The 54,954-nt window shown below is 68.6% G+C and carries 55 protein-coding genes and 1 rRNA gene (1 of these 56 only partly in view); 24 read left to right on the plus strand and 32 right to left on the minus strand.

Features of this window, described 5'->3' with window-relative positions:
* From rrf to ACFOY2_RS34215, 4 genes are all read left to right on the plus strand, one after another.
* A 5S ribosomal RNA gene (rrf, locus tag ACFOY2_RS34200) occupies positions 1-89 on the plus strand; the annotation flags it as partial.
* Between the two features lie 275 nt (positions 90-364).
* Positions 365-1,117 (plus strand): hypothetical protein, encoded by a 753-nt coding sequence (locus tag ACFOY2_RS34205; protein ID WP_379532247.1) that lies wholly within the window; start codon positions 365-367, stop codon positions 1,115-1,117.
* The gene (locus tag ACFOY2_RS34210) at positions 1,117-2,304 is read left to right on the plus strand and encodes a sensor histidine kinase (protein ID WP_379532248.1); all 1,188 of its coding nucleotides are present in this window, start codon (positions 1,117-1,119) and stop codon (positions 2,302-2,304) included. Before ACFOY2_RS34205 ends, ACFOY2_RS34210 begins: the two co-directional genes overlap by 1 nt.
* Positions 2,295-2,942, plus strand: a complete 648-nt coding sequence (locus tag ACFOY2_RS34215) for a response regulator (RefSeq protein WP_379532249.1) — start codon at positions 2,295-2,297, stop codon at positions 2,940-2,942. The genes ACFOY2_RS34210 and ACFOY2_RS34215 overlap by 10 nt, the downstream gene beginning before the upstream one ends.
* 9 nt (positions 2,943-2,951) lie before the next feature.
* Here the strand turns inward: ACFOY2_RS34215 and ACFOY2_RS34220 are convergent, their stop codons facing one another.
* Positions 2,952-3,488, minus strand: a complete 537-nt coding sequence (locus ACFOY2_RS34220; protein WP_379532250.1) for an Lrp/AsnC family transcriptional regulator — start codon at positions 3,486-3,488, stop codon at positions 2,952-2,954.
* Between the two features lie 127 nt (positions 3,489-3,615).
* Here ACFOY2_RS34220 and ACFOY2_RS34225 point away from each other — a divergent pair, with 127 nt between their 5' ends.
* Both ACFOY2_RS34225 and ACFOY2_RS34230 read left to right on the plus strand, forming a co-directional pair.
* Entirely contained in the window at positions 3,616-4,503 is an 888-nt protein-coding gene (locus ACFOY2_RS34225) for a phenylalanine 4-monooxygenase (protein ID WP_379532251.1), read from the plus strand.
* Positions 4,504-4,536: 33 nt separating this feature from the next.
* Positions 4,537-5,454 (plus strand): serine hydrolase, encoded by a 918-nt coding sequence (locus tag ACFOY2_RS34230; RefSeq protein ID WP_379532252.1) that lies wholly within the window; start codon positions 4,537-4,539, stop codon positions 5,452-5,454.
* Here the strand turns inward: ACFOY2_RS34230 and ACFOY2_RS34235 are convergent.
* The 5 genes from ACFOY2_RS34235 to pstS are packed head-to-tail and all read right to left on the minus strand — an operon-like array spanning position 5,423 to position 9,906.
* Positions 5,423-6,148, minus strand: a complete 726-nt coding sequence (locus ACFOY2_RS34235) for a response regulator transcription factor (protein WP_379532253.1) — start codon at positions 6,146-6,148, stop codon at positions 5,423-5,425. The two genes, ACFOY2_RS34230 and ACFOY2_RS34235, sit on opposite strands and share 32 nt — an antisense overlap.
* Positions 6,148-6,924, minus strand: a complete 777-nt coding sequence (pstB, locus tag ACFOY2_RS34240) for a phosphate ABC transporter ATP-binding protein PstB (RefSeq protein WP_379532254.1) — start codon at positions 6,922-6,924, stop codon at positions 6,148-6,150. The genes ACFOY2_RS34235 and pstB overlap by 1 nt, the downstream gene beginning before the upstream one ends.
* Before the next feature lie 16 nt (positions 6,925-6,940).
* On the minus strand, positions 6,941-7,816 hold the full coding sequence (pstA, locus tag ACFOY2_RS34245) for a phosphate ABC transporter permease PstA (protein WP_379532255.1): 876 nt from the start codon (positions 7,814-7,816) through the stop codon (positions 6,941-6,943).
* Entirely contained in the window at positions 7,813-8,793 is a 981-nt protein-coding gene (gene pstC / locus ACFOY2_RS34250) for a phosphate ABC transporter permease subunit PstC (protein ID WP_379532256.1), read from the minus strand. Before pstC ends, pstA begins: the two co-directional genes overlap by 4 nt.
* Before the next feature lie 6 nt (positions 8,794-8,799).
* Positions 8,800-9,906 carry a phosphate ABC transporter substrate-binding protein PstS gene (gene pstS / locus ACFOY2_RS34255; protein ID WP_379532257.1) on the minus strand — a complete coding sequence of 369 codons (1,107 nt, stop codon included), beginning with the start codon at positions 9,904-9,906 and terminating at the stop codon, positions 8,800-8,802.
* Positions 9,907-10,191: 285 nt separating this feature from the next.
* Here pstS and ACFOY2_RS34260 point away from each other — a divergent pair, with 285 nt between their 5' ends.
* Both ACFOY2_RS34260 and ACFOY2_RS34265 read left to right on the plus strand, forming a co-directional pair.
* On the plus strand, positions 10,192-10,665 hold the full coding sequence (locus ACFOY2_RS34260) for a low molecular weight protein-tyrosine-phosphatase (RefSeq protein ID WP_379532258.1): 474 nt from the start codon (positions 10,192-10,194) through the stop codon (positions 10,663-10,665).
* Positions 10,652-11,437, plus strand: a complete 786-nt coding sequence (locus tag ACFOY2_RS34265; RefSeq protein WP_379532259.1) for a fructosamine kinase family protein — start codon at positions 10,652-10,654, stop codon at positions 11,435-11,437. Before ACFOY2_RS34260 ends, ACFOY2_RS34265 begins: the two co-directional genes overlap by 14 nt.
* Here the strand turns inward: ACFOY2_RS34265 and ACFOY2_RS34270 are convergent.
* On the minus strand, positions 11,434-12,252 hold the full coding sequence (locus ACFOY2_RS34270) for a TetR/AcrR family transcriptional regulator (RefSeq protein ID WP_379532260.1): 819 nt from the start codon (positions 12,250-12,252) through the stop codon (positions 11,434-11,436). The two genes, ACFOY2_RS34265 and ACFOY2_RS34270, sit on opposite strands and share 4 nt — an antisense overlap.
* A gap of 64 nt (positions 12,253-12,316) precedes the next feature.
* On the opposite strand from ACFOY2_RS34270, the gene ACFOY2_RS34275 reads away from it, so the two are divergent.
* Positions 12,317-14,035, plus strand: a complete 1,719-nt coding sequence (locus ACFOY2_RS34275; RefSeq protein WP_379532261.1) for a right-handed parallel beta-helix repeat-containing protein — start codon at positions 12,317-12,319, stop codon at positions 14,033-14,035.
* Positions 14,036-14,050: 15 nt separating this feature from the next.
* Here ACFOY2_RS34275 and hisN read toward each other — a convergent pair whose 3' ends face one another.
* The 3 genes from hisN to aroA all read right to left on the minus strand — a co-directional run bounded on the left by hisN (position 14,051) and on the right by aroA (position 17,925).
* On the minus strand, positions 14,051-14,875 hold the full coding sequence (gene hisN, locus ACFOY2_RS34280) for a histidinol-phosphatase (RefSeq protein WP_379532262.1): 825 nt from the start codon (positions 14,873-14,875) through the stop codon (positions 14,051-14,053).
* 159 nt (positions 14,876-15,034) lie between these two features.
* Complete coding sequence (rsgA, locus tag ACFOY2_RS34285) at positions 15,035-16,078, minus strand: ribosome small subunit-dependent GTPase A (RefSeq protein ID WP_379532394.1); 1,044 nt, start codon at positions 16,076-16,078, stop codon at positions 15,035-15,037.
* A gap of 521 nt (positions 16,079-16,599) precedes the next feature.
* Entirely contained in the window at positions 16,600-17,925 is a 1,326-nt protein-coding gene (gene aroA, locus ACFOY2_RS34290; RefSeq protein WP_379532263.1) for a 3-phosphoshikimate 1-carboxyvinyltransferase, read from the minus strand.
* Positions 17,926-18,061: 136 nt separating this feature from the next.
* Between aroA and ACFOY2_RS34295 the strand changes: the two genes are divergently transcribed.
* Positions 18,062-18,805: an SOS response-associated peptidase gene (locus ACFOY2_RS34295; RefSeq protein WP_379532264.1), complete on the plus strand. Its 744-nt coding sequence runs from the start codon at positions 18,062-18,064 to the stop codon at positions 18,803-18,805.
* A 155-nt stretch (positions 18,806-18,960) separates the two neighbouring features.
* Complete coding sequence (locus tag ACFOY2_RS34300; RefSeq protein WP_379532265.1) at positions 18,961-19,293, plus strand: TraR/DksA family transcriptional regulator; 333 nt, start codon at positions 18,961-18,963, stop codon at positions 19,291-19,293.
* 123 nt (positions 19,294-19,416) lie between these two features.
* Here ACFOY2_RS34300 and ACFOY2_RS34305 read toward each other — a convergent pair whose 3' ends face one another.
* Positions 19,417-20,157, minus strand: a complete 741-nt coding sequence (locus ACFOY2_RS34305) for a class I SAM-dependent methyltransferase (protein ID WP_379532266.1) — start codon at positions 20,155-20,157, stop codon at positions 19,417-19,419.
* 303 nt (positions 20,158-20,460) lie between these two features.
* Between ACFOY2_RS34305 and ACFOY2_RS34310 the strand changes: the two genes are divergently transcribed.
* From ACFOY2_RS34310 to ACFOY2_RS34340, 7 genes are all read left to right on the plus strand, one after another.
* Positions 20,461-21,066, plus strand: a complete 606-nt coding sequence (locus tag ACFOY2_RS34310; RefSeq protein WP_308193338.1) for a sigma-70 family RNA polymerase sigma factor — start codon at positions 20,461-20,463, stop codon at positions 21,064-21,066.
* Positions 21,063-21,329 (plus strand): mycothiol system anti-sigma-R factor, encoded by a 267-nt coding sequence (gene rsrA, locus ACFOY2_RS34315; protein WP_379532267.1) that lies wholly within the window; start codon positions 21,063-21,065, stop codon positions 21,327-21,329. The genes ACFOY2_RS34310 and rsrA overlap by 4 nt, the downstream gene beginning before the upstream one ends.
* 10 nt (positions 21,330-21,339) lie before the next feature.
* Positions 21,340-22,281 carry an NAD-dependent epimerase/dehydratase family protein gene (locus ACFOY2_RS34320; protein ID WP_379532268.1) on the plus strand — a complete coding sequence of 314 codons (942 nt, stop codon included), beginning with the start codon at positions 21,340-21,342 and terminating at the stop codon, positions 22,279-22,281.
* A 182-nt stretch (positions 22,282-22,463) separates the two neighbouring features.
* Positions 22,464-23,813, plus strand: coding sequence for an HD-GYP domain-containing protein (locus ACFOY2_RS34325; protein WP_379532269.1), 1,350 nt, complete (start codon positions 22,464-22,466; stop codon positions 23,811-23,813).
* A complete protein-coding gene (locus ACFOY2_RS34330; protein ID WP_379532270.1) occupies positions 23,810-25,102 on the plus strand; it encodes an HD-GYP domain-containing protein in 1,293 nt (430 codons plus the stop codon). Before ACFOY2_RS34325 ends, ACFOY2_RS34330 begins: the two co-directional genes overlap by 4 nt.
* 131 nt (positions 25,103-25,233) lie before the next feature.
* Positions 25,234-26,592 (plus strand): acetyl-CoA carboxylase biotin carboxylase subunit, encoded by a 1,359-nt coding sequence (locus tag ACFOY2_RS34335; RefSeq protein WP_379532271.1) that lies wholly within the window; start codon positions 25,234-25,236, stop codon positions 26,590-26,592.
* A 32-nt stretch (positions 26,593-26,624) separates the two neighbouring features.
* Positions 26,625-26,837 carry a biotin/lipoyl-binding carrier protein gene (locus ACFOY2_RS34340; RefSeq protein WP_345389604.1) on the plus strand — a complete coding sequence of 71 codons (213 nt, stop codon included), beginning with the start codon at positions 26,625-26,627 and terminating at the stop codon, positions 26,835-26,837.
* Here the strand turns inward: ACFOY2_RS34340 and ACFOY2_RS34345 are convergent.
* Positions 26,827-27,207 (minus strand): thioesterase family protein, encoded by a 381-nt coding sequence (locus tag ACFOY2_RS34345; RefSeq protein WP_379532272.1) that lies wholly within the window; start codon positions 27,205-27,207, stop codon positions 26,827-26,829. The genes ACFOY2_RS34340 and ACFOY2_RS34345 overlap by 11 nt on opposite strands.
* Before the next feature lie 243 nt (positions 27,208-27,450).
* On the opposite strand from ACFOY2_RS34345, the gene ACFOY2_RS34350 reads away from it, so the two are divergent.
* Complete coding sequence (locus ACFOY2_RS34350) at positions 27,451-29,055, plus strand: serine/threonine-protein kinase (RefSeq protein WP_379532273.1); 1,605 nt, start codon at positions 27,451-27,453, stop codon at positions 29,053-29,055.
* Between the two features lie 2 nt (positions 29,056-29,057).
* On the opposite strand, the gene ACFOY2_RS34355 is transcribed toward ACFOY2_RS34350, so the two are convergent.
* The 6 genes from ACFOY2_RS34355 to ACFOY2_RS34380 all read right to left on the minus strand — a co-directional run bounded on the left by ACFOY2_RS34355 (position 29,058) and on the right by ACFOY2_RS34380 (position 35,026).
* Positions 29,058-30,704, minus strand: a complete 1,647-nt coding sequence (locus ACFOY2_RS34355; RefSeq protein WP_379532274.1) for an acetolactate synthase — start codon at positions 30,702-30,704, stop codon at positions 29,058-29,060.
* A 40-nt stretch (positions 30,705-30,744) separates the two neighbouring features.
* Positions 30,745-31,521, minus strand: a complete 777-nt coding sequence (locus ACFOY2_RS34360) for a hypothetical protein (protein WP_379532275.1) — start codon at positions 31,519-31,521, stop codon at positions 30,745-30,747.
* Positions 31,518-32,174 carry a response regulator transcription factor gene (locus tag ACFOY2_RS34365; protein ID WP_379532276.1) on the minus strand — a complete coding sequence of 219 codons (657 nt, stop codon included), beginning with the start codon at positions 32,172-32,174 and terminating at the stop codon, positions 31,518-31,520. Before ACFOY2_RS34365 ends, ACFOY2_RS34360 begins: the two co-directional genes overlap by 4 nt.
* Positions 32,165-33,325 carry a sensor histidine kinase gene (locus ACFOY2_RS34370; RefSeq protein WP_379532277.1) on the minus strand — a complete coding sequence of 387 codons (1,161 nt, stop codon included), beginning with the start codon at positions 33,323-33,325 and terminating at the stop codon, positions 32,165-32,167. Before ACFOY2_RS34370 ends, ACFOY2_RS34365 begins: the two co-directional genes overlap by 10 nt.
* Positions 33,326-33,390: 65 nt before the next feature.
* Entirely contained in the window at positions 33,391-34,104 is a 714-nt protein-coding gene (gene bioD, locus ACFOY2_RS34375; protein WP_379532278.1) for a dethiobiotin synthase, read from the minus strand.
* A gap of 202 nt (positions 34,105-34,306) precedes the next feature.
* Positions 34,307-35,026, minus strand: coding sequence for a GntR family transcriptional regulator (locus tag ACFOY2_RS34380; protein ID WP_347624501.1), 720 nt, complete (start codon positions 35,024-35,026; stop codon positions 34,307-34,309).
* Positions 35,027-35,523: 497 nt separating this feature from the next.
* Between ACFOY2_RS34380 and ACFOY2_RS34385 the strand changes: the two genes are divergently transcribed.
* Positions 35,524-36,993, plus strand: a complete 1,470-nt coding sequence (locus ACFOY2_RS34385) for a histidine kinase N-terminal domain-containing protein (protein WP_357822364.1) — start codon at positions 35,524-35,526, stop codon at positions 36,991-36,993.
* Positions 36,994-37,002: 9 nt separating this feature from the next.
* Here the strand turns inward: ACFOY2_RS34385 and ACFOY2_RS34390 are convergent, their stop codons facing one another.
* Both ACFOY2_RS34390 and ACFOY2_RS34395 read right to left on the minus strand, forming a co-directional pair.
* Positions 37,003-37,257 carry a WhiB family transcriptional regulator gene (locus tag ACFOY2_RS34390; RefSeq protein WP_379532279.1) on the minus strand — a complete coding sequence of 85 codons (255 nt, stop codon included), beginning with the start codon at positions 37,255-37,257 and terminating at the stop codon, positions 37,003-37,005.
* Positions 37,258-37,531: 274 nt separating this feature from the next.
* Entirely contained in the window at positions 37,532-38,497 is a 966-nt protein-coding gene (locus ACFOY2_RS34395) for a diacylglycerol/lipid kinase family protein (RefSeq protein ID WP_379532280.1), read from the minus strand.
* An 89-nt stretch (positions 38,498-38,586) separates the two neighbouring features.
* On the opposite strand from ACFOY2_RS34395, the gene ACFOY2_RS34400 reads away from it, so the two are divergent.
* On the plus strand, positions 38,587-38,976 hold the full coding sequence (locus ACFOY2_RS34400; RefSeq protein WP_379532281.1) for a hypothetical protein: 390 nt from the start codon (positions 38,587-38,589) through the stop codon (positions 38,974-38,976).
* Here ACFOY2_RS34400 and ACFOY2_RS34405 read toward each other — a convergent pair.
* The 3 genes from ACFOY2_RS34405 to sodN form a co-directional block, all read right to left on the minus strand.
* Positions 38,973-39,752, minus strand: coding sequence for an RNA polymerase sigma factor SigF (locus ACFOY2_RS34405; protein ID WP_171074665.1), 780 nt, complete (start codon positions 39,750-39,752; stop codon positions 38,973-38,975). The genes ACFOY2_RS34400 and ACFOY2_RS34405 overlap by 4 nt on opposite strands.
* A 17-nt stretch (positions 39,753-39,769) precedes the next feature.
* Complete coding sequence (locus ACFOY2_RS34410) at positions 39,770-40,195, minus strand: anti-sigma factor (RefSeq protein ID WP_357822357.1); 426 nt, start codon at positions 40,193-40,195, stop codon at positions 39,770-39,772.
* A 163-nt stretch (positions 40,196-40,358) separates the two neighbouring features.
* The gene (gene sodN / locus ACFOY2_RS34415) at positions 40,359-40,760 is read right to left on the minus strand and encodes a superoxide dismutase, Ni (protein WP_357822355.1); all 402 of its coding nucleotides are present in this window, start codon (positions 40,758-40,760) and stop codon (positions 40,359-40,361) included.
* Between the two features lie 30 nt (positions 40,761-40,790).
* Here sodN and ACFOY2_RS34420 point away from each other — a divergent pair, with 30 nt between their 5' ends.
* Positions 40,791-41,147, plus strand: a complete 357-nt coding sequence (locus tag ACFOY2_RS34420; protein WP_379532282.1) for a S24 family peptidase — start codon at positions 40,791-40,793, stop codon at positions 41,145-41,147.
* Positions 41,148-41,177: 30 nt separating this feature from the next.
* Here ACFOY2_RS34420 and ACFOY2_RS34425 read toward each other — a convergent pair whose 3' ends face one another.
* From ACFOY2_RS34425 to ACFOY2_RS34440, 4 genes are all read right to left on the minus strand, one after another.
* Positions 41,178-41,603 carry a CGNR zinc finger domain-containing protein gene (locus ACFOY2_RS34425; RefSeq protein WP_379532283.1) on the minus strand — a complete coding sequence of 142 codons (426 nt, stop codon included), beginning with the start codon at positions 41,601-41,603 and terminating at the stop codon, positions 41,178-41,180.
* 257 nt (positions 41,604-41,860) lie between these two features.
* Positions 41,861-42,604 (minus strand): amino acid ABC transporter ATP-binding protein, encoded by a 744-nt coding sequence (locus ACFOY2_RS34430; RefSeq protein WP_379532284.1) that lies wholly within the window; start codon positions 42,602-42,604, stop codon positions 41,861-41,863.
* On the minus strand, positions 42,601-43,428 hold the full coding sequence (locus tag ACFOY2_RS34435) for an amino acid ABC transporter permease (RefSeq protein WP_379532285.1): 828 nt from the start codon (positions 43,426-43,428) through the stop codon (positions 42,601-42,603). Before ACFOY2_RS34435 ends, ACFOY2_RS34430 begins: the two co-directional genes overlap by 4 nt.
* A 3-nt stretch (positions 43,429-43,431) precedes the next feature.
* Positions 43,432-44,286, minus strand: a complete 855-nt coding sequence (locus tag ACFOY2_RS34440; RefSeq protein WP_379532286.1) for an ABC transporter substrate-binding protein — start codon at positions 44,284-44,286, stop codon at positions 43,432-43,434.
* 260 nt (positions 44,287-44,546) lie between these two features.
* Here ACFOY2_RS34440 and ACFOY2_RS34445 point away from each other — a divergent pair, with 260 nt between their 5' ends.
* Positions 44,547-45,755, plus strand: coding sequence for an NAD(P)-dependent malic enzyme (locus ACFOY2_RS34445; protein ID WP_379532287.1), 1,209 nt, complete (start codon positions 44,547-44,549; stop codon positions 45,753-45,755).
* Positions 45,756-46,015: 260 nt separating this feature from the next.
* A complete protein-coding gene (locus ACFOY2_RS34450; RefSeq protein WP_379532288.1) occupies positions 46,016-47,374 on the plus strand; it encodes a hypothetical protein in 1,359 nt (452 codons plus the stop codon).
* A gap of 66 nt (positions 47,375-47,440) precedes the next feature.
* Here the strand turns inward: ACFOY2_RS34450 and ACFOY2_RS34455 are convergent, their stop codons facing one another.
* The 5 genes from ACFOY2_RS34455 to ACFOY2_RS34475 form a co-directional block, all read right to left on the minus strand.
* The gene (locus ACFOY2_RS34455; RefSeq protein WP_379532289.1) at positions 47,441-48,931 is read right to left on the minus strand and encodes a hypothetical protein; all 1,491 of its coding nucleotides are present in this window, start codon (positions 48,929-48,931) and stop codon (positions 47,441-47,443) included.
* A gap of 178 nt (positions 48,932-49,109) precedes the next feature.
* The gene (locus ACFOY2_RS34460; protein WP_379532290.1) at positions 49,110-50,669 is read right to left on the minus strand and encodes a trypsin-like serine peptidase; all 1,560 of its coding nucleotides are present in this window, start codon (positions 50,667-50,669) and stop codon (positions 49,110-49,112) included.
* 488 nt (positions 50,670-51,157) lie between these two features.
* Positions 51,158-52,690 carry a trypsin-like serine peptidase gene (locus ACFOY2_RS34465; RefSeq protein ID WP_379532291.1) on the minus strand — a complete coding sequence of 511 codons (1,533 nt, stop codon included), beginning with the start codon at positions 52,688-52,690 and terminating at the stop codon, positions 51,158-51,160.
* A 731-nt stretch (positions 52,691-53,421) separates the two neighbouring features.
* A complete protein-coding gene (locus ACFOY2_RS34470) occupies positions 53,422-53,754 on the minus strand; it encodes a transposase (protein ID WP_379532292.1) in 333 nt (110 codons plus the stop codon).
* Positions 53,755-53,869: 115 nt separating this feature from the next.
* Positions 53,870-54,954 carry the 3' portion of a trypsin-like serine peptidase gene (locus tag ACFOY2_RS34475; RefSeq protein WP_379532293.1) on the minus strand. 79 nt of this gene lie beyond the right edge of the window, so the window shows 1,085 of its 1,164 coding nt (coding positions 80-1,164); its start codon lies beyond the right edge, outside the window; the stop codon is at positions 53,870-53,872.

Below are 54,954 nucleotides of genomic sequence, written 5' to 3' on the forward strand. Positions count from 1 at the left end.
CCGGTTACATTCCGAACCCGGAAGTTAAGCTTCTTTGCGCCGATGGTACTGCACTCGGGAGGGTGTGGGAGAGTAGGTCGCCGCCGGACAATCTTTAGGGAAGGGCCCGACGCCTTGTGTGTCGGGCCCTTTCTGTTTTTCGTGGTGGGAGGGTTTTCAGCTTCGGTTTCCGGGGTTGGGGGCCCTCCCTTTTTGTTGTCATGAGCGCCCACGTGCGCAAGGTGGCCACCTCCGACCTGGGTGCCATGGCGGGTGACCCCGACACCTGAGTGCCGCCCTCGCGTCACGAGGTAGAAGGACTTCTACCCTTGATCGGTTGGCAGCCCCATCGTCAATCATCAGGGCAGCTAAGATCATCGAGGGCGTGGATACGTCACTGGAAATCGTGAACGTCAAGCGTCGGCTTCGGCGGATGCAGGTTTGCCTGATCACCGTGATGGCCGCTGCGGTGGCCACGGGGCTGCTTCTGGTCAACAACAGTGGAGAGGCCGTCGCGCAGGACGGCGGTAAGGTCAGATTCGGCGAGATCGAGGTAGAGCGGATCAATGTGGTGGCGCCGGACGGCAAACCACGCATGGTCCTGAGCAACAAGGAGAGATCGCCGGCCGCCGTCGTGAACGGGGTCGATCTGGGGAACGGCGGCACGCGGGCGGGCATGACCTTCTACAACGCCGAAGGGGACGAGGCCGGCGGCATGGGCACCGACAACGGTGTCCACGACGGGAAGCGATGGGCGTCCGGCCAGCTCGCCTTCGACCAGTACAAGCAGGACCAGACGCTCGTTCTCCGGTACATGGAACAACAGGGCGCCCAAGGTGTCGGCCTGGAGGTCAAAGACCGGCCTGAGACGCCCCTTTCGGAGTACTTCGAGGAGTACAAGAAGATCTCGGAGATGCCGCCCGGCCCGGAGCAGGACCAGGCGATGGCCGAGTTCAGGAAGAAGTATCCGAGCCCGCAGCGGGTCTTCATCGGCAAGAACCCTGACAAGTCGTCGGCCGTGACGCTCGCGGACGGCCAGGGCACGCCGCGTATCGTGATGCGCGTCGATCAGGATGGCAACCCCCAGATCCAGTTCATGAACGCCAAGGGCAAGGTCACCCGGACGATCAAGGGCTGATGAAGAACGCCACCACCCCTTGGCAGGCGGTCACGGGGAATCCGCTGCGGTTCCTCGGGTCGCCTTGGCCGTGGCGGGCGCTCGCCTACCTGCTGACCAGCCTGCCCGGCGGAGGTGCGGTCGTCGTGGTGACCGCCTTCGGGCGGCAGACCGCGCTGATCATCGCGATGACCACGTCGTTGGTCGTGGCGGTCGTGCTGAGCGGCCCGATCGCCTCCTTGGAGCGGTGGCGGCTGAGGCTGATCGATTCTGCGGGCGCCCCCGTGCCGAAGCCGAGAACGACGCTCTCCTTCGCGAACCCGGCCGCCTGGCGTGAGATCGGGTACGCGCTTTTGTGGGCGACGATCCTGCCTGCGGTGAACGGCCTCGTCATCGTTTTGGCGGCGTTGACGGTCTTCTCCTATGCCGCGGCTCTTCCGCCTGGCGGCTCCCCGCTGGTGGTGCTGCTGACCATCGTCGTGGTGATGGCGGGGCTGGCCGGTTGCGCGTACCTGTTCACGGTGGTGGCCGCGGCGCAGGGGGCGCTGGCGCGTGGGTTGCTCGTCGCGCCCACTGAGGAGCGGATGGTCGAACTGACGCGGTCGCGGGCCCGGCTGGTGGATGCCTTCGAGGCCGAGCGGCGGCGGATCGAACGGGATCTGCACGACGGCACCCAGCACCAGCTCACCGCCGTGCTCATGCAACTGGGCCTCGCCCACCTGGACGTGCGGGAAGACCCGGAACGTGCGCTGCAAGCCATCAGCTTGGCCCAGGGCCACACGCAGGCCGCACTGGACGAGCTGCGCCGCGTCATCAGGGGCATCCACCCTTCCGCGCTCACCGGCCGGGGGTTGGGGGTCGCCGTCACCGATCTGGCCCGCCACTGCCCCATCCCGGTGATCCTGGACCTTGATCTTCCCTACCGCCCGCCTCCTGGAGTGGAGGCGGCAGCGTATTTCTGCATTTCAGAAAGCCTCACCAACGTGATCAAACACAGCAGCGCCCAACAGATCACGATTGCCGCGAAGTTGTCGGACCATCACCTCGCCCTCGAAGTGCGCGACGACGGCAGGGGCGGAGCCGACGCGGCGAAGGGCACCGGGATTACTGGGCTGGCCGACCGGATCGGCGTCCTTGAGGGAACCCTGTCGCTCAGCAGCCCACCAGGAGGGCCTACGGTGATCCGGGTGGAGCTGCCATGCGGGTGATGATCGCCGAGGATTCGGTGCTCTTGCGGGAGGGGTTGACCGGGATTTTCACCCGGTTCGGCTGCGAGGTGGTCGCGGCCGTGGGCAGCGCCGACGAGTTGCTGCGCGCCATCGCCGGGGGCGTGCCCGACGTCGTCGTGGTGGATGTCCGCATGCCGCCGAACTACCACGACGAGGGGCTGCGGGCGGCCATCCAGCTGAGAGGCGAGTATCCCCGGCTCGGCATCCTCGTCCTGTCACAATTCGTCGAGGAGGCCGCGGCCGGTGAGTTGCTGGAGGCCGGTACCCGCGGCGTCGGTTACCTGCTGAAGGATCGGATCGGCAGGATCAGCCAATTCGTGGAGGCGGTACGCGAAGTGGCCGCCGGCGGCACGGTCATCGATCCTGACGTGATCCACCGGCTGCTGGTTCACCATCGTGCGCACGATCCGCTGGACGCGCTTTCGCCACGTGAACGCGAAGTGCTCGCGCTGGTCGCCGAGGGCAGATCCAACAGCGCGATCGCCCAGCGTCTGTATGTGTCGGAGGCCGCCGTGGCCAAGCACGTCACCAGCGTGTACACCAAGCTGGACCTCGGACCGGACGCCGATGACCATCGGAGGGTGCTTGCCGCGCTGACCTTTCTCCGCTCACGTTGAAAGCACGCATTACAGCGGCTCGGGTTGCTCGCCGGCAGCAGCGGGGTGCCGGGTGGCCCTTGGTGTTCCTCCTTCCAGGAGGGGGGCTATTCGGTAGGGGATCTGGGTGGACAGGGAGATCGTCGTGTCCGTGCGTTGTACCGCCGGCGATGCCAGGATGTGAGCGATGATCTCCTGGAGGTGGTCGGTGGATCGGGCCACCACCCGGCACAGCAGGTCGTGCTGACCGCTTGTCCCGTGTACCTCGAGGATCTGCGGCACCGCGCCCAGCGCCGCCACGGCCTCCTCCAGGCGGCCCTGAGCGATCTGCAGCCAGACGAACGCCAGAATCGGGTACCCCGCTCGGGCCGGGGACACCGTGGGGCCGAAGTCCTCGATGACGCCTCTGGCGGTCAGCTTCTCCACGCGGGCCTGCACGGTGCCCCGGGCGACGCCCAGGAGGCGGGCGAGTTCGGTGAGGCCGATGCGCGGGTGGGCGCGCATGGTCACCAGGAGTCTGGCGTCCAGTTCGTCCAGTCCGCGTCCGGCCCGTGGCTGCTCGTCCAACTCCGGCCTTTCTGTGGCTGTGCGAATCGACTAGAAAATGCCGGTCAAAGCATACGGATTCCAGCGTATCGCGCAGTGAAACTGGTCGCTCTTGCCAGGGAATGCGGAAGTTGCTGTCATCTGAGGCATGTTTGAGGAAGCGCAGTACTTCGCCCCGGTAACGGCTCAGGAGGATGGATCGGTGGTGGTCGAGTTGGCGTCGTCCCATCCGGGGTTCGCGGACCCGGTGTATCGGGCGCGGCGCAACGCCATCGCGGGGCTGGCCGTCGGGTACCGGCCGGGGGCTCCCGTTCCGGCCGCCGAGTACACCGAGCGGGAGCACGAGGTCTGGGCGCTGGTCGCCAGGGAGTTGGGGGTCAAGCACGCCGTGTACGCCACGGCCGAGTATTTGCACGCGGCGCGGCGGCTCGGCCTGCCCCAGGAGCGGATTCCGCAGTTGGAGGAGGTCTCTGAGCTGCTGGAGCCGCTGACCGGGTTCCGGTATGTGCCCGCGGCCGGGCTGGTGCCGTTGCGGGAGTTCTACGGGGTGCTGGCCGATGGGCTCTTCCACTCGACGCAGTACATCCGCCACCATTCCGTGCCGTTCTACACGCCGGAGCCCGATGTGCTCCATGAGGTGATCGGGCATGCGAACGCACTGGCGAGCCCTCGGTACGCGCGCCTCTACAGGGCGGCGGGCGAGGCGGCGCGGCGGGTCGAAGGAGAGGAGGCGCTGGAGTTCGTCTCGAAGGTGTTCTGGTTCACGCTGGAGTTCGGGGTGATGCGGGAGGCGGGGGAGCTCAAGGCGTACGGGGCCGGGATTCTGTCGTCGTACGGGGAGATCGAGGAGTTTCGCGGGATGGACATCCGCGAGCTGGATCTGTCGGCCATGGGGACCACGCACTACGACATCACGAAATATCAGGATGTGTTGTTCCGGGCAGAGTCCCTGCAGCACCTGGAAGACGTCGTGGGCGGCTTCTGGGACACCTGCGACGACGACTCGATCGCGAAACTGGTCGCCTCAGAGCTCTAGCGGCGACTCGGCCGGCTTCGTGATAATGCTCGGATGATCGCGGGCCGCGCGAAGGCGATACCTCGTCTGGTGATCGCGCTCGCCCTGCTCCTGCCCCTGTTACCCACGGTGCGGCACAAGCCCGCAGAGTCTGCGCCGGCGGTGGTGGCGCAGGAGAAACGGGCGTGGCTGGGGATGATCGAGGAGATCGCCGCGGAGGAGACGCTGCCGTCCATCCCGGCCAAGAAGATCGGCAAGCGGCTCGACCGTTACCTGGCGGGGCGCCCCGGGCCGGTTACGGCGATGGTGAAGGAGCTGACGACCGGGCGAGTCTACCGGTACCACCCGGGGGAGCGGCTGATCACCGCCAGCTCGGCCAAGGTGCAGATCCTCATGGCGCTGCTGCTCAAGACCCCGTGGCGCAAGCTGCCCAAGGCCGTCAGGCACGATGCGGAGTTGATGATCCGCTACAGCGACAACCATGCGGCTGATCGCCTGTGGGTGCGGATCGGCGGGGCGGCGGGGTTCACGAAGGCGGGGAAGGCGTTCGGGCTCAAGCACACTCAGGGCGTTCCCGGCGACTGCGTGGATCTGTACTGCTGGGGGATCACCCGGACGTCAGTCGACGATCAGGTACGGCTCATGCGGGCACTCGTGTCCGGCGAGAGCCCGCTCAAGAGGGCGGAACGCGATCGGGTGCTCAAGCTCATGGGCCAGGTCGTCGACGGCCAGGACTGGGGTCTCAGCGCCGCCGCGTGCGGGGGTGACCGGGTGGCGCTGAAGAACGGCTGGCTCAAGCGGGTCTCGACCAAGCGCTGGGCCATGGTCAGCGTGGGCCTGATCCGGGGCGACGGCCACGATTACGCCGTTGCCGTACTCACCGAAGGGAGTCCCGACGTGGGGTACGGCATCGCGACCGTCGAAGGCGTGGTGCGGCGGATTATGGAGTCGTTCCGGAAATGCCGGGGGTGACGAGGCGGTAGCCCACCCCGCGTACGGTCTGGATGAGCTGGTCGTCCTCGTCACCCAGCCGGGCGCGCAGGCGTTTGACATGCACGGCGATCGTGTTCGTCGACGTGGTCGACGCCGCGTGCCACACGTGGCGCATGATCTGCTCACGCGTGACCGTGCGGTCGGCGTTGCGCATCAGATACTGCAGCAGCTCGAACTCGCGCAGCGGCAGGTGCACGGCGCGGCCGCCGACGCGCACCTGGTACGCCTGCACGTCCAGCTCGACCCCGCCCACAGTCAGCACCTTGCGTGACTCGGGCGAGGCCGCCTGGATGAACGGCAGCAGCTCCGGCACCCGGTAGGGGCGGGCCACGCAGGCGGCCGCGCCGGCCGCGAGCGCGCGTACCGCCTGCTCGGCGTGGCCTTCACCCACTCCGAGCAGCACGGGTACGGCTCGGGCGAGCCGTACCGCGCGGACGAACTCCACCGCGTCGATGACCGGCAGCGTGGCCGAGACGAGCACCACATCCGGTTGCAGAGCGCCTGCCTGAAGGAGCCCCTGGGCCCCGTCGGCCGCGCCGGTGACGGCCACGCCCTCGCGTTCGAGGGCCGTGGCCAGCTCCTCCACTACCGCTTGGTCCGGATCGGCGATGAGCAGTACGGGCTTGGTCCTCGCGTCCCCGTTCATCGTGGATGCCGCCTGCTGTTGGGTCATCAGCCGAAGCGCCCCGTGATGTAGTCCTCCGTGGCCTTCTGCGTTGGATTGGTGAACATGCGGGACGTCTCGTCCATCTCGACGACCTTGCCGGGCTTGCCCTGCTCGGCGAGGTTGAAGAACGCGGTCCTGTCGCTGACCCGGGCGGCCTGCTGCATGTTGTGGGTGACGATGACGATCGTGTACTCGTCCTTGAGCTTGGCCATCAGGTCCTCGATCGCCAGCGTGGAGATCGGGTCGAGGGCCGAGCACGGCTCGTCCATCAGCAGGACCTGCGGCTTGACCGCGATGGCCCGGGCGATGCAGAGGCGCTGCTGCTGACCGCCGGACAGGCCCGCGCCGGGCTTGTTGAGGCGGTCCTTGACCTCGTTCCAGAGGTTGGAGCCCTTGAGCGAGTCCTCGACGACGCCGTCGAGTTCGGACTTGGCGATCCGGCCGTTGAGGCGCAGGCCGGCGGCCACGTTCTCGTAGATCGACATCGTGGGGAACGGGTTGGGGCGCTGGAAGACCATGCCGATCGCCCGGCGGACGGAGACCGGCTCCACGGTGGGCCCGTAGAGGTCATCGCCGTCGAGCAGCACCTTCCCCTCGACGCGGGCGCCGGGGATCACTTCGTGCATGCGGTTGAGCGTGCGCAGGAACGTCGATTTGCCGCATCCGGAGGGGCCGATGAACGCCGTGATCGAACGCGGCTCAATGGTCATCGACACGTCCTCGATCGCCTTGTGCGACCCGTAGTACGCGTCGAGACCCGAGACCTGGATCTGCTTGGACATTTTCTGCGATAACCCCCTATCGGCCCCTGGAGGGCGCACGCCACCAGGCGATCAGGCGCGCCACCAGGTTCAGCAGCATGACGATCAGAATGAGCGTGAGGGCTCCGGTCCACGCCCGGTCGACGGCGGTGTCGTTCGGACGTGCCGCCTGGTCGAAGACGAACAGCGGCAGCCCCATCTGCGGTCCGTTGAACGGATCCTCGTTGATGGAGTCGGTGAAGAACACCGTCATCAACAGGGGTGCGGTCTCGCCCGCCACGCGGGCCACCGCCAGCATGACGCCGGTGACGATGCCCGTGAACGCGGTCGGCAGCACGACCTTGACGATGGTGCGCCACTTGGCCACGCCCAGCGCGTACGAGGCTTCACGCAGGTCGTTGGGCACCAGCCGGAGCATCTCCTCGGCCGATCTGACGACTGTCGGCATCATCAGGATCGACAGGGCGAGCGCTCCCGCGAAGCCGGAGAACGGCATGCCGAGGAAGAGGATCCAGAAGGCGAAGACGAACAGGCCCGCAACGACGGAAGGGACGCCGGTCATGACGTCCACGAAGAAGCTGATGGCTCTGCTCAGCCGGCCGCCGTTGCCGTACTCGACCAGGTAGATCGCCGTGAGCAGGCCGATCGGGACCGAGATGAGCGAGGCGAGCAGGACCTGTTCGAGTGTGCCCAGAATGGCGTGATACGCGCCGCCGCCGACGTCTCGGGCGGTGATGTTGCGCATCGAGTGGGTGAGGAACTCGAGGTCGAACCGGGCCAGGCCGTTGGAGATGACCAGCCAGAGCACCGAGATGAGCGGCACCACGGCGAGGAAGAACGCCAGGTAGACCAGGCACTGGACGAGGCTGTCCTTGATCCGGCGGCCGGTTGAGATGTGCTGAATCGCGCTCATGCGCCGGCCCTCGCGAACTCCTTGCGGCGGTTGATGACCAGACGGGCGCCCATGTTCACCAGCAGCGTGATGACGAACAGCACCAGACCGGAGGCGATCAGCGCGCCCCTGCCGATCTGGCCGGCCTCGGCGAAGCCGTTGGCGATGTTGGCCGCGATGCTGTTGGCGTGGGGCGTGAGGATCTGGAAGGAGATGTCGAAGGTCGCGGGGAAGATGAGCGCGACGGCGATGGTCTCGCCCATGGCGCGGCCGAGGCCGAGCATCGCGGCGCTGATCACGCCGGGCTGCCCGAACGGCAGCACGGCCATCCTGATCATCTCCCAGCGGGTGGCGCCGAGCGCCAGCGCCGCCTCTTCGTTCATCTTCGGCGCCTGGAGGAAGACCTCGCGCGAGATGGCCGCGATGATCGGCAGGATCATGATCGCCAGGACGACCGCGCCGGCGAGCATGGTCTTGCCGCCGATGGCCCCTTCACCCGCGAACAGCGGGAACCAGCCGAAGGTGTCGTTCAGCCACTGCGACGGCTCCCTGAGCAGCGGCACCAGGAACATCACGCCCCACAGGCCGTAGACCACACTGGGCACGGCGGCCAGCAGGTCGACCAGGTAGCCGAGCGGCCCCGCCAGGCGGCGGGGCGCGTAGTGGGAGATGAACAGCGCCACGCCGACGGCGATGGGGGTGGCGATGATCAACGCGAGCGCCGAGCTGAGGACGGTGCCGAACGCCAGGGCGAGGATGCCGAATCGCTGGCTGCCGTTGGGCTCCCAGATCAGATCGGTGAAGAAGTTGCCCTTGTTCGCCTGCAGAGCGGGGATGGCCTCGGCGATGAGGAACACGGCGATGGCCGCCATGATCGCCAGCAGGAGGACGCCCGCCGCGGTGGAGATGAACTTGAAGGGCCCTTCACCATGGCTGCGCCGCGAGGCGGGCCGGCCCGTGGCCGGTCCGCCCCCGCGGGTACGAACGTTGGTCGTCATCTGTTGTTAGGAAATCGCCTCGACAGCGGTACGGACCTTGGTGAGCAGGTCGCCCGCGAGCGGGGCGTAGCCCAGCTCCTTCAGGGCCGCCTGCCCCTCGTCACTGGCGGTGTAGGTGAGGAAGCCCTTGACCAGCTTGGACTCCTCGGCCGACAGACCCTTCTCGCAGGTGATCTCGTAGGTCACCAGCACGATCGGGTACGCGCCCGGCGTCTTGGTGGCGTAGTCGATCGACAGCTTGAGGTCGTTGCCGGTGCCCGTGATCTCCGCGGTCTCGACGGTCTTGGCCGCGCTGTCGGCGGTCAGCTCGACGAACTCGCCGGCGCCGTTGGAGACCTTGGCCTTCTGGAGCTGGGAGTTCTCGGCGTAGGAGAGCTCGACGTAGCCGATGGCGCCCTCGGCGCCCTTGACGCTGGCGGCGACCTGGTCGGAGCCCTTGGCGCCCTGGCCCTTGGCCTCGGCGGGCCAGGCCTTGGCCGGCTCGTAGGGCCACTCACCCGTGGCCTTGAGGAACTTGGTGAAGTTGTCGCTGGTGCCCGACTCGTCCGAGCGGTGGAACGCCTGGATCGGGGTGGACGGAAGCTGGGCGCTGGGGTTCTCGGCCTTGATGGCGGCGTCGTCCCACTTGGTGATCTTGCTGTTGAAGATGCCCACCAGCGTCTTCGGCGACAGCTGCAGACCCTCCGCGCCAGGCAGGTTGTAAACGACCGCGACGGGGCCGGTCACCATCGGGATGTTGATGGCCTTGCCGGTCTTGCACCGGGCGTCGGCCTGCGTCGGCTCGTCGTCCTTGAGCGCGGAGTCGGAGCCCGCGAACGCGACCTGCCCCTGAATGAACGACTGCACACCCGCGCCGGAGCCGCTGGGCTGGTAGTTCAAGCTGGCCTGGGGGTTCTTGGCCTGGAAGTTCTTCTTCCACTCGTCGATCGCGTTGGCCTGGGCAGAGGAGCCCGCGGCGTTGATCGTGCCACTCAGACCTGCGTCATTGCCCCCCGCGCTGGAGGTGGCAGCCGTGGTGCTGCCGCCCGAGGGGTTGTTGTTGTCTGTGCCGCACGCAGCGAGCGAGAGCGCGCCGACGACGGCGACGGCGGCGAGCCGGCCTGCATACTTCACGGTTGGGTTCCTCCCACTTGGTCCTTAGTCGCCACGAAGCTACGCAGCGAAAGTGACGCGGTCCCCCAAGAGTGAATGAACAGGCGGTGAACGCTGCAGGTCGGCGTGCTGCCCTTATGTGAGGGGGGCGGAGTGTGAGCGGATCGTCGCTCGGGGTGGGCTTTCTGACTTTCTGGAGAATAGGGCCGCGTGGCGCCCGTGAGCGCGCGTTTTGCTTTTCCTTGGCGTGTCATGGCCGGTCAGGCGCGTGTGCGGGGCATGGGCGTGGCCCCGCAGAATGGACGCATGACGTATCGCGTATGCCTGGTGTGTTTGGGGAACATCTGTCGCTCTCCGATGGCGGAGGCGGTGCTCCGTCAGACCCTCGCCGACCGCGGGCTGGCCGATCAGGTCACCGTGGAGAGCGCGGGGACGGGCGGCTGGCACGCAGGTGACCCCATGGATGAGCGGGCCCTGGACATCCTGACCCGGCACGGATACGACGGTTCCGCGCATCGGGCCAAGCAGTTCACCAGGGATTGGTTCGATCGTTATGACCTGGTGCTGGCCATGGACCGCGACAATCTTTCCCAGCTGCGGAGGATGGCGCCAGAAGGGGTTGAGGTGCGGCTGTTCCGGTCGTTCGATCCGGCCGCCCCCTCGGGCGCGGAGGTGCCCGATCCCTACTACGGCGGGCGCGAGGGGTTCGAGGAGGTGCTCGCGCTGGTCGAGTCCGCCTCCGAGGGCGTGGCCAAGCACATCGCCGATGAGATCGACTGAGGACCTCGGCTCGTCGCACGGGTGGCGGCTCCAACGGGGCGTTCTCGACGACGGGCGCGAGGTGTTCGTGAAGAGCGGGGACGCCTCCGGGGTGTTCGCCTCAGAGGCGGCCGGGCTGCGCTGGCTCGGCGAGGCGATCTCGGTGCCCGCGGTGATCGAGGCCGGACCCGATCGGCTCGTGTTGTCCTGGGTACGCCAGGAGCGGCCCGGTCCGGCGGCGGCCGAGCGGTTCGGACGGGCGCTGGCCCGGCTGCACCGGACGGGGGCGGAGGGGTTCGGCGCGCCGTGGCCCGGGTTCATCGCCGAGTTGCCGATGGACAACGCGCCCTGCGATGACTGGCCGTCCTTCTACGCCTTGCGGCGGGTGCTGCCCTTCGCGCGGCAGGCGCGGTTGTCCTCCTCCGACTTCGCGGCCCTGGAGCGGGCCGTGGAGCGGTTCGCGGACGTCGCGGGGCCTCCCGAACCTCCGGCGCGGATCCATGGGGATCTGTGGAGCGGGAACGTGTTGTGGTCCGGCGGGGCGGGGGTGCTGATCGATCCGGCCGCCCATGGCGGGCATCGGGAGACGGATCTGGCGATGCTCGATCTGTTCGGACTCCCTTACCTGGATCGGGTGCTGGGGGCCTATCGGGAGGAGTTTCCGCCGGCGGAGGGGTGGAGGGAGCGGGTGCCGTTGCATCAACTGCATCCGCTACTCGTTCATGTGGTGCTGTTCGGGGGCGGTTACCGGGACAGCCTGATGCGGGCCGTGGGGCGGGTGCTGGCCCTTTAGGTGGTCTTGGTGCGCTTTCTGTAGGCGCGTTGCTGGCAGGCTCGGGAGCAGTAGACGCGGGGGCGGCCCGATGTTGCGGGCTTCAGCGGGGTGCCGCACTCCTCGCAAATTTCATCACGGCTTTCGTCACGCTCGTCGATGAGCGCTTGGACGCCGTCCAGCAGGCGGGCCAGGCCGAACTCGAAAGAGTCCTCCGGGTGGTTCCAGCCGCCCGACGTCCACAGGTGGGAGATCGTGGGGTAGCGGTCGAGGCGTTCGTAGAGGGAGTCGCGGGCGCCCCACCACTCCTCCTCCGACACGCCACTGCGCCGCTCCTCGCGCCGGCTCTCCACCAGGAGCAGGGCCTCGGCGTCCACGAACCGGCCGACCAGGCCCACGACCGCGATGACCTCGGACGGGGTCAGCGCGGTGCCGGTCAGCGTGCTCAGCATGTAGTCGTAGTGGGCCACGGCGTTGGGGCCCGGCAGGCGGCGGGTGCCGCGTATCTCGGCCAGCCAGGGGTGCCGCCCGCGGATCCGCCAGGCGTGCCTGGCCACGGACGCAAGGCGGGCGCGCCAGCCGCGCTCCCCGTCGTGGTCCGCCGGGTGCTCGGTCATGACCTCGTCGCGCATCAGGTCGACGAGCTGGTCGCGGCCGGGGACGTGGCGGTAGAGCGACATGGTCGTGAAACCGAGCCGGTCGGCGACCTTGCGCATCGACAGGCCCTCCAGGCCCTCGGCGTCGGCGAGCTCGATGGCGGCCGAGACGATCCTGCCCGGGCTCAGGCCCTGCCTCGGCTCGTCCTCCCGCCGCCGCCACAACAACTCTTCCGTCATGTGCGCCCCTCCTTGTTTATGGTGTATTACTACGTGTACGGCATAAACAGCAAAGGCGGTTCGCATGTTCCAGTTCCATGTCGCGCTCGACGGTGACGACTCGTCGCCGGGTTCCCTTGAGCGTCCCTTCCGCACCCTCGATCGGGCCAGGATCGCGGCCCGCGAGGCTGACGGCGACGTCGTCGTCCAGGTGCGGGCCGGCACCCACGCGCTGACCCGGCCCTTCGAGCTCACCGAGCGGGACTCGGGGCGCGGCCGGGTGATCTACCAGGCGTACGGCTACGGCACCCCCGAGCAGGAGGAGGTCGTCATCAGCGGCGGCCGGCCGATCACGCAGTGGCGGACGCGGGACGGCGTCTGGGTCGCCGACGTCCATGACCTCGACACCAGGCAGCTCTACGTGGACGGCCGCAGGGCCGCGCGGGCCTGCATCGCCGGGCTGCCCGGCGCGGTCGAGGCGAGCACGACCGGGTACGTCACCGACAGCGCCGAACCGCGCGGGTGGCGCAGCCCGGCGGACGTCGAGTTCGTCTTCCGCGGCGTCTATCCGTGGACCGAGGGCCGGTGCGGGGTCGCGGAGGTCTCCGGGGACGGCGGATCCACCGTGGTCACGATGGCGCGGCCGGCGTTCGGGTGGGCCGTTGAGCTGTACAACTCCACCTGGGACGGCCAGACCTCCAGCGGTCCTGGGCTGCCCACGTCGATCGAGAACGATCCGAGCTTCCTGCGCGAGCCGGGCACCTTCGTGCTGGACAGGTCGAGGGGCGAGCTGCTGTACCTGCCCCGTCCCGAGGAGGATCCCGCCAGGACGCGGGTGGTCGCGCCCGTGCTCGAGACGCTGGTGAAGGCCGTCGGGGTGCGGAACGTGACGTTCAGGGGGCTGATGTTCGCCGACGCCACCTGGCTGCGGCCGAACCGGGGCTTCGTCCACTACCACGGCGCGAACTTCTACGAGGGCGGCGGCATCGAGACCGCCGTGTTCGGCGAAGGCGCGTCCGTGACGTTTCCCGTAACTTCCGTCACGATTCCCGCGTGCGTGATCTTCGAGGACACGACGGGAGTGGAGATCGAGAACTGCCGCTTCACCCGGCTCGGGGCCTCGGGGCTCGGGGTGGCGGGAGGGACGGGGTTCGCGGTGCTGGGGTGCGACTTCGACACGCTGTCCGCCTCGGCCGTCACCGTCTCCGGGGGCGAGGGGGTCTCGATCGAGGACAATCTGGTGGGACGGGCCGGGCTCGAGTACAGCGGGTCGCCGGGGATCGCCGTCACGGGGACGCGGGGGTGCCTGGTCGCGAACAACGAGATCAGGGACGTGCCCCACTGCGGCATCGTCGCCGGGCCCGGTGAGGGGACCCGCATCCTGCGCAACCTCACCGTGGACACCATGCGGGTGCTGGCCGACGGGGGTGGCGTCTACATGAGCGGGGCGCAAGGGGACTCGGCCGACAACGGGGCCCTGGTGGCGGGGAACGTCATCAAGGACACGCGCACGCCGTACAACTTCGGGCTTTATACCGACTACGGGGCCTCGTGGGTGATCGTCGAGGGGAACGTGGTCATGCGGGCCGACAACACCTCGGTGCTCCAGGTCGCGCCCCCGTTGGAGAACGTCGTCTACCGGGGGAACTTCTGGGACGCCGATCCGCTCGGGCATGATGATCCGCCGAGCGGGGTCGTCTACGAAGGAAACGTGACCGTGAAGGACACGCGCGAGCTTGAGGCGGCGACCGGTGACATCCAGGCCAAGGCGGGGCTACTGCGCAGGAGGGGGCTGCCGCTCTGATCGCCAGGCGCCCGGTCAGCCGGTGCCGTTGAGCTGGGCCAGGACCTGGTCGTGCAGGATGCGGTTCGTGCAGACCAGGCTGCCGCCCTCCATGCTCGGGATGCCCGCCAGATCGGTCCAGACGCCTCCGGCCTCCTCGACGATCACGGTGAGGGCCGCCATGTCCCACGGCGACAGCTCCGGCTCGGCGGACAGGTCCACCGAGCCCTCCGCGACCATCATGTGGGACCAGAAGTCGCCGTAGGCCCTGGTGCGCCAGCAGGCGCGGCTGAGGCCGAGGAAGTTGTCGAGCCTGCCCTGCTTCTCCCAGCCGCCGAAGCTGGAGTACGAGAACGAGGCGTCCTCCAGAACGGACACGGACGAGACGTGCATCCTCGACGCCTTGGTCAGGCTCTTGCCCGTCCACGCGCCGCCCTCCGCAGCGGCCCACCAGCGGCGTCCGAGCGCGGGGGCCGACACCAGGCCGACGACGACCTTGCCGTACTCCATGAGCGCGATCAGCGTCGCCCACACCGGCACGCCGCGGACGTAGTTCTTGGTGCCGTCGATGGGGTCGATGATCCACGACCTGGCGCCCCAGCCGGTCTTGCCGAACTCCTCGCCGACGACCGCGTCACGCGGCCTCGCACGGCGGAGCGTGCCCCGGATGGCCTCCTCGACGGTGCGATCGGCGTCGCTGACCGGGGTGAGGTCGGGCTTGGTGTCGACCTTGAGGTCGACCGCTTTGAACCGTCGCATGGTGAGGTCGTCGGCGGCGTCGGCCATGACGTGCGCCAAGCGGAGATCATCGGAGTAACCCTGCACGATGAGCCACGCTACCGTGTCGGCTATGCAGAACATCAGTCACTAACGCCCCTTTTCTGGTAACCGCTATTCCGGGTATCCGCCAAGGGGTCCTGTTTATCCGCGCCTGCTTGATGGTGATGGCGGGGGTTCGGGGGTGATGGGTGATTGACGGCTTTAAGAACTTGTCCTGGGGTTTTTGACTGTTCGGGGTGGTCAGGGGGTGTCGTCGGGAGTGCCTTCGCGGCTGGCGAGAAGACGGCGCAGGGATTCGAGGCGGGCCGGGTCGGCGTTGCCGGCGGCGACCCAGGCGTCCAGGGCGCAGCCGTCGCCCAGGTGGGTGCAGCCCTTGGGGCAAGTGACCGTGCCCTCGATCAGGTCGGGGAAGGCCGCCAGGACCGTTTCGACCGAGACGTGGGCTAGGCCGAAACTACGCACGCCCGGCGTGTCGATGATCCAGCCGCCGGCCGGGAGTTCGAGGGCCACGGCCGAGGTGGAGGTGTGGCGGCCTCGGCCGGTCACCGCGTTGACCTGGGAAACGGCTCGGTTGGCGTCGGGGACCAGGGCGTTGACCAGGGTGGACTTGCCGACGCCCGAATGGCCGACCAGGACGCTGATACGGCCGGTCAGCTGATCGCGGAGCTCCTCCAGAGAACCGCCCTTGTGCACGACGACATGAGGCACACCCAGCGGCTCGTACAGGGACACCAGGTCGTCCGGCGGGGCGAGGTCGGACTTGGTGAGGCAGAGCAGGGTGTCGATCTCGGCGTCGAAGGCCGCCACCAGAATCCTGTCGATCATGCGAGGGCGGGGCGGGGGGTCGGCCAGAGCGGTCACGATGACGAGCTGGTCGGCGTTGGCGACCACAGGGCGTTCGATGCCGTCGGTGTCTTCGGTGTCGTCGGCCGAGCGGCGCAACATCGAGGTGCGGGGCTCCACGCGTACGACCCTGGCCAGGGTGTCGGGACGGCCCGACACGTCTCCCACCAGAGCGACCCTGTCGCCCACGACGATGCCCTTACGGCCCAGCTCGCGCGCCTTCATGGCGACGACGAGACGGCGCTGCGGGGATGATTTGCGCTTCTGGGCCGAGCCCCTGGGGCGTTCCGGCTCCACCAGCGTCGTGTAGCGGCCGCGGTCAACCGCCACCACGAACCCTTCGACGGCGTCCTCGTGCGCAGGACGAATCCGGGTCCGGGGCCGGGAACCCTTGCCTGGCCTGACCCGTACGTCGTCCTCGTCATACTCCCGCTTTCTCAGCGGTCCGCTCCCATGCGCTCGCTTCCCTTCATGATGGGGTGAAGTTGTGGGCTGTTGAGCCCGGTTCTGGTGGTTTGGGTCTGAGGTGGTCGGCCGGCTTGCGCACGGCTCGGTGGGGCACGATTTCACATGACGCCCAGCGGCCGGCTGGGCCGGTGGCCCGTGAGCGGCCAGGGGGCAGGAGCTCTGCGCTCCAGGGATCCCTGTGTGAGGTGAGCCGAGAGCGTTGCTGTCCAGAGCGCCGGGTAGCCGGTGTGCCGGGGCTCTGGGCGGGATGTCGGGCGCGCGCGGGAGGGCGCGGCGAGCCTGCGGTGAGCTCGGGCGTTGGGCGGGTGGTGGTCCTTGCTTCTGGACGCATGTCAAAACTGGCGTCCGGGCGCCTGATGACGCCGGGCTCCGGATGCCTGGTGAGTCTCGCGGTGGTGCGTGGGCAGCGCGTCAGCACGTGCCGCCCTTTTCCGACGTGCCCGGCGCTTGCCCCGTGAAACCAAAAGGGGCCGTCACCGGGTGTCGAGGCGTTGTCATCGGGCTTCCAGCATCGCCGTCCACATCTGGACGAACTCAGGAAGGGTCTTGGCGGTCGTCGCGATGTTCTCGACCTCCACGCCGGGGACCGCCAGGCCGATCACGGCGCCCGCGGTGGCCATGCGGTGGTCGTCGTAGCTGTGGAAGGTGCCGCCGTGAAGGGGACGGGGGCGGATGACGAGGCCGTCTTCTGTCTCCTCCGCGTCGCCGCCCAGACGGTTGATCTCGGTGGCGAGGGCGGCCAGGCGGTCGGTTTCGTGGCCGCGCAGGTGGCCGACGCCGCGGATGCGGCTCGGGGCCGTCGCCAGTGCTGCCAGGGCGGCGATGGTCGGGGTCAGCTCGCCCACGTCGTGGAGGTCGACGTCGATGCCGGAAATTTCGCCGGTGCCGGTGACCACCAGGTCGGCCTCGGCAAAGGTGGCCGAATGGTTTCTTTGCTCATCCGAGGTGCCGGGACCATCGGTGCGGGTGATCGTGGCGCCCATGGAGGTCAGCAGGTCGCGCAGGGCGTCGCCTGCCTGGGTGGTTTCCAGGGGCCAGGACGGGATCGTGATCGTGCCGCCCGTGACCAGGGCCGCCGCCAGGAACGGGGCCGCGTTGGACAGGTCGGGCTCCACCGTCATGTCTCTGGCCGCGATCGGGCCGGGCTCGACCCGCCACACGTCGGGCTCGCGGTCGTCGACCGTGACGCCTGCCGTCCTGAGCATCTGCACGGTCATTTCGATGTGGGGCTGGGAGGGCACCGGCGGGCCCACGTGGCGGATCGTGATGCCCTTTTCGAAGCGTGCGGCCGTCAGGAGCAGCCCCGAGACGAACTGGGACGAACCCGAGGCGTTCAGCGTGACCTCGCCGCCCGCCGGCGGCCCGCTGATCGTGAACGGCAGGGCGTCGTTGTCGACTCGTGCTCCCAGCGCGCGCAGGGCGTCGAGGATGGGGCCCATCGGGCGCTTTCTGGCATGCGGGTCGCCGTCGAAGAAGACGGGGCCGTCGGCGAGGGCGGCCACCGGGGGGACGAAACGCATGACCGTGCCTGCCAGTCCGGCGTCGATGCGTGCGCCGCCGCGGATGGGGCCGGGGGTCACGTGCCAGTCGACGCTCGCGGTGGTCTCGCCGGCCGGCGTCAGCGTGGCGCCCAGGGAACGCAGCGCCGCGGCCATCAGGTCCGCGTCGCGGCTGCGCAGGGCCCGGCGCACGATGCCCGGGCCGTCGGCGAGGGCGGCCAGGACGAGCGCGCGATTGGTCACCGACTTGGAGCCGGGCAGCGAGACGGTGGCGGAGACCGGGCCGGTCGCCGTGGGCGCGGGCCAATGCGGAGCGGGCATGGTCAAAGACTACTGGCCGGGGTGGGGGAGGGGTCACACCCTGTGGATAACGTCCCCTTCATCGTGGTCGGGATGTGGCGGCAGGGGCCGGTGAGGCAAACATGCGAGCGAAACCCGTACGTGGCACTGTGGGGTCATGTGCGGTAGATACGCCTCGGCGCGCAAGAAGCACGAGCTGCTCGAGGAGTTCCAGGTCGAGCAGGACGGCGCCCCGGAGCAGGACCTCGGCGCCGACTACAACGTGGCTCCGACCAAGAACGTCTACGCGGTTCTGAGCCGCGTGCCCAAAGAGGCGGAACGGGCGGTGCGGCAGCTCAGGGTCGTCAGGTGGGGCCTGGTGCCGGCCTGGGCCAAGGATCCGTCGATCGGTTCGCGGCTGATCAACGCCAGGGCGGAGACGCTGGCGGACAAGCCGTCGTTCCGGCAGGCGTTCGCCAGGCGAAGGTGCCTGATCCCGGCCGACGGCTATTTCGAGTGGATGCCGGTCGAGGGCGGGAAGAAGAAGCAGCCGTACTTCATCCATCCTGAGGACGGCGGGGTGCTGGCCATGGCCGGCCTGTACGAGTTCTGGAAGGACCCGTCCAGGGACGATGACGATCCGCTGAAATGGCTGGTCACCACGACGGTCATCACGACGAACGCCGAAGACCACCTCGGGCGCATCCACGACCGGATGCCCATGATGATCGAGCGGGAGCGCTGGCAGGAGTGGCTCGACCCCAAGCTCACCGACACCGATCAGGCGACGGGGTTGCTGGTGCCGGCCGAGGCGGGGCGGCTCACGGCGTACGCGGTCTCGACCGATGTGAACAACGTGCGGAACAACGGCCCGGATCTCATTGAACCGCTACCCGAGGAGGGGGAAAGCGCCCTCTTCTAAAGGTGTAAGGAGCACGGTAAGTGGGCATCCGGTGAGGAAAGCGATGTATCCGTTTACTCGGAGTCACCGCCGAACATGCCCTTTGATTGCGCCGGGCGGGACATCCGGGGAGTCCTAGCCGCGGGTTGCCCTCATGTACCCGGAGGTGCGGATTCGTGGACGTCACGACCGCTCGTGAGCGGCTGGAAGACATGCTCGCGGAACTGGATCGCTCGATCGGGGTCCTTCAGGGCGACCCCGTCGCCGTACGCGAGTACTCGGCGGCCGACGCCGGCTCCGACCTGACCGACGCCGACCGCGCCCAGGCCATGCTGACCGTGGCCTCCGCGCAGCGCCGCGCGGTGATCGAAGCCATCAAGCGCCTGGAGGAAGGCGTCTACGGCCGGTGCGTCGACTGCGGCAGGCCCGTGCCGGAGGGCAGGCTGGAGGCCCGCCCAGAGGCGGCGCGGTGCGTGCAGTGCCAGGGCAAGCAGGAGCGCCGCAGATAAGCGGCACAAGCCCGGGGCGAGCGGGAGCGCCGTGGACGGACGGTTCCTGGCGGGCGCGAGCGCCGCTGAGGACCGAGAGGGCATCGACGCCGCCGGCCACGAAGAACGGCGGGCCGGCGCCCTTCAAGGGCTCTTGCGGCAGCTCGCGACCAGATGGATGCCGACCGTGTCGTCGTCGTCGGGGTGGGTCTCGAGTTCGGTGCGCACCAGATAGGTCAGGGCCCGCGCGTCGGACCCGAGCACGTGGTCCACGGTGGAGGGCGACAGCACGGTACGCGGCCGCATCCACTCCACTTCGAGCCCGGCTCCGATCAGCAGCTCGCGCAGCTGCCCGCTGCTGAAGCAGCGCGTGATGCTGCCGTCGGGCCACGGCACGAGCATGACCTCGCCGGTCTGCCGCAGGTGCTGCCACTGTTCCTGTTCGGCCAGGATCGCCATGCCCAGCACCAGCGAGTCGACGCACACCAGCGCCCGCCCGCCGGGCCGCAACACCCTGGCCACGTCGTTCATCGCGGATTCGGCCATCAGCTCGATCGACATCGCCCGCTCTTCCGCGAGCACGGCGTCGACGCTGGCGTCGGGCAGGAACGCCAGATCGTCGGCGCGTACGTGACGCACCAGGTCGGCCTCGCGCAGGGAATGCCCGTCGGGGGTTCCACGGAAGTTGACCACCTCGATCACCCGGTGGCCCGCCCTGGCCGCCTGATCGGACCAGCGCCCGCGGCCGCCGGACAGATCGAGGATCGTGGAGGGTTCGCCGGGAAGCCATCGGTTGAGTTGCTCGGCGGCGACGGCGCGGTAGAAGGTCCAGTACGGCCCGAGCGTCCCTGAGCCGTTCAGTTCCTCGGCCGGAATGGGCAGCACACGCGACTCCTGGGTTCCGGAAAAAGGGCTACCAGCCGGTACGTATGGACGTTCCCCGCACCGGGTCCTTCGTACCTTCTATCTTGCGGGAACAGACAAGGCGGCGTGGGTGTTGCGACGAGCATGCTCGCTGTCGTTGATGGTCGAGACCGCCGCGGCGGTCGTCGCACCGTGTCCGCCACGCTCTCGCCGAGCGCTCGCATACTCGACCCCCTCCCCGCTGACCGGCAGTTCTCGGGCCAGCAGGTATCCTCCCCTGAGTACGGTGTTCCGCCACAGCCGGCCACCGGTGATCTTAGGGGGGTGGGTCCGGTGCCCGCGACAGGCGCGGAGACGCTGGAGCAGCGGAGCGAGCGGTTCGAGCGCGATGTGATGCCGTATCTCGAGCAGCTCTATTCCGCCGCGCTCCGGATGACCCGGAATCCCGCGGACGCGGAGGACCTGCTGCAGGAGACCTTCGCCAAGGCGTTCGCGTCGTTCCACCAGTTCCAGCAGGGCACGAATCTCAAGGCGTGGCTCTACCGGATCCTGACCAACACCTTCATCAACAGCTACCGCAAGAAGCAGCGCGAGCCGAAGCAGTCCGGCACCGAGGAGATCGAGGACTGGCAGCTCGCGCGGGCCGAGTCCCACACCTCGAGCGGGCTGAAGTCTGCCGAGGTCGAGGCGCTCGAGCATCTGCCCGACGGCGACATCAAGCAGGCGCTGGCGGCGCTGCCTGAGGAGTTCAGGATCGCGGTCTACCTGGCCGACGTGGAGGGCTTCCCCTACAAGGAGATCGCCGACATCATGGGCACTCCGATCGGCACGGTGATGTCGAGGCTGCACAGGGGACGCAGACAGCTCAGGAGCCTCCTTGAGGACTATGCTCGCGAGCGTGGCCTGGTCCCGGCGGAGGGATCGAAATGAGCTGTGGCAACCCGCATGACACCGACTGTCGTGAGGTGCTGGAGAAGGTTTACGCCTATCTCGACGGCGAGCTGACCGAAGGCGCCGTCGCCGATATCCGCGTTCACCTCGACGAGTGCAGTCCCTGTCTGAAGGAATATGACCTTGACAAGGCGGTCAAGGCGCTCGTGGCCAAGCACTGCGGCTGCGACCCCGTCCCCGCGGACCTTCGTTCCAAGGTCCTCGACCGCATCGCGCAGGTGAGGGCGGAGCTGGGCGACTAGGATCGACCGCATGCGCGTGTTGGTCACCGGAGGCGCCGGGTTCATCGGATCAAATCTCGTCGATCGCCTGCTGGTCGACGGGCACGAGGTCGACGTGGTCGACGACCTTTCCTCGGGGAGCACGGCCAATCTGGCGGGGGCGGCCGAGAGTGAGCATTTCCGCTTCCACGAGCTCGACGTGTGCGATCCCGCGCTGAGCCGCCTGGTGGCCGATCGGGGGCCGGAGGTCATCTGCCATCTGGCCGCGCAGGTCAGCGTGCGCAAGAGCGTCGCCGACCCGCTGCAGGACGCCAGGATCAACGTCGAGGGCACCGCGTCGGTGCTGGCGGCGGCCCAGCACGGGCACACGCGCAAGGTGGTGTTCGCCTCCTCCGTGGCCGTCTACGGCAGGCCGGTCACGATCCCGGTGCCCGGTGACGCGCCCACGGACCCGCGTTCGCCGTACGCGGCCTCGAAGCTGAGCGGCGAGACCTATCTGGCGACCTTCCGCGCCCTGTACGGCATCGAGTACACCACGCTGGTGCTCTCCAACGTCTACGGCCCGCGCCAGTCGGCGGAGGGCGAGGCCGGCGTGGTCGCGATCTTCACCGACGCCCTGCTCAGGGGCGAGCCCACGGTCCTGTACGGCGACGGCACCCAGACCCGCGACTACGTCTACGTCGACGACGTGATCGACGGCTTCGTCAGGGCGTGCGGGCAGGACGGCGACGGCCGCAGGTTCAACCTCGGCACCGGCATCCAGACCACCGACCGGCGGCTGCACTCGCTGATCGCCGACGCGGCGGGCGCGCAGGACAAGCCGGGGTTCGCCCCGCCGCGCCTGGGCGACCTGCCCGCGATGGCGGTCGATCCGGTGCCCGCCCACGACGGGCTCGGCTGGCAGCCGCGTACCGACCTGCCGACCGGGGTGAAGAAGACCGTCGTGTGGGCCGCCACACATCGCAATAGGTAGTTGCTTGATTACGCTTTGCTTGCGATTTCCGACTCCGCCCATACGGCCACGTCGACTTCTGTAGCGTGAACCCCAGAAATCGACGTGGAGGCATGTGGATGTTGAAGGTTACGGTCCCCCGGCCGCTCCCGGGAGCGGTCCGTCCCGGGGTGTCCTGGACCTGAACTCCGTAGGGGGCCGCAATGCGTGATCTGCCGTGGCCCGCAAGGGTCTATCTGGTCGCCGTGATCGTGGCGGCGGCCGCTCTTCTCGTACGGAGCACGATCACCTCCGGCGCGCCCGTGGCCCCGGAGGACCTGGACGTCCTGCTGGTGCTCGCGCTGCTGTTTTTGGTGTGCGAGTCGATGCCGACGCTGCTCAACGTGGAGCAGTTCGCGGTGTCGGTGAGCTTCTCGGCCTCGCTCGCGGCCGTGGTGCTGCTCGGCCCCGACGGCGCGGCGCTCGTGGGGCTCACCGCGGTGGTGAGCGTGCGTCCGGGGCTGCCGCTGGTCAAGCGGCTGTTCAACGGCGCCCAGTTCGCCGTGTGCGGCTACGTGGCCGGGTGGGTTTACCAGGCGCTCGAGGGCAGGGTCGGGGTGCCGCAGGTCAACGCCTTCGACGACCTCATCGGCCCCTACGCCGCGGCCACGGCGGTGTTCGTGCCGCTCAACATCGCGCTCACGCTGACCATGATCGGGCTGGCCACCGACGTGCGGGCCACCGAGGTGCCGATGCGCGCCATGGCGCAGTTCCTGCTGTCCTATCTGGGTTACGGCACGTTCGGGCTGCTGGTGGCGGGGCTGTGGGCGACCGTGCAGTCGATCTCGGCGGTGCTGGTGCTGCTGCCGCTGTTCGTGGCCCGGTGGGCGTTCGGGCAATACCACGCGCAGCAGCGCTCGTACGACGCCACGATCGCCGCGCTCTGCCAGGCCGTGGAGACCAAGGACTACTACACCAGGGGCCACTGCACGCGCGTCTCGCTCGCCTCCTCCATGATCGCGCAGGAGATCGGCATGGGCACAGAACGGGTACGGGCCATCCGCTACGCCGGCATGCTCCACGACGTGGGCAAGCTCGGCGTGCCGACCAAGGTGCTGCAGAAGGACGGGCCGCTGACCGAGGAGGAGTTCGCCGCCATCCAGCTCCATCCGATGCGCGGGCTGGAGATCGTGCGCGGCATCGGCTTCCTCGACGAGGCGTACGCCGGGATCATGCACCACCACGAACGCCACGACGGCACCGGCTACCCGATGGGGCTGGCCGGTGACGAGATCCCCGAGTTCGCGAAGGTCATCGCGGTGGCCGACGCGTTCGACTCGATGACCTCCGACCGCTCCTACCGAGGCGCCAGGCCGGTCGGAGTGGCCGTCGAAGAGCTGCGCAAGAGCGCCGGCACCCACTTCGACCCCGTCATGGTCGCGGCCTTCATCCGCGCCCTCGACCGCGAACCGTGGCAGCCGCCGCGCCGGGTCGACTCGCCGCCGCCCGACGAGACCCCGATCAAGGACCACGACGACCCGACCATGCCCATCGAGGTCGTGACCGGGCCATGATCACCACAGAACGCGCCAGAAGCACCGAGCGCTCGTTCAACACCGTCCTGCGCCGGCTCGACTCCGGGCAGCTCCTGCTCATCGGCGCGGCGGGGCTGGTCGCCATCGCGGGCGTCGCCCACACCGCCGCCGTCGGGCTCGACCGGCCGGAGATCGCGCTCGGGTTCGGGGCGCTGATCGCGGTCGGCGAACTGGCCAGGCTGACCATGCCGGGCAACAGGGAGGTGGCGCCCATCGGCGCCGCCGCGGCGCTCGGCTACACGCTGCTGCTCGACCTCAGCCAGAACCCGCTGCGCCACTCCGCGCTGCAGGTCGTGGCGGTGATCGCGGTCGGCATGATGGCGGGGGCGCTGCCGCATCTGGCGGTGGGCCGCCCGCCGCGTCTCGACGCGATGGCCAGGCGGCTGCTCACCGGCGCGCTGTTGGCCTTCGCCTTCCGCCCGCTGGCCGATCCGCTCTACGAGATGACCAAGCCGCCGACGAGCACCTGGTGGCCCGCGCTCGTGGCGATGGTCACGCTCATCGCGATCACCCTGCTCATCGACGTGCTGATCGCCGCGCTGCTGCGGGCCGAGCAGGTGCGCACGGCGTTCAGGGTGGCGGTGCGCGACGAGATCAACATGGCCTTCCCGCTGGGCGCGGCCGTGGCCTCGTCCGGGGTGCTGCTCGCGCTGGCCACACACAGCATGGACCTGGTCGCGCTGCTGGTGTTCGCCGCGCCGCTGCTGGTCACGCAGGTGGCCTTCCGCAAGTACGCGGGCATCCGCGCGACCTACCTGCAGACCGTGCGTGCCCTGTCGCGGGTCACGGAGGTCGGCGGCTACGTCGAGCCCGGCCACTCGCGCCGGGTCAGCCGCCTGGCCGTGGCCATCGGCAGAGAGCTGGGCATGGCCGAGCCCGAGCTGCTCGAACTCGAGTACGCCGCGTTGATGCACGACATCGGCCAGCTCTCGCTGCGCGACCCGATCCCCGGCGGCGCGACCGTGCTGACCGAGCCCGAGCAGGCCCGCCGCATCGCCGAGCTGGGCGCCGAGGTGATCAGGCAGACCGGGGTGCTCGACCGGGTGGCCGACGTGGTCAGCCGGCAGTGCGATCCGATCAGCGACGACCCGCCGCTGTCGAGCCGCATCATCAGGGTCGCCAACGCCTACGACGACCTCGTGGGGCCCTCGACCGACCGCGACAGGGCGGGGGCGGCGCTCGAACGCGTCCGTCTGTCCTCCGGCAGCGCCTACGATCCCCATGCGATCGAGGCGCTGGCCCGCGTGATCGACCGCGGACGCGTCTAGGTGTACAAGTCCGCTGCGGGCTCGTCGCGTTTCCGGCCGCTCACAATTGTGGGGTTCCTACAGATCAGGCTCCTTGGATCGGTGGTTTAGGGGGAAAGGGGTCAGGGCGGTGGCGGCCATAGGGTGGGCGGGTGCTTACTGAGACGCTCGGACCCGTTCTGGTCGCCAACCGAGGGGAGATCGCGCGGCGGGTCATCCGCACGGTCAAGCGGATGGGCCTGCGTGCCATCGCCGTGCACTCGGAGGCCGACGCCGACCTGCCGTTCGTCCGCGAGGCCGACGAGGCCGTGCTGATCGGGCCCGCCAACCCGGCGCAGAGCTACCTCGACACCGACAAGGTGCTTGAGGCGGCCCGCGCGACCGGCGCGAAGGCGGTGCACCCCGGCTACGGCTTCCTGTCGGAGAACTCCGCGTTCGCCAGGGCGGTGATCGACGCCGGCATGGTGTGGATCGGCCCCGCGCCCGAGTCCATCGACACGATGGGCGACAAGATCAACGCCAGGAACCTGATGGAGGCCGCCGGCGTGCCGGTCGCCGCGGGCACCCGCGAGCCGGTCACCGACCTGTCGCAGGCGCTGAAGGCCGCCGAGTCCATCGGCTATCCGGTCATGGTCAAGACCGCGGGCGGCGGCGGTGGCATCGGCATGAGCGTGGCCCACGACGACGAGGGCCTGGCCAAGGCGTTCGAGCAGGCCGCTCGGGCGGCGGCCAGGTTCACCGCGGGAGACGCGCTGGCCGGTCCCGCCGTGCTGCTCGAGCGCTACATCGAGCGGGCCCGCCACGTCGAGGTGCAGATCCTCGGCCTGCCGGACGGCCGCGTGGTGGCGCTCGGCGAGCGCGACTGCTCGGTGCAGCGGCGCCACCAGAAGGTCGTCGAGGAGTCTCCGTCCCCCGGCATCACGCCCGAGCTGCGCGAGCGCATGCTGGCCGCGGCGGTGCGGGCCGGTGAGGCCGTCGGCTACCTGGGCGCCGGCACCGTCGAGTGCCTGGTCGACGCCGACAAGCAGGACTTCGTGTTCCTGGAGATGAACACCAGGCTGCAGGTGGAGCACCCGGTCACCGAGCTGGTCACCGGGCTCGACCTGGTGGAGCTGCAGCTGCGCGTGGCCGCGGGCGAGAGCCCCGAGGTGCGGCCGGTGAGCGCCGGGCACGCGATCGAGTTCCGGGTGTACGCCGAGGACCCCAAACGCTTCTTCCCCGGCCCCGGCAAGGTCGTGACGTGGGACGAGCCGACGGGCGAAGGCGTGCGCGTCGACTCCGGCTACGAGGCGGGCAACACCGTCACGCCGTTCTACGACCCGCTGATGGCCAAGCTGTGCGTCCACGGCGACAGCAGGGCCGACGCGCTGGAGAAGGGGCGCAAGGCGGTGGCGGCGTTCATCGTCGAGGGGCCGAAGAACAACCTGCCATTCTGTGCAGAGCTGCTGGAGAACGCGGAGTTCGTCACCGGCGACTACGACACGGGCCTGGTCGCGCGGATGCGCGCCTAGGGTGAGAACATCTGAGAAAGAGGGGAGTCCCGGTGGCTGAGGTACGCGCCGAGATGGTGGCCAACGTGTGGAAGGTCGTCGTCAAAGAGGGCGACACCGTCTCCGACGGAGACACTCTGGTCATCCTCGAGTCGATGAAGATGGAAATCCCGGTGATCGCCGAGGATGACGGTGTGGTGGCGCAGCTCAAGGTGGCTGAGGGCGACGTGATCCAGGAAGGCGACCTGATCGCCGTCATCGAGTAGCGCGGGCCAGAAACTTGGCGCGGTCGACGACCACCCGCTCGATCGTGCCCCGGCCCACGACGGCATGCCTGTCGTGGGCCTCGAAAGCGAAGACCAGCCGCCGCCCGTCGACCTCGGTGAGTTCGACGCCGATCTGCACGTGCGTCCCGAGGGGGCTGGCGGCCAGATGCTCCAGCTCGACCCTGGTGCCCACGGACGTCTCGTTCGGCCGCAGGTGGTGCTCGACGGCGCGCACGGTCGCGGCCTCGGCCAGGGCGAGCAGTCGCGGCGTGGCGAGCACCGGTACGTCGCCGCTGCCGATCTTCTTGGCGGTGTCCTCCATCTCGACCATGATGAGCAGCGTGGAGCGCAGACCTGGAGCGAGCGTCATGGAGCCAAGCCTACTGATGTGACAGGGGCCACTGACTTCCCGGGAAACGCGGACAAGTGTGGGCATAAGGCCGCAGGATAGGGTTTGTACGGCTTAAAGCATTTGAGTGGCATGTGGGACAGGTGAGTCGTACACTCTCTGAGTTCCGTGACCACTGTGTTACCTGACCGCGACAAAACTTCGCTTTGTTGGAGTTCCGCGGGGTGGGAGAGGTTACAGAGGTAGGGGGGTAACGGGGGAGTCATGGTGGCCCAAGGGACGACGCTGGCGGGGCGGTATCGGCTGGATACCCGCATCGGCGCCGGCGGCATGGGCGAGGTGTGGCGCGGCGAGGACATCGTCCTGGCCCGCACCGTCGCCGTGAAGGTGCTGCTCCCGGGCCGAATGGAGGATCCTGGCTTCGTCGCCCGCTTCCAGGGGGAGGCGCGGGCGATGGCCACGATCAACCACTCAGGCGTGGTCGACGTCTACGATTACGGCGTCAGCGGCGACACTGTCTATTTGGTGATGAAGTTCGTCGACGGCGAGCCGCTCGACCGACTGCTTGCCAGGCTGGGCCGCATCCAGCCGCAGTCGGCGATGGAGCTGATCGCGCAGGCGGCCTCCGCGTTGCAGGCGGTGCACGACCAGGGCATCGTCCACCGCGACGTCAAGCCGGGCAACCTGCTGGTGCAGCGCGACGGCACGCTGGTGCTGACCGACTTCGGCATCGCCCGCTCCGACCTGGCCAACCGGCTCACCGACGCCGGCATGGTGCTCGGCACGGCTGCCTACTGCGCCCCGGAGCAGGCCGAGGGCGCTCCCGTCACGCCGGCGGTCGACATCTACGCGCTCGGCGTGGTCGCCTACGAGTGCCTGGTCGGCCAGCGGCCGTTCGACGGCGACAGCGCGGTCACGATCGCGCTCAAGCACATCAGGGAGGCGCCGCCGCCGCTGCCCGCCGAGATCCCTCCGGCGGTCCGCACGCTGGTCGAGGTCGCCCTGTCGAAGGATCCGGCCCGGCGTTACCCGACGGCCAAGGCCATGAGCGAGGCGGCGCGCGCGGCCGCCAGCGGGCAGGCGACCGCCGTTCCCGAGGCACCGGCCACCGGGGCCCAGATGGCGCCGCCACCCGAGGCGTACCAGCACCAGCAGCAGACGTCGCCTCAGGGCGGCGGGCAGTACGCCTACCAGACCGGCGCGCAGATGGCCCAGGAGGAAGCCCCGACCACGGAGCGGCGCGGGAGCCGGCGCGCGGCGAAGGCCCCGCGCAGGACCGGGCTGATCGCGGGCGTCGCCCTCGCGGTGGTGCTCGGTGCGGGCGCGGGCGCGGTCGCCCTGACCGGCATGACCACCGGCACGCCGCCAGAGGCCACCACCAGCCCTGCCGGTAACGAGACGAGTGAGTCCAAGAGCCCCAAGCCGCCGAGGAAGATCAGGACGCCCACGCCGGAGCCGACGAAGGAAGAACCCAAGCCGACGGTCACGAGGCCGCAGCCCGCCGAGACCGAAGAGGAGGAGATCCCGGAGGAGACCCCTTCGCCCACGGTCTCTCCCTCGGTCACCAAGACGCCGACCAAGAACCCGACGGCCACCCCCTCCTCGACGGTCAAGAAGGTGCTCGTGCCCAACGTCCTTGGGATGGGCACCATCGCGGGCGAGGAGCGGATCTTGGCGGCAGGACTGCAGTCGATGCTCGAGGACAACACCGCCTCGTCCAACGGCATGCGCTGCGGCAAGATCAGGGCGACGGTGCCCGGCCCCAACAAGTCCGTGGAAGAGGGCAAGACCATCAAGTTGATCATCATCGACGGCGTCTGCCCCGAGGACGTGCCGACGCCCACCCCGACCCCCACGCCGAAGCCGTAAGCTCACACCCCCGTCGTGTTGCGGGGGTAGGCGACCTGGGGGTCGGTCGCGATGTTGACCAGGTAGGGGATGCCGGAGTCGAAGGCCCTGCGCAGTGCGGGGCCGATCTCCGACGGCTTGGTGACCAGCTCGCCGCCTCCGCCGAGCGCGGTCACGACCTGGTCGTAGCGGCACTGCGGCTGCAGCTCCGCGGCCACGTCGTAGCCGTACAGGAGCTGCATGGGGTGCTTCTCCAGGCCCCACATGCCGTTGTTGCCGCAGATCATGACGACGGGGAGCTTGTGGCGGACGAGGGTGTCGACGTCCATCAGCGAGAAGCCGGCGGCGCCGTCGCCGAGCAGCAGCACCACCTGCGAGGACGGCCTGGCCAGGCGGGCGGCGATGGAGTAGCCGAGGCCGGTGCCCAGGCAGCCGTACGGGCCGGGGTCGAGCCAGTTGCCCGGCTGCTTCGGCTCGACGTACTTGCCCGCGTAGGAGACGAAGTCGCCGCCGTCGCCGATCACCACGGCGTCGTCGGCCAGCACTTTGCCCAGCTCGCCGTAGACGCGCATCGGGTGGATCGGGTCGGCCTCGGAGGCGAGCAGTTCGGCGTCGCCGGCGATGGCCGCGGCGGCCGCCTCCGACAACTTCGACACCCAGGAGGCGTAGGAGCTGGGCTTGACCCCGGCCTCGCCGCAGGCCGTGGACAGGCTCCAGAAGACCACCGACAGGTCGCCCGCGGCGGAGGCGGCCGGCTGCATGTGGGTGGCCAGCTGCGACGGCGCGTCGGCGATGTGCACGACGCGGGCCAGCGGAGCGCCGTCCTTGCCGCCGAACCAGCCGTAACCCAGGCGGAAGTCGAGCGGCGTGCCGACCACGATCACCAGGTCGGCCTGGGCGAAGGCGAGGCCGCGGGCGCGGGTGACGAGCAGCTCGTGGCCCGAGGGCAGGATGCCGCGGCCCTGGCCGTTGGGGATGACCGGCAGTCGCCAGGTCTCGGCGAAGTCGCGGGCGGCCTCCTCGGCGCGGTCCATCCACACGTCGGAGCCGTACACCAGCACGGGCCGCTCCGCCTCGGCCAGCAACCGCGCGATGCCGGCCAGGTCGTCGGGGTCGGGCTCAAGGGGTGAGGGCGTCTGCGTCCGGGCGAGGTGCGTGGGCGACGGGGAGAACAGGTGGTCCATGTAGAAGTCGAGGAACACCGGGCCTCGGTGGGGCGCGATCGCCGTGCGGAAGGCCACCTCGACGTCCTGGCCGATCGACTCGGCGTCGCTCGCGGTGAACGAGAGCTTGGTGATCGGGTCGAGCAGGGGCGGGTGGTCCATCTCCTGCAGGGCGCCGCTGCCCCAGCGCGACTGGGGCGCGCGGCCGCCCATGACGACCACGGGGGAGCCGTTGAAGTGGGCGGTCGCCACGCCGCTGACGCCGTTGGTGATGCCGGGCCCGGCGGTCAGCACGGCCAGACCCGGTTTCCTGGTCAGCCTGGCCGTCGCCTCGGCGGCGAAGACCGCGCTCTGCTCGTGGCGTACGTCGAGGATGCGCATCTCCTCGTGCACCGCGCCGTCGTACAGCGGGAAGACGTGCCCGCCTGACAGGGTGAACATGGTTTCGACGCCATAGGCCTTGGACACGGCGACGGCGGCGTCACCGGCGTGCTTCGCAGACTCCATGCCGGGAACTTACCAACCAGTCACAAGAGTAAACAGACCTTCAGTCGCAGCACACCCTGACGGTGCCGTTCGGCGCCTTCGCGGTGACCTTCCTGGGAGCGCCCGGGGCCTTGACGACGTCGAGGGAGGTACGGGCGGCCTCGGTGGTCACGTCGTAGGCGCCCTCAGGCAGGATCACGGTGACGTCGCCCGTGGTTCTGACGACCGCCCTGACGTTCGAGGGTAGGTCTTCGAAGCTCGCGTACACGTCGCCGGAGCCGATCTCCAGGTCGGCCCTGTCGCCCTTGAGCAGGACGGCCTGGATGAGGCCCGAGCCGCTCTTGGCCCACACGTCGCCGGAGACGCGCTGGGCGTTGATGGTGCCGGACACGGAGCTCAGGCGCACGTCGCCGAACATGCCGTGGATATTCAGGTCGCCGACCGTTGTGCTGGCGTCGACGTCGGTCTCCGGCGGCAGGAACAGCATGTAGTCGGCCTGGCAGATGGGGCCTTCCGGCTGGTCGTAGCCGGGGCAGACCGCCTCCAGCCGCAGCGTCCTGGTGGCGGTGTCCCAGACGTCGGAGACGTCGGGCCGCTGGCCGGACCAGCGCAGCCGTCTGTTGACGAGCAGCTCCCCGGCCTCGCCCGGCAGGATGTGCACGTTCACCTGGCCCTTGGCGACCTTGATCCTGATCTCGTCCTGCGTGAACGGGATGGACCTTTCGGAGAAGGCCGACGGCGTTCTGGCGTGGGCGAAGCCCACCCAGATCAGCGCCGTGGACAGCGTCAGCCCGATCACGGTCGCCATCACTCCCGCGGTCAGCCACGCCGCCCTCACGGCAGGCTCCTGATCTTGAGGAACTGCAGGACGGCCAGCACGCGCCGGTGGTCGCCCTCCGCCGGTGACAGGTCGAGCTTGGCGAAGATGTTGCCGATGTGCTTGCCCACCGCGCCCTCGCTGAGCACCAGGGCCTGGCCGATGCCGGCGTTGGAGCGGCCCTCGGCCATCAGCTTGAGCACCTCGTGCTCCCGCGGTGTCAGGCGTTCGAGCGGGTCGCTGTTGCCGCGCAGCAGGAGCTGGGCGACGACCTCCGGGTCGAGCGCGGTGCCGCCCGAGGCGACCCTGCGCAGCGCGTCGATGAACTCCGCCACGTCCGCGACCCGGTCCTTGAGCAGGTAGCCGACCCCGCCCGCCGCCGCGGAGGCGAGGAGTTGGGCGGCGTAGCGCTCCTCGACGTACTGCGAGAGCACAAGCACGGCCAGGTCCGGCTGCTGGCGGCGCAGCACGAGCGCGGCCCGCAGGCCCTCGTCGGTGTGCGTGGGCGGCATCCTGACGTCCGTGATCACCAGCTCGGGCCGGTGCTCCTCGGCTGCCCGCAGCAGGCCCTCCGCCTCGTCCACGGCCGCCACCACCTCCATGCCTGAGGCGTCGAGCAGCCGGATCAGGCCCTCGCGCAGCAGGACGGAGTCCTCGGCCAGCACTACTCGCACGGCAGTTCCACCTCGATCGTCGTCGGGCCGCCCAGTGGACTGGACAGCCGCAGGGACCCGTCCACCGCGTCGATGCGCTGGGCCAGGCCGCGCAGCCCGGTGCCGCGGTGCATCCCGGCGCCGCCGCAGCCGTCGTCGTAGACGGACAGGTGCAGGCGGTCGCGCTCGCGCCGCACGCTCACCTCGGCCTTGGTCGCCGCGGCGTGCTTGGCGATGTTGGTCAGTGCTTCTGACACGATGAAGAAGGCCACCGCCTCGATGGTCGGAGTGGTACGCCGTTCGATGTCGACGCGGAGTTTGACGGGGAAGGGGGCGCGGGCGGCGATGCCGGACAGCGCCGCGTCCAGGCCCTGGTCGTTGAGCACGGCCGGGTGCAGCCCTCTGACGAAGTCACGCAGCTCCTTGAGCGCCTGCTTGGCCTCCTCGTGCGCCCGCACGATGGCCTCGCGGGCCGGCTCGGGCAGGTCGGTCAGGGTGGCCCTGGCTAGGCCGAGGTTCATGGCGAGGGAGACGAGCCGCTGTTGCGCGCCGTCGTGCAGGTCGCGCTCGATCCTGCGGCGCTCGGCGTCAGCCGCGTCGATCACGCCCGCCCTGCTCTCGGTCAGCGTCTCGATCCGCTGGCCCAGCTCGGAACGGCTGGGCCCGAGCAGCGTGCGCGCCACCGACAGGTCCAGCGCGGCCATGCCCCTGGCCAGCAGCGGCGCCAGCAGCACCAGCGCGAGCCCCAGCGCCATGAAGGCCGCCACGACCTTGCCGTCTCTGAGATCGAACAGGAACTCCAGCGGCGGCCGTTGGAAGCGCGGCGGCAGAAACGACAGCAGCCCCACGACCGCGCTGCTCCACGTCAGCGCCACCAGCAGCGCGGCCGCCAGGCTCACGAACGGCGACAGCAGGTGGTAGCCGATCTGCCGCCAGGTGGCCCGGCTGCGCAGCTCGCTCGGTGAGTTCACCGGCGGGATGCGCACGCCGAGGAACGCCTCGAACCGGGAGCGCTGGATCCTGGTGAACCACGGCATGCCGCGCCGCAACAGCGGCGGGACCGCGATCGCGGCGACCGTCAGCCCGCCGAGCACCACGCCGACCGGCAGACCGATCATCACGTGCGCCGTGTCGAGCCAGGCCCGAGCCGACCACGGACGGGGGACTTTCATTCCTCAACGGTATTGAGCCGGACGGGGTCCGCGAAATGGGCCTGGTGTGCTGGTGGGAGGTGGGGTTAGCCCCACCCCGCGCGAAAGGGCGCGGGGTCGAATCCGCCGCCCAGCGCCGTGCCCAGTCCGCAGCGCGCCGCCGCGACGAACGCCGCCCGGTCGAGGCGGCCCGCCCCGTCGTGCAGCGCGCCGGCGAGCGGCCGCGCGGCCAGCATCTCCAGGTCGGCCACGTCGCTGCGCTCGGCGACCCCCGGCGCGTCCGGCCAGCGGCCGATGACCAGCCCCGCCAGGTCGAGCCCGCGGTGGGCAAGGACTTCCAGGGTGAGCGCGGCCTGGTTGACCGTGCCGCCGCCGACGCCGGTCACGACGAGCACCTGTGCCCCCAGCGACCTGGCCAGGTCGGCGATGGTGGCGCCGTCCTCGTCGTAGCGGACGAGCAGCCCTCCTGTGCCCTCCACGACCACGAGCCTGCTGCTCTCCGCCAGCTCCCGCACCAGGGTCGCGCAGGCGGCCAGCGACACGGGCGGCAGGCCGGCGACCCGGGCCGCGGCGGCGGGCGACAGGGGATCGGAGAAGCGGGCCAACTCGAACGTGGTGCCGACCCCGGACAGCCGGATCACCTCGTCGACGTCACCGGGCGCGCCGGCGGGCACACCGGTCTGGGCGGGCTTGACCACGGCGACAGAAGCCCCCCGCTCCTTCGCCAGCGCGGCCAGGGCGGCGGTCACGACGGTTTTACCCACACCCGTGTCGGTGCCGGTCACGACGAGGACGCTCATGTCTCTCAGCCTAGAAGTCAGCGAAGAACACGGCCCACATGGCGCTCGTAACGGCGAGTGCCACGTGAGCGTTCACGACCGGCGCTCGAAGGTCGCGCGCCCACGTCGGCGAGTCCGGGCAACCTGGCCGTGCCGTACAGGATGGTCTTTCAAACAGGACACACGTCGGCGAGCGGGGGTCTTTCAATCGAGCAGGGATCTTTCAGGGACGGCGCAGCCGGGTGACGAACTTATAGCGGTCGCCTCGGTAGAGGGATTGCGCCCACTCGACCGGGTTGCCGTCGGCGTCGAACGCGTGCCGCGTGAGCAGGAGCATCGGCAGGCCGACGTCGACGCCCAGGGCCTTGGCGTCGTAGGGGGTGGCCAGCACGGTCTCGATGATCTCCTCGGCGTCCGTGAGCCGCACGTTGTAGGCGTTGTGCAGCGTCTCGTACAGCGACGCGTGCACTTCCAGCTCGCGCCGCAGGCGCGGGAAGCGCCGCGCCGACAGGTGGGTCGTGTCGATCGAGACCGGCTCGCCGTTGGCCAGTCTGAGCCGGTGGATGCGCAGCACGCGCCCGCCGGGGTTGATGGCCAGGCGGCGGGCGAGCGCCTCGTCGGCGGTGATGTAGCCGATCTCCAGGATCTTGGTGTCGGGCTCCAGCCCGGCCGTGCGCAGGTCGCCGATGTACGAGGTCAGCTGGAGCACCTGCGCCACCTTCGGCTGGGCCACGAACGTGCCCTTGCCCTGGATGCGCAGCAGCCGGCCCTCCACGACAAGTTCGGTCAACGCCTGCCTGACCGTGGTGCGCGAGGTCTCGAACCGCACGGCCAGCGTGCGTTCCGGCGGCAGCGCCGTGCCGGGGGACAGGCTCTTGGTGAGCTCGAGCAGGCTGCGTTTCACGTCGTAGTACTTGGGAACGCGGGGGCTGTCGTCTGTCACGCTCTCACCTTCACTTCTGCCACGGCGGTGAGGGCGTGTCTGGTCACCGCGAGATCATCGGAACTCACATATGCCCGAGCGGTCAACCGCGGACCGGAGCAACCGAGCGCTGCCCAGCGCGTGCGGCTCCTGGCCCGCGCGGATCCGGGCAGCACAGGGTGGCGCGGCTCCGGTTGATGCAGCTCAGGTTGATTGTGAAGGATATCCACAGCAGAGTGCGCGATCGCAACCGAGGCCGGTTCACGAGCCGTGTCGCGCGGGGACCCGCCGCCCGTGTGGATCACCTCCGGATCACCCCGCACCGCCCCGTCCAGGCTTCTGACCTGGACCGACGGTGTGACGCTTCTCACAATATGAGATTTCGAGATAGGTCCAGCCGAGTAGACGATGCCGTATGCGCTGCAACATCGGGGATGAGCTGAGTTCTGCCCCCGTATCCAGCGCGCATTCAGGGGGTCGGTTTGGATGTTGCGGGGAAAAGCACGCATGATGCAGTCGTGCCGACTCTCAGCGACCTCGTAGCCCGCCACACCGCCCTCGACGCGGCGGACCTCGACTGGCTGCACTCGCTGGTCTCCGACTGGCAGCTGCTGGCCGACCTGTCCTTCGCCGATCTGGTCCTGTGGGCGCCGCTCCTGGGTGAGAACGGCTGGATCGCCATCGCCCAGATGCGCCCCACGACGGGGCCCACCGTCTACCACGACGACATCGTCGGCACCGTGGCGGCCAAGGGCGAGCGCCACCTCATCGACACCGCGTGGAACGAGCGGCGCATCTGCCGTGAGGGCGACCCCGACTGGTCGACGGGCGTCCCGGTGCGGGAGGAGACCATCCCGGTGCGCCGGGCGGTCGACAACGGCGAGGGCCGCTTCCTGGCGGTGATCCAGCGCTCCACGAACCTCTCCTCCGCGCGTACTCCCTCGCGCCTGGAACTGACCTATCTGCAAAGCGCCTCCGACCTGGCGCAGATGGTGGCCGAGGGGCGTTTCCCCTTCTCCGGCGAAGAGCCGATCCTGGTCCGCTCGCCGCGCGTCGGCGACGGGCTGCTCAGGCTCGACAGGGCCGGACGCGTCACGTACGCCTCGCCGAACGCCCTGTCCGCCTACCGCCGGCTCGGCCTGCACGCCGATCTGGTCGGCGCCGAGCTGGGCCGGGTCACCGCCACGTTGTGCTACTCCGACGAGCCGATCAACGAAGACCTCATGATCGTTGCCAGCGGGCGTGCGGCCAAGGAGACCGAGGTCGAGTCCGGCGGCACGATCGTGCAGCTCAGGGCCATTCCGCTGATCGTCGGCGGCGGCCGCATCGGCGCGCTGGTGCTCATCAGGGACGTGACCGAGCTGCGGCGGCGCGAGCGCGAGCTGATGACCAAGGACGCCACCATCCGCGAGATCCACCACCGGGTCAAGAACAACCTCCAGACCGTCGCCGCGTTGCTCAGATTGCAGGCGCGGCGGCTGCAGGTGCCCGAGGGCCGGGAGGCTCTGGAGGAGGCGGTACGCCGGGTCGGGTCGATCGCGATCGTGCACGAGACGCTGTCTCACGCGCCGGAGGAGTTCGTGGACTTCGACGAGATCGCCGACCGGGTGATCGCGATGGCGGGGGAGGTGTCGTCGCCGGAGGTGGCGGTGACACCGCGGCGGGTCGGGGAGTTCGGTGTGTTGCCGTCGCTCATCGCCACACCGCTGGCCATGGCGTTGACGGAGTTGTTGCAGAACGCGTTGCAGCATGGCCGGCCCAAGCGTCTGGAGGTCGTGGTCGATCCCGAGCTCGACCGGCTGAACGTCACCGTCTGGGACGACGGCGGCGGCCTGCCCGACGGCTTCGACCTCGAAAGCTCCACCAGTTTGGGGCTGCAGATCGTCCGTACGCTGGTGGTCGGGGAGCTGTCAGGCAAGCTCTCCATCCAGCCCCGCCTCGAGGGCGGCACCGAGGTGGCGTTGTCGATCCCGCTGCCCTCGGCCTGAGGGATTGCCTCAGGCGGTGGCGCGGGCGCGGGCGCGGACGCTGCGACGCTTGAGCGCGCGGCGCTCGTCCTCGCTCATACCGCCCCAGACGCCGGCGTCCTGGCCGGACTCCAGCGCCCACTTCAGGCAGGCCTCGACGGCCGGACAGGAACGACACACCTGCTTGGCCTCTTCGATCTGCATGAGTGCCGGTCCGGTGTTGCCGATCGGAAAGAACAGCTCGGGGTCCACGTCACGGCAGGCAGCTCGGTGGCGCCAGTCCATGCGTTCACTCCTTAGTAGATGGAGCCTGTGGTCGGCTCCGTGCGGCTACTACTTTGTGAAGAGTTTCACTAACTTGCGCGAACAATTACCCGGAACCTGTGGGGACCGGGATTGCCCGCTGACAACCGGAGGACCTCTTGGGTTTGTTAAAGGTCCTACGTTCCGACGTCAATGTTGAGACTGTCAGCCACGGAGAGTGCACGCAAGGGGGTTGGCGGGAAGTTTTGGCGGTTGTGGATGTCGGATGCGTCACACAATGACCGAATGTAACCGGCTAGACCAGAACTTGTAACGCGTTCGGTGTAGACCGGAATGTTACGGTTTCGCATTCGCCCAGGTAGTCGCCATCCAGCTCGAAGGCCACAGGGCGCTCGGAGGCGATCGTGAATTCGCTCTCGTCGTGGAGCTGGACGAGGTTCCGACCCGACGGAAGCGCCTCACTCTCCGTGAGAATGTGGTGGAGCAGTGGTGCGATGGAGGTCACACCCATGCGGCGCAACCCCAGGAAGTCCAGGCCCGTCTCGAAGCCGGCCCACGGGGTCGGCCGCACCGGGGTGCCGCCCACGTACGTCCACGGCGAGGTGTTGGAGACGATCGCCATGAAGATGCCCCTGGCGGTCGGTATCCCCGGACCTGTCAGGGTCATCGACGGACGCCGCTTGTCCGTGGCCAGATAGTGCCGTAGAGCCGTGTTCACATACCGTGCGGGGGTAGCCTTGCGCCCAGACCCGCGCAGGCCCTCCACGGCCCGTATGACCTCGGCGTCGTACCCGAGCCCCGTGCAGAAGGTGAAGTATCTGCTCTGCCCCTCCCAAAGGGCCTGCCCCAAGCCGACGGTTTTGCGGCGGTCCTCCCGCAGGGCCTCCAGCACCGCCCCGGTCGACTCCACCGGATCGTTCGGCAGCCCCAGGGCCCGCGCGAAGACGTTGGCGCTGCCGCCCGGGATGACGACGAGCGCGGGCCGCCCCGCGCTCGGATCGTCGCCGAGCTCGAGCTCCTCGCCGTCCACCGGGTTCAGCAGACCGTTGACGGCCTCGTTGACCGTCCCGTCTCCGCCGAGCACCGCCACCATGTCGTATCCCTTGGCCCGGGCGGTGGCCGCCAGCGCGGCGGCGTGGCCCCGGTAGCGGGTCTCCTCCACCGAGAGATCAACGGCCGCGCCGAAGGCACGGATGAGCACGTCACGCGTACGGCCATTCGTGGTCGTGGCCTTGGGGTTCACCAGCAGCATCGCGCGCATAACGCCAGCGTAGCCCGTGAATCCCGCCCGTCTTATCGCCGAACGTCCGGTTTCCCCGTCATGTATGTCACGCAGGGTAGGGTGCAGGCGTGAACCGACGCCCGCTTACCCTCCTCATCGCCGCCGCAGTCGTCGCCCTGGAAGGGCTGGTCGCGCTCGGGCTCGGCGTCTTCGTGGCGGTGGAGACGCTGACGGGAAGGCCGGACGACATGACGTCCGCCGCGGCCGAGGCGGTCTTCGGCCTGCTGATCGGCGCCGGGCTGCTCTGGGTCGCCTGGGGCGGGTTGATCAAGATGGAGCGGTGGGGGAGGTCGCCGGCCGTGCTGGCCCAGATCTTCATGTTGCCCATCGCCGTCACGCTGATCCAGTCGGACCAGCCGCAGCTCGGGATCCCGGTGATCGTGGCAGCCCTGGCCGGGTTCGCGACGCTGCTGGCGCCTCCCACCACCCACGCGCTCTACGGTGACGGCCAGGCCTAGTCGTCCGCGGTCAGGCCCTCGCGCAACTGCGCGAGGGTGCGGGCGAGCAGACGCGAGACGTGCATCTGGGAGATGCCCAGCTCGGTGGCGATCTGCGACTGCGTCATGTTGCCGAAGAAACGCAGCAGCAGGATACGTTTCTCACGGGGCGGGAGCCGTTCGAGCAGCGGCTTGAGCGACTCGCGGTATTCGACGCCTTCGAGTGATTCGTCCACGATGCCCAGCGAGTCGGACACCGCGGGGGCGTCGTCGTCGCCGGAGTCGGGCGCGTCGAGCGACACGGTGGAGTAGGCGTTGGCCGACTCCAGGCCCTCGAGCACCTCCTCCTCGGTCATCTTCAGATAGGAGGCCAGCTCCGCCACTGTCGGGGCCCGGCCCTCGCGCTGCGACAGATCGCTTATCGCCTTGGTCAGCGAGAGCTTGAGCTCCTGCAGGCGGCGCGGCACCCGCACCGCCCAGCCCTTGTCGCGGAAATGGCGCTTGATCTCGCCGACGATGGTGGGCGTGGCATAGGTGGAGAACTCCACGCCGCGGTTGAGGTCGAAACGGTCGATCGACTTGATCAGGCCGATGGTGGCGACCTGGGTGAGGTCGTCGAGCCATTCGCCTCTGTTGCGGAAGCGGCGAGCCAGGTACTCGACCAAGGGAAGGTGAAGCTCGACCAGCTCATCCCTGATGCGCTGGCGGCGCGGCTCCTCGGGGCCCAGCTCGGCCAGCTCGGCGAAGAGCATGCGGGCGCGCACCCTGTCGGGCACGGCGTGTTCGCTGGTGGCCATGGCTCCAGTCCTTTCCGTCACGCCGGCCTCGCTGCGCCTCGGCGCTTACGCAGGACGATCGCCATGCGATCGGGAGAGTCTGTCACCGCGTCGACGTCGTCGGCCAGGGCGGTGAGCACCATCCAGGCGAAGTCGTCGCGCTTGGGCGCGGAGCTCCCGACCGTCGCGACCTCAACCCTGACCTGCATCTCTTGCCCGGTCAACTCGAACTCGGCGGTGAGGTCGGTGCCCGGCACCGCCTCGCTCAGCAGCATGGCGCACGCCTCGTCGACCGCGATCCGCAGATCTTCGATCTCGTCCAGCGTGAAGTCCAGCCGCGCCGCCAGCCCGGCGGTGGCCGTACGCAGCACAGACAGGTAGGCACTCGCGGCGGGGAGCCTGATGCTCACCACGTCGCGGATGCCGGCCGCGCCTTCCGCGCGCGTCTCGGTTTCCTCGGTCACGTTCCTCCTTGCGTACGTCCGGGAGGCGCTGCACGCCGCCGCCCGCCGTATCCGACGCCAACTGCAACTTACCGCCCCGGAGAGGTGCTTGGACGAATCAGACTCGCCATCAACGGAAAAGGCTCTGTGCGGTCCGGGACCACACAGAGCCTTATGTGCCGTTTTAGGCGGCCTTGGTCTCCCAGAAGATCTTGGAGATTTCGTCGATCTTGCCCAGCAGGTCCTCGGCCTTGGAGACTTCGACGGTGCCCTTGGCCCCGGCGGCGCCCGCGAGCTTCGTGGCGTCCCAGAAGAGCTGGTGAAGCTGAGGGTACTGCTCGAGGTGCGGCGGCTTGAAGTAGTCGGTCCACAGCACCCACAGGTGGTGCTTGACCAACTCGGCGCGGTCCTCCTTGATGGACAGCGCGCGGGCGCGGAAGACCGGGTCGTCGTTGGCCGCGTACTTCTCCATGATCGCCTTGACCGACTCGGCCTCGATGCGGGCCTGGGCGGGGTCGTAGACCCCGCAAGGCAGGTCGCAGTGCGCGGAAGCGACATGCTTGGGTCGTAGCAGTCGTGCGAGCATCAGAAAGTCCTTCCTTGATGCTGAATCAGCTTGGTCCACAACCGACCTTACTCGGGTCCGGAACGCCTGCGGAGTAGGGGGTCAACGCCCATGAGAGTCCGTGTTGAGGGTGATTCCATGCGTCCCGCGCTGGTCCCCGGCGACTGGCTGCTCGTCCGCCGGGGCGCCACCGTCCGCCCCGGGGACATCGTCGTGGCCAGGCTTCCCGACGATCCCGACCAGCTCATCGTGAAACGGGCTCAGTGGCACGGGGCGGACGGGTGGTGGCTGGAGAGCGACAACCAGCGGGCCGGCGGGCGGCGCGACAGTTGGGATTTCGGTCCTGTCGCCGACATCGTCGGGCGGGTGGTGCTGCGGTACTGGCCGCTGGTGCGGCGGCGCGTTTGAAACTCGCGACCCGAGTCGATGGGGTGATCGTCAGGAGGCGTTCCTGCGGCGGGCGCGGTAGGCGGCCACGTTCGCGCGGGTGGCGCAGCGGGGGGAGCAGTAGCGGCGGGAGCGGTTGGAGGAGGTGTCGAGGAAGGCGGTCGCGCAGCGGGGCTCCTGGCAGCGGCCGAGCCGGTCCACGCCCAGCTCCGCCACCACCGCGGCCAGGCCCATCACGGCGCTGGCTGCGGCGTCCTCGGCCAGGTGGAGGTGCCAGCGCTGGCCGTCGTGAGCCGAGAGCTGGGGGCGTACGGGGTAGCGCACGAGCAGGGCGTTGAGGCGTTGCGCCACGGCCTTCTCCTCGCCCGCCGCGTCGAACACGGCGGTCAGCTCCTCGCGCAGGCGGCGGAGCTCGGGCGGCGGGTCAGGATCGTTGACCAGCCGGATCGCCCACTCGGCGTAAGAGGTCAGGTCCATGCGGGAGTATTACACGAGAAGGGGCCCAGGGGGTCTTCGTCGCGCCGCTTGAGGGCTCGCGAGAGGTGAGTTGTGCGACGGCGGGGCTTGAGATATGCGGGCAGGGCTGGAACGGGCCGCGCGGGCGCGTCAGAGGGCCCCCGGCCCCCCCAGCGGCGGTCTCGCCTCCCGCGACGGCTACGGCCTTGATCGAAGGCGGCCGAGCGGGAAGGCACCGACAGGCGGGGCGGCCATGGAGGCGCCCCGCCGGGGGCGGGTTACTCCTCCGGGTGGAGGACGCGGCGCAGGAACGCGCGGGTGCGTTCCTGCTGCGGGTCGCCGATCACCTGCGCCGGTGCCCCGTCCTCGACGAGGACCCCGCCGTCCATGAACACGACCCGATCGGCCACCTCGCGCGCGAAGCCCATCTCGTGGGTGACCACGAGCATGGTCATGCCCTCCTCGGCCAGTTTGCGCATGACGGTGAGCACGTCGCCGACGAGTTCGGGGTCCAGCGCCGAGGTGGGCTCGTCGAAGAGCATGAGGTCGGGGTTCATGGCCAGCGCCCTGGCGATCGCGACCCGCTGCTGCTGGCCGCCCGAGAGCTGCCCCGGCAGGGCGTCGCATTTGGCGCCGACTCCGACCTTGTCCAGGTTCTCCCTGGCGACGATCTCGGCTTCCTTCCTGCTCCGCTTCAGCACCCGCTGCTGGGCGATCATCACGTTCTGCAGCGCAGTCATGTGGGGGAACAGGTTGAACTGCTGGAAGACCATGCCGATGGCCCGTCTGACGGCGTCGATGTCCACGTCGGGGTGGGTGACCTCGACGCCCTTGACGAAGACCTGGCCCCTGGTCGGCTGCTCCAGCAGGTTGACGCAGCGCAGCAGGGTGGACTTGCCCGAGCCGGACGGGCCGATGACGCAGACCACCTGGCCCGGGTCGACCGTCATGTCGATGCCCTTGAGCACCTCGTTCTTGCCGAAGTGCTTGTGCAGGTCTCTGAGCTCGATGGCGTGCGTCATCGGTTCCTCCCCTTACGCCCCTCCAGCCGGGAGGCGAGGTATCCCAGCGGGATCGTGACGATCAGGTACGTGATGCCCGCGACCATGATGGGCGTGGCGTTGGAGTGCTGGGAGGCCAGGTCGTTGCCGAACTTGGCCAGTTCCACGTACTCGCTGGACACACCGAGGAACAGCACCAGCGAGGAGTCCTTGAGCAGGGCCACGAACTGGTTGGTGGTCGGCGGGATGACCATGCGGATGGCCTGCGGGATCACCACGGTGAACTGGGCGCGGGTGGCGGACATGCCCAGCGACCTGGCGGCCTCGATCTGCCCCTTGGGCACGGCCTGCAGTCCCGCGCGGAACACCTCCGCCTGATAGGCCGCGCCGATCGCCCCGAGCCCGAGGGCTACCTGGCCGTAGGTGCCGAAAGGCACCTCGAAGCCCGGCAGAGCCAGCGGCAGGAAGGTGATCATGACGAAGATCAGCAGCGCGGGCAGGCCACGGAAGATCTCGATGTAGACGATCGCGATCCATCGGTAGGGCCGGATCTGCGACAGCCGCATGAGCGCGAGCACCAGCCCCGCCACGAAAGCGATGACGAATCCGCTGACCGTGTAGATGATCGTGTTCCGCAGCGCGATGGTGAACAGGTCCGGCAGCGTCTCCTGCGCCACGGCGGGCTTGGCGAAGTTCTGCGCGAGACTGCCCCAGTCGGCGTACATGAGGAGGACAGCGAGCACGACGACCAGGAGGGCATATTGGATGCCGCGGCTGATCTGCTGCTTCTTCCGGGGGCTGAGCCTGGCGCGGGCAGGCTCAGCCGTCTTCGGCTGGTCGGCCATGGATCAGCCCAGCTCGCCGGGCTTCTTGCCGAACCACTTGACGTAGATCTTCTCGTAGGTGCCGTCCTGCTTGGCCTTGGCGATCTCTTCGTTGATCGTCTTCAGCAGCACCGGGTCGGCGCCCTTCTTCAGGCCGAAGCCGTACTGCTCGCCGGTGTTCAGGCTGCCGATCAGCTCGAACTTCGCGGCGACGTCCGGCTTCTTCAGCCAGGTGAGCACCACGGGCAGGTCCTGGACGATCACGTCGGCCTGTCCGGCCTGCAGGGCCAGCAGTTCCTTGGCGGAGTCGGCGTACTCGGTCGGGTCGAAGCCCTGCTTCTTGACGTACTCGAGCCCCGTCGTGCTGGCCTGGGCGCCCAGCTTGAGGTTCTTGGCCTTGACGTCCTCCAGCGACTTGGCGCCCGTGCCCTTCTTGGCCAGCAGCGCCTGCGTGGCGTCGAAGTAGGGCTCGGAGAAGTCGATGTTCGCCTTGCGTTCAGGGGTGATCGTCATGCCGGCGGCGGCCAGGTCGCACTTCTTGGCCGCCATGGCGGCGCCGCTCTTGATCACCGCGAAGTCGATGTCCACGATGTTCTGGGTCACGCCCAGCTTCTTCGCGACAAGGTCGACCATGTCCACGTCGAAGCCGACGATCTTGCCGCTGGAGTCCTTGAACTGGAACGGCTCGTACGGGATGTTCGTGCAGACCGTGAGCTTGCCGGGCTGCACCAACTGGGCGCCGCCGGAGGCGGAGGTGCCGGCGCTGGTGGTGCCCGCGCCGGAGCTCGATTGACTGCCGCACGCGGTCAGCGCGAGAGCAGTGGCCAGGGCGAGCGCGCCGACGGCGTAGCCGCGGCGGCCCTTAGGGCTGAGGGCCATGTACGGCCTCCTCGAAGTGAAATGCCATCAAACTTGCGTTTTGTGCAGTTTAGATGGGGTTTTGCCCCGCTCAGTCATCGGCCATTTAACGATGCGTCAACAGAACGGCGTCGGCGCCGACACCGAACACCATCTCACCATGTGGCACTATGGTCAGACGGGTGACCCCCGAACCCCTCTGAGGCGATCGACGAGGGGATCCTGGCAGCTACCAGAAGCCAGCCGCTCGCGCTCGTCCGCCGATGGTAATTCCGCTTCCGATGACTACAGGGGTCGCTGTGGCTGCCACGCCCACGTCTGCTTCCACCGAAAAACTCGATCTCGATCCGGCGTTCGCGCTGCACCGCGGAGGCAAGATCGAGATTCGCTCCACCGTTCCCGTCCGCGACGCGGACGACCTCTCACTCGCCTACACGCCCGGCGTCGCCCGGGTCTGCACGGCCATCGCCGAGACGCCCTCGCTGGTCCACGACTACACCTGGGTCTCCAGAGTGGTCGCCGTGGTCTCCGACGGCACCGCGGTGCTCGGCCTCGGCGACATCGGCCCCGCCGCGGCCATGCCCGTCATGGAGGGCAAGGCGCTGCTGTTCAAAGAGTTCGCGGGCGTCGACGCCGTCCCGATCTGCCTCGACTGCACCGACGTCGACGCGCTGGTCGAGACCGTCGTCCGCCTGGCGCCGTCGTTCGGCGGCATCAACCTCGAGGACATCAGCGCGCCGCGCTGCTTCGAGGTCGAAGACCGGCTGCGCGAGCGGCTCGACATCCCCGTCTTCCACGACGACCAGCACGGCACCGCCATCGTCGTGCTGGCCGCCCTGCAGAACGCCGCCCGCCTGACCGGCCGCACGCTCGGCGACCTGCGCGCGGTCGTGGCAGGCGCGGGCGCCTCCGGCGTCGCCGTCACCCGCATCCTGCTGGAGGCCGGCATCGGCGACATCGCCGTCTCCGACTCCAAGGGCATGATCTACGAGGGCAGGGAGGGCCTCAACCCGATCAAGGAGGCCCTCGCCCGCGACACCAACCGCGCCCGCCACACCGGCTCCACGGAGGAGGCGCTGGAGGGCGCCGAGGTGTTCGTCGGGCTGTCGGGATCGACGGTGTCCGAACAGGCCGTGGCCTCCATGGCGGACGACGCGATCGTCTTCGCCCTGTCCAACCCGACCCCCGAGGTCCACCCCGAGGTGGCCGCCAAGTACGCCGGCGTCGTGGCCACAGGGCGCTCCGACTTCCCCAACCAGATCAACAACGTCCTGGCCTTCCCCGGGGTGTTCCGCGGCGCTCTCGACGTGCGGGCCACCACGATCACCGAGAACATGAAGGTGGCCGCGGCCAACGCGCTGTCGGGCGTCGTCGGCGCTGACCTTTCGCCCGCGTACGTCATCCCGAGCCCGTTCGACGAGCGCGTCGCGCCCGCCGTGACGGGCGCCGTTGCCGCCCAGGCGAAGGCCGACGGCGTCGCCCGGCTCTGAGCGCGCAAAGGGGCGGGCGGGGCCTTTCTGGCCCCGCCCGCCCCTTTTTTGCGCAGGTCAAAGCGTCTTTTCGGTTACCTGGTCCCGCCATGGGTAGCTGAGCTGCCCGTCCAGGAGTGAGGAGCGCCCGCCCGGCCCGATCTTGGGAGCGGGACGAAGTTGGGGTGACCTTTGAGAACCGCCGCAAATCCTTTACTCAAGGTGCTATAACAGTAGCTCTCTGTAAGGAATGGGCGCCGACTCCTGTGACGAGGAGAGCGATGGAACGCGAGCCTAATCGACTGCTGCAGCAGCTCATCGCGGAGGCGGGTTTCTCCCATAAGGGATTGGCCAGGCGCCTCAACGATCTGGGGGCCGCGCGCGGCACTCCGGGCTTGAAGTACGACCACAGCTCGGTCCTGCGCTGGATCGCCGGCCAGAGGCCGCGTGACCCGGTGCCGTGTCTGCTCACGGAGATCTTCGCGCTCCGGCTGGGCAGGCCGGTTTCCTCGGAAGACCTGGGAATGCCCGCGATCATCACACCCCTCGATCTCGGACAGGAGTTCACGCACACCTGGCAGGAGGGGGTCGCGACCGTGACCGCGCTGTGGCGAGCCGATGTGGAAAGACGGAGGTTCCTGATCGACTCGGCGTTCGCGATAGGAGCAGGCTCCGTGGGAGCCGTACGCTGGCTGACGTCCCCGCCGGAGGGACGCCCGGCCGGCACCGGCACTCGACGGGTGGGGCGCGCCGACATCGCCGCCATCCACGAGGTCACCCGCTCGTTCGGCGAGCTGGACAACCGTTTCGGCAGCGGACGGGTCCGCTCGTCCGTGGTGAAATACCTCGATACCGCCGTTTCGCCCCTGCTCAAGGACGGCTCGTACGGCGAGTCCACCGGCAGGCAGTTGGCCGCTGCGGCCGCCGAGCTGACCCGCCTGGCGGGCTGGATGGCCTACGACATGGAGCAGCACGGGCTCGCCCAGCGCTACCTCATCCAGGCCCTGCGCCTGGCCAGGGGCGCCGACGACCACACGCTGGGCGGCGAGATCCTGGCCGGCATGGCGCACCAGGCCATCTACATGGGCCAGCCGGCCCACGCGCTCGACCTGGCCAGGGCCGCCCAGCTCGCGGCCCGCCGCGCCGGCGTCAACACGTTGCTGGCCTCCGCTCACGTCCTGGAGGCCCACGCGCACGCCGGCAGGGGGGACGCCAGGGCCTGCGGGGCCTCTCTGCACGAGGCGGAGCGGTCGTTCGACGGCCGCAGTCCCGCCGACGAGCCCACGTGGCTGAGCTACTTCGACGAGGCCTACCTGTCGGCCAAGTTCGCCCACTGCTTCCGCGACCTGGGGCACGGCAAGCACGCCGTGGCCAAGGCCAGGCGCTCGCTGGACATGGACTCCCGGTTCGTCCGGGGGCGGATGTTCAACCTGTCGCTGCTGACCGCGGGGCTGCTGCAGTGCGGGGAGTTGGAGGAGGCCTGCTCGGCGGCGGCCGGCGCGTTCACGCTGGGGGCCGAGCTGCAGTCGGCCAGATCCCGGTCCTACGTCGCCGATCTGCGCAGGCGGCTGGAGCCGTACAAGAACGAGCGGCCCGTGCTCGCGCTGCGCGAGCGCGCACGGGAGCTCAGCGTGGTCTGAACGCGGAACAGCCCGGGACGCACGCACTCGCGAGCGTCCCGGGCCGTTGTTCGCCGCAGGAGAGGGCTACTTGAGCATCTCGCCGTTGGGGCCGACGATCCTCTTGGTGGCCGCGAAGTTGGCCTTGTTGTACACGGCGGCCGTCTCACTGTCGAAGATGGCGGAGCTGATGTAGTCGATCCGGCCGTTGCCGTCGTTGTCGGCGAACACGCTGGTCACGCCGTTGACGTAGCCGACGCGCTTGCTGTTGTTGTACTTCATGAGCCAGGGGCCGCCGTCGGCGCCGCCGGTCATGGAGCACTTGAGCACCTGGTGCGTCTCGACCTTGAACGTGTTGATCTGGTAGGACTTCGTGGCGGTCTTGCCGGAGCACCACTTCGGCGTCACGCCGGTGAAGGCCTTGTTGCCGTCGGGGTGCGGGTCGGCGGGGTAGCCGAAGGCCGTGACCTGCTGGCCGAGGGGCTGGTTCCAGGCGAAGCCCTGGCCGCCGACGACGTCGCCGAGACGGCCCATGTCCTTGACGAGGCCGAGGGTGTACTGCGCCTCGTAGTACTTGCGGCTGGTGCCGGGCTTGACCCACTTCTGCGTGTAGTAGCGGGTGATGGTGTAGTTGCCGGTGGTGGTCTTGGCCTTGTCACCGGGGCCGTTGTAGGCGTTGTACTCCGTCGCGGTGACCTGCTCGGTGACGGGCGCGCCGAACTTGAAGCCGTTGCCCTTGCCGGTCCTGGCCGCACCATAGGCGGTCTTGCCGACCTCGACCTTCTCCACGACGGCGCCGGGGTAGTCGGGGCCGACCTGTTCTGCGGCCTTGTCCTGGCCCTCGGACCAGCAGTCGCCGAGGTTGAGCTGGCACTTGAGGAACTCGGCGGCGGTGATCTCCTTAGGCTTGATCCACTTGTCGCCGGTCCACTCCTTGTACTCCTTGGCCGACACGATCTTCTCACCCGCGAGGGAGAAGCCGTTGTGCACGGCCACGAAGGCGTAGTCGCCGTCGTAGTCGTCGTAGGTGTCCAGGTCGAACGTGGTGAAGGCGTAGGCGCCCGCGTACACGCCCCACGGGGCCTTGCCCTGGTAGGAGCCGGGGACGAACACCCACTTGTCGTAGACGTCGTCCTTCTTCTCGTAGACGCAGTGGCCGGCGGTGGCGACCAGGTTGCGGTTCCTGGACTGGATGGAGGTGGCCGAGCACCAGCGGTAGTTGCCCTTGCTGTCCTGGAAGAAGACCTTGCCGATGGTCTTGGGCAGGTTGACCTGGCTGGCCTTGGCAGGCGGGCTGCCCACGCCGGTCGGAGCCGTGGAGCCCGGCTTGCCGTCGGTGACGCCGCTCTTGCTGCCGGTCGAGACGAGCTTGGGCACGGTCTTGGTGTCCAGCGTGTACTGGGTGGCCTTGCGCAGCGCGGCACCGTTGGCGTCGAGCCAGAAATAGGCGGCGCTGTAGGCCTGGGCCGGCGTGGGTAGAAGGTCGTCCGACACCCAGTTCGGATTGGCCTCGGCGGGTGCTACGAGGGCGGCGGCGGTCAGGCCGGCGGCGGCTAGGGGGATGAGCAGGCGCTTCACGAAAGGCTCCACAGTTGTCAAAAAGGGTGTAAAGACACTATCGACCCTTGAGTCACTCTGGTAAGGGGGATTGCCAAATTTCACAGAAAGGCCGAAGGGCCCGGCAGGATGCCGGGCCCTTCGGGTGATGCAAGGTGCTACCGAACGAAGACCAGGTCGTCGTTCCGATCGCGACGAACTACGGGATGAGCTTGCCGGACCACGAGGCCGCAGCGGCCTTGTAGACCGTGTTGGTCTCACCGTCGAAGTAAGGCGAGGTGATCCTGTCGTAGCGCTTGTTGTTGTCGGTGTCGGCGATGAGGCTGGTGACACCGTTAACGTAGCCAAGACGCTTGGCGTTGCTGTACTTGTACAGCCACGGCGCACCGTCGTAACCAGCGGTGACGGCGCACTTCAGCGACATCTGCTCCTCGACCTTCTTCGAGGGGATGCGGATGACGTTCTTGTCGGTCTTGCCGTAGCACCACTTCGGCGTCACACCGGTGAACGGCTTGTTGCCGTCCAGGTGCGGGCCGTAGGGGTAACCGAAGACGCGGACGTCCTTGCCGGTCGGCTGGTTGTACGCGAAGCCCTGGCCACCAACAACGTCGCCGAGGCGACCGATGCTCTTGACCTCGTTGCCAACGATGAAGGGCTCGAGCCGCACGTAACGGGCGACGCTACCCTGCTTGTACCACTTCTGCACGTAGTAGTGCGTGATGGTCCAGTTGCCCCGCGCGTCCTTCCCGACCGTCGCCGGGTAGTCCCGGGTCGGCGTGGGGAAGGGCTGGCCAGGCCTCCAGCTCGGCCTCTGCTTCTTGGCGTAAGCCTCGGCGTCGCTGGCAGTCACGTTCTCGACGACGGGCTCGCCGAACTTCTTGCCGTTCCCCTGGCCGACGCCAGCCGCGTCGTAGATACCCTTGCTGACCTCAAAACGGTCCACCACAGCGCCGGGGAAGTCCGGACCAGTGGCCTCGTCGGCCTTGCCCGGGTCCACGTCGTAGTAGTCGGTGGTCTTGGGGTCGAGCTTGCCCTTCTTGTACTCGTCCTCGGTGACCGTGACGTCCTTGACGCCCTTCTCGCCCTGGTACGCCTTGTACGTGGCCCAGTCGACCTGCTTCGGCTTGTTGATGGTGCCGCCGATGCCGTCGTAGACCGTGACGAACGCGTAGTCGCGGTCGAAGTCCTCGTAGACGTCGAAGTCGTAGTGGGTGAAGGCCTGCTTACCCACGTAGATTCCGAACGGAGCCTTGCCCTGGTAGTAACCCGGGACGAAGACCCAGCGGGAAACAACCTCGTCGTTGGCCGCGATGTCGTACGCGCAGTGACCGGCCGTGGCGACCAGGTTGCGGTACTGCGACTGGATCGAGGTGCCCGAGCACCAGTACAGCTTGCCGTCACGGCCCTCGAAGAACACCTTACCGGTGGTCTTCGGGTTGTTCACGTTCTGGACCTTGGAGACGGACTTCTTCTCTCCGCCGATGGGCTCGGCCTGCCCCGGCTTGGTGTCGGCGCTATAACCGCCACCGGAGGAGATCTTCGAAACTTCGAGAGCGTCGGGGTTGAACGCCACGGCGCCCTTGAGGGCCGCGTAGTCCGACTTGCTCCAGAACTCCAGCGTCTCGGCTGCCTTCGCCGCAGTGGCGGCGAGCGGGTCGGTCGAGACGGTGGTGTCGGCCTGAGCGGTGCCGGCCAGGCCGGCAGCCAGGAGACCAGTGGCCAGAACGGCGCCACCGGCCGGGAGGAGGATGCGCTTCATTAGGTAACTCCTTGCGCTGTCGTGGAACGCCTCTTGCGTCCCATGCGTCAGTAAAGGGATAGCCAGGAACATACAGTGTCGATCTTGAAAATCGGAAGCCGCTTTGAAAGGAAAAGATGCGACAAGTCGACCGTGATCGTTCTGTGATGTTTAAACGGCTGAAGCGCAGGAAGTTAGCGAAGCTCGCGTTGCCGACATTTGCCCTGATCAACATGAGCGGCGTTGCCGGCGTGTCTGGCGGGGCGGCGCCCTCCTCGTGATCCGGTCGGCTGACTCGATGTGACGCAGATCACATCGACTTGATGGCACCGTCTGGGTGCCTCATACGTCCAAGGGCCCGTCACTTTCGGGCCTCCAGGCCCGATTGCACGCATCCCGGGGCCGGGAAGGCCCCTTGCGGGCCGGAAAACAGAAAGGGCCCGGCTGGATGCCGAGCCCTTTCCTTACGCCGGTGTGCGAACGATCTAGGACCGGTCGCTAGCCGTCATTCAGACAACCTTGCCGGACCACGAGGACGCGGCGGCCTTGTAGACCGTGTTGGTCTCACCGTCGAAGTACGGCGAGGAGATGTAGTCCACGCGGCCGTTGCCGTCCTGGTCGTTGAAGGTGCTGGTGACACCGTTCACGTAGCCGAGACGCTTGGCGTTGCTGTACTTGACCAGCCACGGACCACCGTCGGCGCCCTCGGTCATGGCGCACTTGAGGGCGACGTGCTCCTCGATCTTCTTGGCGGCAGAACCCTGCAGCTTCTTCGAGGTGGTGCCGTAGCACCACTTCGGAGTAACGCCGGTGTAGTTCTTGTTGCCGTCGGGGTGAGGACCGGACGGGTAGCCGAACACGCGCACGGGCTTACCGGTCGGCTGGTTCCACGCGAAGCCCTGGCCGCCGACGGCGTCGCCGAGGCGACCCGCGTCCTTGGCGTAGCCGTCAACGATGTAGAAGACGGTCTTGAAGTACTTCGAGTCGGAACCGGGCTTGTACCACTGCTGGACGTAGTAGTGCGTGATCGTCCAGTTGCCGCGGGCGTCCTGGACGACCTTGGCCGGGTACTTCTTCGCGTCCTTCTCCGCGTTGGCCTTGTAGGCGGCCGCCTCGGAGTCGGTCACGATCTCGGTGACGGGCTCGCCGAACTTGAACCCGTTGCCCTTGCCGAGCCTGGCGGCCTTGTAGGCCGCCTCGGCGACCTCAACCTTGCCGACCTCGGCACCGGGGTAGTCAGGGCCGGTCGCCTCAGGCGCCGTGCCCCGCTTGACCCAGTAGGCCTCGGTCTTGGTGGGGTCGAGCTTGCCCGCGCGGAACTCCGCACGAGTGATCTCGACGTCCTTGGCGTCCTTGACGCCCTGGTGCTTGTCCCACTCGGACTTGGAGACCTGGCGACCGGTGCCGCCACCCAGCTGGACGCCGTTGTACACGGTCACGAACGCGTAGTCGCGGTCGTAGTCCTCGTACACATCGAAGTCGTAGTGGGTGTAGGCCGTCTTGCCGACGTAGATGCCCCACGGGGACTTGCCCTGGTAGTAACCCGGGACGAAGACCCACTTGGACATGGTGTCCGCGTTGGCGGCCGTGTCGTAGACGCAGTGCCCGGCCGTGGAGACCAGGTTGCGGTACTTCGACTGGATCGAAGTGGCGGAGCACCACTTCTTCTCGCCCTTGCTGTTGACGAAGAACACCTTGCCGATGGTCTTCGGCATGTTGACGTTCTGGACCTTCGTCGTGGTCTTCTTCTCGCCGCCGATGGGCTCGGTGGCACCCGGCTTGGTGTCCGAGGTAGCCCCGCCCTTGCTCTGCAGCTTGGCGACGTCGGCCTTGCTGTCCCAGACGTTGGACTCCTTGGCCGCCTTAAGGGCAGCACCGTTGTTCTCGGCCCAGAAGTCCGCGATGGCCTTCGCGTTGGCAGCGCTGGCCGCCATCTGGTCGGTGGCGACAGTGCTGTCGGCGGAGGCGGAGCCCACGAGGCCGGCAGCCAGAAGGCCAGTGGCCAGAACGGCGCCACCGGCGGGGATGAGAATGCGCTTCAAGGGAACTGCTCCTTGCTCTGTCGTGGGTCGCATCTTGCGTCCCATGCGTCAGTAAAGGGATGGCAAGGAACATAGCGCGGTGATCTCCGCTGGTGGAACCCGGTTTGGGAGATCTGGTAGTCATCCTTACCGCCGTTGCCGTTCTGTTACCAGTCAGAGATCTTTGCGGTTAGTGATCAAGAGGTCACGTTTTCGCAGGGTATGGAGGGGGTGTGACAGTTGGGACGAAAGTGCCGTTAGTGCCATGTTACGGTGTGTAGTCGGCCAAATGTGACTCAGATCACAGGAACCAGATTGGCACCAACTCCGTCTAAAATCGCTCGATACTCACAGGTGATCTTCAGGTTCGGGGTGAGGGCGCCTAGATTCGGTCCCATTGGGCCCCTTTTTGGAAGGTTCCGGGGCGGTGGCGGGTCGGGCACGCCTGGGTTCCACGCCCTCGACTCCCGGACCGCTCTGCTCTCGTGGGTTCCGGTGGGCGGACTGAGGGAAGGCCCGGAGTGTTGCCGGTCCTTGGGCGCGTTGAGCGTCCCGCTGGGCGGATCCGTCGGCGGGGAGTTGGTGTTGGGACGTCGGCGCGCCGCATTGCCCGGCCGATTCCGTGGCGTTTCGACCCCGCAAGAGCCCCGCCCCGGCTGTTCGGGGTCGGTCTCAGGGCGTCAGCTGTCGTGGCCGCTGACGGGAGAAAGGGGGGGGCGGGGCGGGTATCTGAACGCCGTGCGGTCGCTGGGTCAGGCTTCGGGGCCGTTTGCGGGGGAGACGATCTGGGTGAGGTGGGCGCGGAGGCCGGCGAGGGCGGGGTCGCCCGGGTTGGCGGGGCCAGAGCCGTCCTGGGCCGCCTGGACCGCGCTCAGGAGCCAGCGCCAGGTGCCGTCCGCCTCCCAGAGGCGATGGTGGCGGTAGGCGGTGACCCAGCAGCCGAACCGCTCGGGAAGGTGCCGCCAGCGCGATCCGGTGCGTGCTTGGTAGAGCACCGCGTTGATGATCGTGCGATGGTCGGCGGCCGACGGGAGCAGGGATTCGAGCCGCTCCCACTCGGCGTTCGTCAGATCGCCACTACGCATGCGCCAATGGTGACAAGGTAAACACTGTCTGTCAGCGAATCCAAGAAAGATCTTCACAACGAAAGGGAGGGGCCCCGGCGAACGCCGGGACCCCTCCCTTTTCCCCTGGTAGGGCTTACTTGTACAGCTCGCCGTTCGGGCCGACGATCTTGCCGGACCACACGTTCTTGGCCGCGTTGTAGACCGCGGCCGTCTCACCGTCGAAGTACGGCGAGGTGATGTAGTCGATGCGGTCGTTGCCGTCCTGGTCGGCGAACGTGCTGGTGGTGCCGTTCACGTAGCCCAGGCGCTTGCTGTTGTTGTAGTTGAGCAGCCACGGGCCACCGTCGTAACCGGGGGTCACGGCGCACTTGAGGCCGATGTGCTCCTCGATCTTGAGCCAGGGGGCGCCGACGGCCTTGGCCGTGGTCTTGCCGTAGCAGTGCTTCGGCGTGACGCCGCTGTAGGGCTTGTTGCCGTCGGGGTGCGGGGCCGACGGGTAGCCGAAGGTGCGTACGGTCTTGCCGGTGGGCTGGTTCCACGCGAAGCCCTGGCCGCCGACGCTGTCGCCGAGACGGCCCGCGTCACGCGTGACCAGGATGTAGCTGCTGCCGCCCCACGCGCGCTTCGGGCCGCTGAAGCGGCCGTAGTCCCTGCGGTTCACACGCTTGACGCCCTCGAAGCGGATGCCGTTGTAAACGGTGACGAACGCGTAGTCGCGGTCGTAGTCCTCGTAGGTGTCGAAGTCGTAGTGGGTGAAGGCCTGCTTGCCCACGTAGATGCCGAACGGGGCCTTGCCCTGGTAGTAACCGGGGACGAAGACCCAGCGGTCGAGGAGGGCCTTGTTGCTGTCGGTGTCGTAGACGCAGTGGCCGGCCGTGGAGACCAGGTTGCGGTAGTTCGACTGGATCGAGGTGCCCGAGCACCAGCGGAGCTTGCCGGAGCCGTCGACGAAGAAGACCTTGCCGACGGTCTTGGGCAGGTTCACGTTCTGGGCCCTGCCGGTGGACTTGGACTCACCGGTCGGCGCGGTGGTGCCGGGGCGGCCGTCGGGGCTGTAGCCGCCCTTGGAGACGACCTTCCTGACCTCTTTCGAGTCCCACGTGTACTGGGTTGCCTGGCGCAGCGCGGCGCCGTTCGACGCGAGCCAGAAGGAGACGACGGAGGCGGCCTGCGACGTGCTGGTGGCCATGGGGTCACGGGAGACGTCGCCGTCGGCCT

Source organism: Nonomuraea purpurea, assembly GCF_042650645.1.
GTDB classification, from domain to species: domain Bacteria; phylum Actinomycetota; class Actinomycetes; order Streptosporangiales; family Streptosporangiaceae; genus Nonomuraea; species Nonomuraea purpurea.

What these genes read in the sequence shown, in the direction of transcription:
- ACFOY2_RS34325 (WP_379532269.1), top strand. Translation starts at nt 22,464, where the DNA reads ATGCGTGATCTGCCGTGGCCCGCAAGGGTCTATCTGGTCGCCGTGATC.
- ACFOY2_RS34235 (WP_379532253.1), bottom strand. Translation starts at nt 6,148, where the DNA reads ATGACCCAACAGCAGGCGGCATCCACGATGAACGGGGACGCGAGGACC.
- ACFOY2_RS34330 (WP_379532270.1), top strand. Translation starts at nt 23,810, where the DNA reads ATGATCACCACAGAACGCGCCAGAAGCACCGAGCGCTCGTTCAACACC.
- pstC (WP_379532256.1), bottom strand. Translation starts at nt 8,793, where the DNA reads ATGACGACCAACGTTCGTACCCGCGGGGGCGGACCGGCCACGGGCCGG.
- ACFOY2_RS34435 (WP_379532285.1), bottom strand. Translation starts at nt 43,428, where the DNA reads ATGGCCGACCAGCCGAAGACGGCTGAGCCTGCCCGCGCCAGGCTCAGC.
- sodN (WP_357822355.1), bottom strand. Translation starts at nt 40,760, where the DNA reads ATGCTCGCACGACTGCTACGACCCAAGCATGTCGCTTCCGCGCACTGC.
- ACFOY2_RS34230 (WP_379532252.1), top strand. Translation starts at nt 4,537, where the DNA reads ATGATCGCGGGCCGCGCGAAGGCGATACCTCGTCTGGTGATCGCGCTC.
- ACFOY2_RS34295 (WP_379532264.1), top strand. Translation starts at nt 18,062, where the DNA reads ATGTGCGGTAGATACGCCTCGGCGCGCAAGAAGCACGAGCTGCTCGAG.
- ACFOY2_RS34425 (WP_379532283.1), bottom strand. Translation starts at nt 41,603, where the DNA reads ATGGACCTGACCTCTTACGCCGAGTGGGCGATCCGGCTGGTCAACGAT.
- pstA (WP_379532255.1), bottom strand. Translation starts at nt 7,816, where the DNA reads ATGAGCGCGATTCAGCACATCTCAACCGGCCGCCGGATCAAGGACAGC.
- ACFOY2_RS34355 (WP_379532274.1), bottom strand. Translation starts at nt 30,704, where the DNA reads ATGGAGTCTGCGAAGCACGCCGGTGACGCCGCCGTCGCCGTGTCCAAG.
- ACFOY2_RS34440 (WP_379532286.1), bottom strand. Translation starts at nt 44,286, where the DNA reads ATGGCCCTCAGCCCTAAGGGCCGCCGCGGCTACGCCGTCGGCGCGCTC.
- ACFOY2_RS34445 (WP_379532287.1), top strand. Translation starts at nt 44,547, where the DNA reads ATGACTACAGGGGTCGCTGTGGCTGCCACGCCCACGTCTGCTTCCACC.
- rsrA (WP_379532267.1), top strand. Translation starts at nt 21,063, where the DNA reads ATGAGCTGTGGCAACCCGCATGACACCGACTGTCGTGAGGTGCTGGAG.
- hisN (WP_379532262.1), bottom strand. Translation starts at nt 14,875, where the DNA reads ATGTTCTGCATAGCCGACACGGTAGCGTGGCTCATCGTGCAGGGTTAC.
- ACFOY2_RS34350 (WP_379532273.1), top strand. Translation starts at nt 27,451, where the DNA reads ATGGTGGCCCAAGGGACGACGCTGGCGGGGCGGTATCGGCTGGATACC.
- ACFOY2_RS34215 (WP_379532249.1), top strand. Translation starts at nt 2,295, where the DNA reads ATGCGGGTGATGATCGCCGAGGATTCGGTGCTCTTGCGGGAGGGGTTG.
- ACFOY2_RS34470 (WP_379532292.1), bottom strand. Translation starts at nt 53,754, where the DNA reads ATGCGTAGTGGCGATCTGACGAACGCCGAGTGGGAGCGGCTCGAATCC.
- ACFOY2_RS34405 (WP_171074665.1), bottom strand. Translation starts at nt 39,752, where the DNA reads ATGGCCACCAGCGAACACGCCGTGCCCGACAGGGTGCGCGCCCGCATG.
- ACFOY2_RS34210 (WP_379532248.1), top strand. Translation starts at nt 1,117, where the DNA reads ATGAAGAACGCCACCACCCCTTGGCAGGCGGTCACGGGGAATCCGCTG.
- ACFOY2_RS34460 (WP_379532290.1), bottom strand. Translation starts at nt 50,669, where the DNA reads ATGAAGCGCATCCTCCTCCCGGCCGGTGGCGCCGTTCTGGCCACTGGT.
- ACFOY2_RS34225 (WP_379532251.1), top strand. Translation starts at nt 3,616, where the DNA reads ATGTTTGAGGAAGCGCAGTACTTCGCCCCGGTAACGGCTCAGGAGGAT.
- ACFOY2_RS34370 (WP_379532277.1), bottom strand. Translation starts at nt 33,325, where the DNA reads ATGAAAGTCCCCCGTCCGTGGTCGGCTCGGGCCTGGCTCGACACGGCG.
- ACFOY2_RS34345 (WP_379532272.1), bottom strand. Translation starts at nt 27,207, where the DNA reads ATGACGCTCGCTCCAGGTCTGCGCTCCACGCTGCTCATCATGGTCGAG.
- pstB (WP_379532254.1), bottom strand. Translation starts at nt 6,924, where the DNA reads ATGTCCAAGCAGATCCAGGTCTCGGGTCTCGACGCGTACTACGGGTCG.
- ACFOY2_RS34260 (WP_379532258.1), top strand. Translation starts at nt 10,192, where the DNA reads ATGACGTATCGCGTATGCCTGGTGTGTTTGGGGAACATCTGTCGCTCT.
- bioD (WP_379532278.1), bottom strand. Translation starts at nt 34,104, where the DNA reads ATGAGCGTCCTCGTCGTGACCGGCACCGACACGGGTGTGGGTAAAACC.
- ACFOY2_RS34450 (WP_379532288.1), top strand. Translation starts at nt 46,016, where the DNA reads ATGGAACGCGAGCCTAATCGACTGCTGCAGCAGCTCATCGCGGAGGCG.
- ACFOY2_RS34395 (WP_379532280.1), bottom strand. Translation starts at nt 38,497, where the DNA reads ATGCGCGCGATGCTGCTGGTGAACCCCAAGGCCACGACCACGAATGGC.
- ACFOY2_RS34265 (WP_379532259.1), top strand. Translation starts at nt 10,652, where the DNA reads ATGAGATCGACTGAGGACCTCGGCTCGTCGCACGGGTGGCGGCTCCAA.
- ACFOY2_RS34270 (WP_379532260.1), bottom strand. Translation starts at nt 12,252, where the DNA reads ATGACGGAAGAGTTGTTGTGGCGGCGGCGGGAGGACGAGCCGAGGCAG.
- ACFOY2_RS34390 (WP_379532279.1), bottom strand. Translation starts at nt 37,257, where the DNA reads ATGGACTGGCGCCACCGAGCTGCCTGCCGTGACGTGGACCCCGAGCTG.
- ACFOY2_RS34430 (WP_379532284.1), bottom strand. Translation starts at nt 42,604, where the DNA reads ATGACGCACGCCATCGAGCTCAGAGACCTGCACAAGCACTTCGGCAAG.
- aroA (WP_379532263.1), bottom strand. Translation starts at nt 17,925, where the DNA reads ATGCCCGCTCCGCATTGGCCCGCGCCCACGGCGACCGGCCCGGTCTCC.
- ACFOY2_RS34320 (WP_379532268.1), top strand. Translation starts at nt 21,340, where the DNA reads ATGCGCGTGTTGGTCACCGGAGGCGCCGGGTTCATCGGATCAAATCTC.
- ACFOY2_RS34275 (WP_379532261.1), top strand. Translation starts at nt 12,317, where the DNA reads ATGTTCCAGTTCCATGTCGCGCTCGACGGTGACGACTCGTCGCCGGGT.